The organism is Cruoricaptor ignavus, assembly GCF_900141665.1.
In the GTDB taxonomy this organism is placed as follows: Bacteria; Bacteroidota; Bacteroidia; order Flavobacteriales; family Weeksellaceae; genus Cruoricaptor; species Cruoricaptor ignavus.
Genome location: NZ_FQYI01000004.1, coordinates 114401 through 172071, shown reverse-complemented (window position 1 = coordinate 172071; position 57671 = coordinate 114401). Strand labels below are relative to the sequence as shown.

Genomic DNA, 57671 nt, shown 5'->3' with positions numbered 1-57671 from the left:
CACCTTTTTCTCTGGAAGAATCAAAAAAAATCCAGCGCAGCGAAAGTTTTGGGTGAAGCTTTTCAAGATTTATCTGATGACGGCAATCTGGATTGTATCACCTATCGTGCTGATTTTCTATAACTTAACCACGCCGATTTTCCGGAAGGAACGGCAGAAAAAAATTCAATACTACAAAGGCATTTAAAAAATGAGCGAAGTTTATATCACAAGATTATCAAAATATTTCCCCGGAAACCCTATCAGCAACGATGAAATGGAAGACTTCCTGGGCTATGTGAATGGTACGCCTTCCAAGGCTAAATCTCTGATTCTCAGAAACAACGGCATTAAAACCAGGTACTATGCCCTCGATAAAAACAGCGTGCCTACGGAGACGAACGCATCCATCACTGCGAAAGCTGTGGAAGCCCTGCTGGACGATGATTTTACGAAGCAAGACATAGAAGTGCTTTCCTGCGGAACAACTTCTGCAGATCAAATTCAGCCTTCGCACGCTTCAATGGTGCACGGCGAACTGAAGCCCGAGAAATCCTACGAAGTGAATTCTGCCACAGGTCTTTGCAATTCAGGGATGAATGCCCTTCAGTACGGCTATATGTCCGTAAAATCGGGCAATTCCAATAATGCGGTTTGCGTAGGCTCAGAGCGGTTTTCAGCGTGGATGACCGCCGATAAATTCAACGAGGAAGCGGAAAACCTGAAACAGCTTGAAGAGCGGCCAATTATCGCCTTTAAAAGGGAATTCCTTCGCTGGATGCTTTCCGATGGTGCAGGCGCTTTTCTTTTGGAAAACAAACCGAGAAATGGCGGCGTGAATTTGCGGATTGAATTCATCGATTTCTATTCCTACGCGCACGAACTGGAGGCCTGTATGTATTCCGGTGCGGAAAAGCAGGACGACGGCTCGCTGAAATCCTGGGCGGAATATCCTGCGCAGGAATGGCTGAACCAATCGATTTTCGCGCTGAAGCAGGATACGAAGCTTCTCGGCGAAAACATCCTGAAAAAAGGTGCCCAGGCCTTGCGCACTTCTTTCGACAAGCACAATCTGAAGACGGAAGAAATTGATTATGTCCTTGCGCACATTTCGTCCAACTTTTTTAAAGACGGGCTAAAGGAAGAATTTGCAGCGCTGGATATGGACTTCCCTGCGGAAAAATGGTTCTACAATCTGTCAGAAGTTGGCAACATCGGCGCAGCTTCCATCTACATTGCGCTGGAAGAGCTGGTAAATTCCGGCAAACTGAAACAGGGCGAGAAAGTGCTGCTCTGCATTCCGGAAAGCGGCAGGTTTTCGTATTCCTGCGCACTTTTAACGGTGGTTTAATTTTTGCCCGAATTCACTAAAACCAAAATTTTGTCGACAAGCAGCTTACCAATTACCGACATTGCCATTGTGGAAAAACTCATTCCACAAGCTGAGCCATTTCTGATGGTGGATGCCCTGCTGGAATTTTCCGAGACGCATTTAAAATCCGGCTTCACGATTCCGGCCGAAAATTTTTTCTGCGAAAATGGCAAGTTCCAAGAACCAGGCATTTTGGAGCATCAGGCGCAATCTGTGGCGCTGCACACCGGCTTCCAATTTTTCCTGAAGGGTGAAGCTGCGCCGGTTGGCTACCTTGGCGCCGTGAAAATCTTCGAGGTAAAAAGATTGCCGAAAATCGGTGAAACGCTGGAAACCGATGTGGAAATCCTTGCAGAAATGGAAGGCATTACGCTTGTAAAAACCACTACGAAACTTGCCGGCGAAACCATCTCAACCGCCGAACTGAAAACAATCCTTGCCTGAAAAATGCGGAAGAACATCGACCTGCAAAACATATTGCCGCACCGTGAACCGATGCTGATGACGGATGAAGTTCTGGAAATCAACCACGATTCTGTAACTACCAAATTTCTTGTGAAGCCAGACAATATCTTCTGCGAAAACGGGAAATTCAACGAAGCTGGCTTGATTGAAAACTGCGCGCAAACCTGCTCTACAATCACCGGGCAAAATCATTTCATAGATGATGAAAACACTGATGTCATCGGCTTTATCAGTAATATTAAAAAAGTAAAAATCCACGCCCTGCCAGGCTGCGGCGAAGAAATTATATGCAAAGCCAGGCTGCTTTCGGAATTTGAAAATATTTGCCATATTGCGTGCGAAAGTTTTGCCGGCGAACAGCTTTTGCTGGAAGCGGAAATGGTAATGTTTTTACAAAAAATCAGCGGATGAAAAAGGGCGAAGCACCGCAGGAGGGCGGCTACCTGGAAAAAGCGAAAATGACGGAAGTGCTGTATGTAACGGATGAAAACGACCGCTACACCACGGAAAAAAGCAGCGGCTGGGATGCGAAAAATTCTGCCCTGGATGAATCTATGGCGCTGATTGAAGAGCGCGTGCAGGCCGCAAAAACGCAGGTGAAAAACGGCACGGCAAGCCCAATACATTATTTTATGGAACTGAACAAAATGGACTGGAATGTTCTGGCGGCATATGTTGGAAAATGGGTCTGGTTCGTGAAAGGCGATGCGAAGCCTAAGAATTTCGCAAGATTAAGCGAGAAAAATTTGCAAAAATATGCCGATGCATTCGAAATTTCTACGGATGAATTAAAAAACTTTGACGGCAACTGATGAAACTGCAATTTGAACATCATCAGGCGGCGCACTGTGAAAACGGCGTGGCATCCAACCTTTTGAAGAGTCAGGGCTTGGAAATCAGCGAGCCCATGGTTTTTGGTATCGGTTCCGGTCTGTTCTTCGTTTATCTTCCATTTTTAAAGGTGAATTTCGCACCAGGTTTCAGCTACCGATCGATGCCTGGCAGCATTTTTTCAAAAGCGGCAAAGCGGCTCGGCTTTAAAATAAAACGGCAGAAATTCCGCAATCCAAAAGATGCGCAAAAAGCGCTGGACGAAAATCTTCGCAAAGGAATTCCCACAGGGATGCAGGTTGGCGTATTCCACCTCACCTATTTTCCGGAAGAGTATAAATTCCACTTCAACGCCCACAATCTCGTGGCTTTCGGCAAGGAAAACGGCGAGTATCTGATTTCTGACCCTGTGATGGATTTCCCGACAAAACTTACCGAGGCAGAGCTGGAAAAAGTACGCTATGCAAAAGGTGCCTTTGCGCCGCGTGGCCATATGTATTTCCCGGTGGAAGTGCCTGAAACGGTGGAACTTGCATCGGCGATAAAGGCAGGCATCCGGGAAACTTCCAAGCGGATGCTGGCACCGGCACCAATCATTGGCGTGAAAGCGATGCGCTGGGTAGCGAAGAGCATCCCAAAATGGGCAGCGAAAAAGGGCGCGAAAACCACGAACCATTACCTTGGGCAGCTCATCAGGATGCAGGAAGAAATAGGTACCGGTGGTGGCGGTTTCCGCTTTCTGTACGGCGCTTTCCTGCAGGAAGCGGCGGATGTTTTGCAGAACGAGGAGCTACGCGAACTTTCCAAGGAAATCACGAAGATTGGCGATTTGTGGCGGGATTTGGCGGTGGATATTGCGCGGGTTTACAAAAACCGGAATTCGAAAAACGATATTTACAACCAGCTTTCCAAGCAGATGTTGCACATTGCTGATTTGGAAGAGGCATTTTTCCGCAGGCTGAAGAAAGCGGTTTGAGTATATTTGCGAAAAAGTTTTGGCCTGATGCCTGCAATCATCCAAATTCAGAATCTTTCAAAAAAATACAAAAATGCTGCGGATTTTTCAATCCGTGATATTTCCCTTGAAATTCAAGAAGGCGAAATTTTCGGGCTGCTCGGTCCGAACGGTGCGGGCAAAACCACGCTAATTTCAATTTTGTGTGGCCTGATTCAGCCAACTTCTGGAAGGTATGAGATAGCTGGATTTTCGCCAGACAGAAATTTGCGGGAAATCCAAAAAATCATCGGTATCATTCCGCAGGAATATGCGCTTTACCCAAGCCTTACAGCAACGGAAAACCTGATGTTTTTCGGCAGCCTTTTTGGCCTGAAACACGATGATCTGAAGCAACGGATAAAAAGTGGGCTGGAAAGAGTGGGGCTTTCGCAGTTTGCCGACAGAAAAATTGCGCACTTTTCCGGTGGGATGAAACGCCGGTGCAACATTCTCGCAGGCCTGCTGCATCAGCCAAAAATCCTCTTCCTCGATGAGCCTACCGTAGGCGTGGATGTGCAGTCCAGAGCTTTAATCATCGACTTTCTTAGGGACATCAATCAAGCTGGAACTACGATTATTTACACATCGCACCACCTCTTGGAAGCGCAGAACCTCTGCACGGAAATCGCAATCATCGATCACGGAAAAATCTTTGCGCAGGCTGAGCCTCAAAACCTGATTGCCAGCACGGAAAACGCTACCGATCTGGAAGGCGTTTTCATAGCATTAACCGGAAAAAAACTTCGCGATGCTATATAAAATCTGGCGTGCCATCGTAAAAGAATTCCAGGTTTTATCGCGGGACATCGGCGGTTTAATCATTATTTTCCTGATGCCATTGCTGCTCATCATCACCATCACGATGATTCAGGATTCGAGTTTTCGAAATTTTGACGACACCAAATTGCCGATAATTTTCATCGACAAAGACAAGGGCGAAGTTTCGCAAAGCATCCGCCAAAGCATATCGGAAAGCGGTTCCTTCGAAATCTTGGAAAAAGGTTTCGATGAAAATTCAGCAAAAAAAGCCGTGTTTTCTGGAAAATATCAGATGGCGGTAATTCTGCCGGAAAACCTGAGCAAAAATCTTTCGGACAACATTAATTACCGTGTCGAAAGTATCATCGATGCCCTGGGCTACAACCCAACCGCTGACAGTTTGGCACAAAAAAATCCTCCGCCGAAAACCGCCGATATTGAACTTTACTTCGACCCTGCTGCCAATGATGGTTTTAAAAACGGGATGAAAACCGCTATCGATAAGATGATTTTCCAGGTGGAAAACCAAAAAATTTACACGGCTTTTGAAGAGCAACTGGATGCGGACGGCAGCATTCTGAAAGGCGATAAACTCATCAGTTTCAAAGAGATAACGTCGAACGGAAATGCCGGAGCGAAGCCAAATTCCGTGCAGCACAATGTTCCGGCGTGGTCGCTTTTCGCGATTTTCCTCATCGTAATTCCGCTCTCCATCAATTTGGTTCAGGAAAAACAACAGGGCACGGCAATCCGCCTGAAAACAAGCCCGGCGCCTTATGCACTGCACCTTCTCGGCAAAACGGTGGCGTACCTTTTCATTTGCATTTTACAATTTCTAATGATGCTGGCCGTGGGGAAATGGCTTTTTCCGTTGCTTGGCCTGCAGAGTTTCGAAGTTTCCGGGAAAATTTTTCCACTGATGTTTTTAACCGTTTTTGCAGGCTTGGCAGCCATTGGCTTTGGAATTTTGGTGGGTACGGTTTTTAAAACGCAAGAGCAATCAGCGCCATTCGGAGCAACGGCGGTGGTCATCCTTGCTGCAATCGGCGGCATATGGGTGCCGGTTTTTATGATGCCACAAACTATGCAGAGCATCTCGAAATTTTCTCCGATGAATTGGGGCTTGAAAGGCTATTACGATATCATCCTGCGCAATGCAGGTGTTCTGGAAATCCTGAAGCACAGCGCGCTTTTGCTGCTGTTCTACTTGGTTTGCTGTGGCGCTTCCATCCTTTATGAACGGAAAAAATCCGATGTTTAATTTTGCAAAAATTTTCTGCGAAAGTGAGTAATTCTCAACCGGTTTTCATTTCAGATTACAGCTGCATTTCTCCGCTTGGCTTCGATGTAGAACAGAATTTCGGTGCCTTGCTAAATAATAAAACCGGCATTAAAAAGCAATATTTTTCCGAAAGCTTTCCCGAAGTTTGCGCGGCAATTATTCCCGAAAAATTAGTGGAAGAAAAATTTTCAGAATTAAGTTTAAACACTGAAAATCAATATTTTACAAGGTTCGAACAGATGCTCATTCTGGCACTGAAACCTTTGCTTGACAAACATTCCGTCTCGGAAAAAAGCCTGTTGATATTATCAACAACCAAAGGCAATGTGAAATACCTGCAAAATCAAAGCATTCCACCAGAAAACGCCTATCTTTCATTTTCCGCAAAAAAAATAGCAAATTTTTTCGGATTTCATAATGGGCCGATTGTTATTTCCAATGCCTGTGTTTCAGGTGTGATGGCAGTTTCCGCAGGAAGAATTTTTTTGCAAAATGAAAAATTTTCAGATGCATTTGTAATTGCTGCCGATGAAGTTTCGGAATTCGTTTTGTCTGGTTTCAATTCTTTTCAGGCGATGAGCAGCGATGTTTGCAGGCCTTACGACAAATATCGGAAAGGCATCAATTTGGGCGAAGCTGCAGCGGCGGTCTTTATTTCCAAGGAAAAATCAGAAACTTGTTTTGAAATTCTCGGCAATTCGTCCATTAATGATGCCAACCATATTTCCGGACCTTCAAGAACCGGTGAAGGTCTTTTCCGAAGCATTCAGAACGCAATGAAGGAAGCAGGAATTTCTTCGGCTGACATCGACTTCATCAATGCTCACGGAACGGCAACGATTTACAATGATGAAATGGAATCCATTGCTTTTTCTCGTGCTCATCTTTCGGAAACCCCGATGAATAGCCTGAAAGCGTACTTTGGACATTGCCTTGGTGCATCCGGTTTGCTCGAAATTATTATGGCAATGGAAAGTGCGAAACGCAGCATTTTAATTCAATCGCTGAACTATGAAAATTGCGGCGTTTCTCATCCTCTGAACATTATTACCGAAAATTCGGCGAAAGAAATTCGCACATTTTTAAAGACTGCATCTGGATTTGGCGGTAGCAATTCTGCCATAATTCTCAAAAAGATGATTGGCAATGAAAACGACTAAAATTTGTGAAATTGATAATTTTCAAGTGAAGTTGGATGGCGAAATCATCTTTCAATCTGAAACGAAAAACTTTGCAGAATTTGCCAAAGAATTTTACAAAAAAATCAATATAGATTATCCCAAATTTCACAAGATGGATAATCTTACAAAGCTGGCTTTCCTCGCTTCAGAATTATGCTTATCAACTGAAAATCAAAAAGATACAGCGCTGATTTTCGCCAACAAATCTTCAAGTTTGGACACAGACCTGAAGCATCAGCAAAGCATTAATGATAAGGAAAACTACTTTCCAAGCCCTGCGGTTTTCGTTTACACGCTACCAAACATATGCCTCGGAGAAATCAGCATTCGGCATCAGCTGCAGACGGAAAATATTTTCTTCGTGATGGAAGATTTCAGCAGAAATCTACTTGATAAATACGCGGAAAACCTGCTCAAATCGGGGAAAGCAACGCAGGCACTTTGCGGCTGGGTGGAATTGCTTGGCGATTATCATAGGGCTTTTGTATATTTGCTGAATTACTGAAATAAAATGGAAAACCTAAAGGAAGAGCTCAAAGCGAAAATCATCGAAGTGCTGAATTTGGAAGATGTGCAACCTGCTGATATTCAGGATTCTGCGGAACTTTTCGGCAGCGGACTTGGCCTTGATTCCATCGATGCGCTGGAACTTATCGTGCTGCTGGACAAGGAATACGGCATCAAGCTTTCTGACCCGAAAAAAGGCAAGCAGATTTTCGAATCCATTGATACGATGGCTGCCTACATCACGGAACACAGGACGAAATAATGGCGAAAGTTGCAGTCACAGGAATGGGAATCGTTTCTTCGGCAGGCATTGGCGTTGAAGAAAATTTCCACTCGTTGACTGCCGGAAAACACGGCATTTCCGATATTGAAATTCTGGAAACACGATACCGCGGAAAGCTGAAAGCTGGCGAGATAAAACTGACCAACGAGCAATTGATAAAAATGCTCAGTTTGCCGGAAAATACGAAGCTAACACGCACAACTTTTTTAGGAATCCTTGCAGTAAAAGAAGCCCTACAATCTGCTGATATCCAGGATGTTAACCAATTTAGAACCGGGCTGATTTCTTCCACATCGGTTGGTGGAATGGATATGAGTGAGCGCTGGTTTTTCGATTATGAAAACCATCCCGACAAGCAGAAATTCATCACCTCGCACGAAGCCGGATTTTCCACCGCTGCCATTGCAGATTATTTCGGTTTGAAAGGGATGATTTCCACAATCAGCACGGCCTGTTCATCCGCTGCAAACGCCGTGATGATGGGCGCTAAGCTAATTCAGAACGGCATTCTGGAAAGAGTGATTGTAGGTGGAACCGATGCGCTTTCCAAATTTACGCTGAACGGTTTTAAAACCCTGATGATTGTGACGGATGAATACAATACGCCGTTTGACGAAAACCGCAAAGGCCTAAATTTAGGCGAAGCGGCGGCATTTCTGGTGCTGGAATCTGATGCGGTGATTGAAAAAACCGGCAAGAATATCCTGGGATATTTGTCGGGCTATGCCAATGCTAATGATGCGCATCATCAGACCGCTTCCAGCGATGATGGGCAGGGCGCTTTTTTGGCGATGGATAAGGCTTTGAAAATATCCGGGCTATCGCCACAAGATATTGATTATGTGAATGTTCACGGAACGGCAACGCCAAATAACGACCTTTCCGAAGGCAAAGCAATGATCAGGATTTTCGGTGAAAACGCTGTGCCGGATTTCAGTTCTACCAAGCCATTCACAGGGCACACTTTGGCGGCTGCTGCAGCGGTAGAAGCCGTGTATTCCTTGCTTGCGCTGCGGCACAACACGATTTTCCCGAATCTGAATTTTTCAACGCCAATGAAGGAATTCAGCCTGAAACCTGTGACAGAACTGAAAGAAAAACCTCTGCAGAATGTGCTTTCCAACTCGTTTGGCTTCGGCGGAAATTGTTCCACACTAATTTTTTCAAAATCGTGAAACCGGTTTATATCAACGGTGCGGCCTGCATTTCGGCACAGAAAAGTTTGGAGCCAGATTTTCTTGAGAGTCTGGAAATAAATCTTTCGGAAAACATCATCTACGCTCAGCAGCCGAATTACAAGGATTACATTCCGCCAGCACAAATTCGCCGGATGTCCAAGGTTGTGAAAATGGGCATAGTGAGCGCGGAAAAAGCGATGGATGCTGCCGGAATTTTTATGCCTGATGCCATCATCACGGGAACTGGTATGGGCTGTACGGAAGATTCCGAGAAATTTCTGCGAAATGTAATTCAGAATAATGAAGACCACCTGACGCCAACGAATTTCATCCAATCTACACACAACACAGTTGCCGGCCAAATTGCCCTGGGCATCGGCTGCCACGCTTACAATTTCACCTATGTGAGCAGCGGATCTTCGCTGGAATTTTCATTGCTGGATGCCAAGCTGCAAATTGAAAACGGCGAAGCCAGGCAGGTTTTGGTAGGTGCCAGCGATGAAACCGCCAACCGAACTGCCGAACTTTATCAGCTGGCGAAAATCATCAAGAAGCAGGACGAATTTCCAATCGATTTGCTGAATTCTGAAACTGAAGGCGTTTTCTGGGGTGAAGGTGCGGCATTTTTTGTTTTGGCTGATGAAAAGCTGGAAAATACGGGCGCTGAAGTGAAAGCCGTGGAAATAACCAATGTGCTGGAATTGGAAGAAACCGACAGTTTTGCAGAAAATTTCCTTCAGAAAAACGGATTAAAATCGGCAGATATCGATTTGGTTTTACTTGGATTTTCGGGCGATAAAAGCGCTGATGAATTTCACAAAAAAATGCGCGGTTTTTTCAGGAATTCACAATTGGGATTTTGGAAGCATTTGTCCGGCGAATTCAATACTTCGTCAGGTTTCGCCGTGTTTTTAGCCAACGAAATTTTAGGAAAGCAAAGAATTCCTGAAATTATAAAAATCAATTCAGCTGAGAGAAAGCAAATCCGTACCGTTTTGATTTACAATAATTTCCTGGGCAAAGAGCATTCTTTTACGCTTTTGACGAAGGCATAAAATTGCACTAAAAACAGGCTGAAAATTTTTACTGATGAAATTCAGAATTTTACAAATCCTGTTAGCAATCAGCATTTTACTGATTTCAGTTTCAGAAATTTCCTGCCTTTGGGTTTTTCTTCCATTGGCAATTTTCATCGCAATAATTTCCTGGGCATCGTTCGACATCAGGCTGAATTTTTTTACAAAATCTTTGCACGGAAAAATTACTGCTGAAAAAATCGTGGCACTGACTTTCGATGACGGACCGACGGAATTCACCCCGAAAATTCTGCAAACACTGAACGATTTTAACGCGAAAGCCACATTTTTTTGCGTCGGAAAACAAGCGAAAATTCATCCGAAAATTTTTCAGCAAATCATTGCGAACGGCCATCAAATCGGGAATCACACTTACAGCCATTCAGAAAAAACCGGATTTTTTTCTGCAAAAAAAAATGACAGAAGAAATTGAAAAAGCCGATGAGGTTTTTGAAAAAATAGCTGGATTAAAAACCGAACTTTACAGGCCGCCTTTTGGCGTTACGAATCCGAACATTGCAAAAGCCATTAAACAAACCAAAAAAACAAGCATCGGCTGGAATGTTCGCTCCTTGGACACCGTGATTGAAAATTCGCAAAAAATCACGGAAAGAATTACAAAAAAAGCAAAACCAGGAAGCATCATTCTAATGCACGATACTTCGGAAAAATCGCTGGAAGCCTTGAAGATTTTATTACTAAATTTGCGGGACAATGGCTTCAAATTTGCCACGGTTTCCGAACTTTTAGAATTGAAATGAAGAATTTTCTGAAACTTTTTTTCGCCCTTTTTTCAGTTGTGATTTTCGCACAAAGGCCGATGACCACTGATGAAAGCGCGGCGTTCATCCGAAATTTCACGGCGGGCAGCCAATCGATAAAGACTTTGCAGACGGATTTTACCCAAACAAAAAAATCGGCAATGCTGGATAAACCGGCGGTTTCCACAGGGAAGATGGCTTACCAAAATCCATCGCTGCTGAGCTGGAAATACATCACGCCAAAACCTACGACGATGATTTCGCGGAATGGCAAACTTTTCGTGGCGAGCGAAGGCAAAACCACGGAAGTTGGCGCGAAAAACCGTGCCTTCGAAAAAATCAGCAGGCTGATGATTGGCAGTGCGAACGGCTCGCTGTTTGCCGACCCGGATTTTAGGGTGGCCTATTTCAAAAACGGCGGCACAAATATCGTGCGCTTTTCGCCGGCTGCAAAGGATTTGAAGAAATTTATCAAGCAAATGGAATTGCATTTTCCCGATGGAAAATACACGGTTTCGCAAGTGAAATTGCTGGACAGCAGCGGTGACGAAACGGCGATACAATTCCGCAACACAAAAGTAAACGAAGCGCTGCCAAGAGGCAGTTTCAATTAAATGAGTATTTTAGGAAACTTCTACCGCATTTCATCTGCTGAGCAAACGGCGCCGAACAAAATGGTGGCGAACATCAGGCTGAATGCCGGGCATCCGATTTTCCGCGGGCATTTTCCTGGAAACCCCGTGACACCGGGCGTTTGTATGCTACAAATCGTGAAGGACATTGCGGAAATTATTTTTGAAAAAAAGCTGGAGCTAGTGTCGGCAAGCAATGTGAAATTTATGGCCATCATCAATCCTGAAAAAAATCCGGACATACGGCTGGAACTGACCTGCACGGAAGAAAACCAAAGAGTGAAGGTGAGCCAAATAGCGACTTTTGGCGATACCGTAGCACTGAAACTGAACGCAACCTACAAAATACTTTTCCAATGAAATTCCTGATTTCGCTTTTTGCCGCTTTTACAATTTTATTGCAAGTTTCCACCGAAGAATTGCGGAGTTTTTACCCGAAAGCTTCGGAATCTCATCAAAACGCCAAAACTTTTGTGGAAATGGCAGAGCGCAGCAATGCCAGTGATGTGGCGGGAAAAGCCTACAAGGCCGCTGCAAAAGTGATACTTTCCAAATTTGAAAAAGGTGCGGGGAGAAAGGAAATGATTTCTGGCGGCATAAAATCGCTGGAAAGCCTGATAGCCGCTAATCCGAGAAATACGGAACTTCGCGTGATACGGATGAGTTTGCAAGAAAACCTGCCAGGAATTGTGGGCTACAAAAAGAATTTAGCGGAAGACAAGAAATTCATTTTAGAACATTACAAGTCGGAAAATAAACGGACACAGCAGCTGATTCGTGATTTTTCGGAATATTCCAAAACGATGACGCCAACTGAAAAAGCGATGCTGAAATGATGGAAAACGCCGCCGTGAAACAAGCGATGCAGGATTTGAAAATCTGCGTGATTATTCCGACTTACAACAATGAACGGACTTTGCAGCGCGTGATTGACGGCGTTTTGGAATTTACTTCGGACATCTTCATCGTGAACGATGGCTCTACGGATTCCACCCGAAAAATTCTGGCGGAATATCCTGAGCTCACGCAAATTCATTTTGAGAAAAACCGCGGAAAAGGTTTTGCGCTTCGGCAAGGTTTCAAAACTGCGCTGGAAAAAGGCTTCCATTTTGCGATAACGATTGATTCGGACGGCCAGCATTTTCCAGATGACATCCCTGTTTTTGTGGAAAAACTTCAGGAAGAAAAGCGGGACATCCTGCTGATTGGCGAGCGAAATATGGCGCAGGATGGCGTTCCGAAAAAAAGCAGTTTTGGCAACAGATTCAGCAATTTTTGGTACCAGTTCGAAACCGGAATCAAGCTGAACGACACACAATCTGGCTACCGGCTTTATCCGCTGAAACGGCTGCCGAAAAAATTTTTCACGAGAAAATTCGAGTTCGAAATCGAAGTAATCGTACGCTCAGCGTGGAACGGTGTCATCGTGCAGAATGTACCGGTGAAGGTGCTATATGACCCTGCTGAACGCGTTTCGCACTTTCGGCCGTTTCAGGATTTCACACGCATCAGCATCTTGAACACCGTGCTTGTCGCCATCACGCTGCTCTACATCAAGCCGCGCGATTTTCTGCGAAGTTTTAAAAAAAAAGCCTAAAGCAGTTCATCCGTGAAGATGTGCTGGAAAGCTCGGGCAGCAACCGCATCAAAGCGCTTTCCGTAGCGCTTGGCACCTTCATCGCTTTCTCGCCTTTTTGGGGCTTTCACTCGGTTTTAGCCATCAGCCTCGCCGTATTTTTCGGGCTCAACAAGGTGCTGACTTTCACTTTTTCCAATCTGTCTCTACCACCGCTCATTCCGTTTGTCATTCTGGCTTCGGTAAAAATCGGGCAGCAATTTATTCCGGGAAAAACTTTGCTGAGCCAGAACCTCACACTTTCTGACATCCCGAATCATCTTTGGCAATACATCGTGGGAAGCCTGATTTTATCGGCGGTTTCAGCGATAATATTTGGATTTCTGACTTATTTTCTGCTGAATTTTTACGACCGGAAGAAAAACTAATCCCGAATTTTCCGCCTGGTTTTCCGCAGATATTTCTCCACGGTTTCTTTTTCCGGAACTGAGGAAATTTCCTTTGTTAATGCGGTTTCAAAATGCTTTTTCGCTTCGTGGAAATTACCTTTTTCGAAATAATATTTCCCGGATTTGAAATGCACAATCCAAAGTTCAGGATTGAGATTTCGGTAATCTTCAAGCCATTCATTGCTGAGACTTTCGCCAAATTTTATCGCGGAATCCAGCTGTCTGTCGGCAATTCGGTATTTTTCGTAGTTCGCAAATTCTTCCGAATCAAGGAACGGATCCTTGGCAATCGTCAAATCTTTTCTCTTTGGAATTTTCTGCGCCAGTGCTCCCGAAAAAATCTCGCCCAAATCATAAGCCACAAATTCGCCGAGCTGATAAGGCTTCGCGGAAACCCAGATGATTTTTTCTTCCGGAGAGAAAATCACAGCGTGGTGCGCCAAAAGTTGATTGATGGATTTTTCGTTGCCGTTGCCAATATCACGGTTTTTTATTCCCGAACGCTCACGCAAGATTTCCGCCATCTTTTCCGGCGTAAGTTTCTGATTTTCAACTAAAAACTCGTTGATTTTTTTCTGGCGATAAACAGAATGGCTCTTCTCCTTCCACTTTTTATTCCGCCGGTCATCCGAAAAAGTTTCTGACTGAAAATGGTTTGTGCAAACCAATTGTGCCGAATTTTCAACTTCGTAAACGCCCATTTTCTTCGGCGAAACTTCGATAATCACAGCCTTCCGATCTTTCGAGCTGCCCACCATTATCGATTCCGCCACGAAAACTTTCCGCCGTTTTGCAATTTCTACCGCCTCATCTATCGTGCTTGCATACTGCAGAATTTCCCTTGTCAGCAGGGAAATCGGCGTTTTCACAGAAAGCGGAATTCCGGATTTTCCGGCATTAATTGTCACGCTCAAACCTTCGGCATTCATCCCGGAAACTACGCCAATCATTCCAGGCCAGGATACGGAAGCAAACGGAATTCCTTCGTCCGGCTTCACGAACTGCAGCAGTTTATTTTCCGCAAATTCATCGCCGGCGTAAAAATCGAAAGCGCGGCCAATCAGCAATTTTCCATTGTGGGAATTTTCGTCCCAAACTGCTAGTGACGAACAGCCTACAAGCATCCAATCCTGCATTGCGTGCCCGATATCGTGCGCTGCGTGCAGAATCATCTGCCGCTGGAACTTCGGTGCGATGAAATCAAACTCATCCGATGCATAGCGGGAAATCCCGAAAATTTCCGCCTGAAATTCCTTGGTTACATTCTTCGGCATACCGCCCGTGTAAATTCTCACGAGATTCCGAAGAACTCCCTGCTTAAATTTCGAAGGGACGAATTCTTCAACTTTGGAAAAAAGCGCCCTTTCCTGCTGATGCAAAAGATTTTCCGCCAAAGCACCGTGATTGTAGCCCAGTTGCAACGCATTACCCGAATTATACAATTCGTAAATTTTGTACTGATTTTTTATCAAAAATACATTTTGATAAATAAAAGTAGAATCGTTGATTTTTTCGATTTTCGGAATGGATAAATCGTAGGAAGCAATTTCTTTTTCATTAATCAAATGCTTCTTCGCACCACAGGAAACCAGCAGGAAATAAAGAGCCAGCGAAAAAATCTGAAACTTTCTCATTGGCGTTCTTCGTTCAAAAAATTATAGCCAAGAATTTCTCGGCACAAAGAAAACGCACCGATTGTAACGCCCAAAATGCCGTGCATATTCACGCTTTGCCCGGTGAGATATAGATTGGGCACGGATGTTTTTTGCGAGAAAACCGTTTGTAGCGGATTTTCGGATGAGTGTTCGTATGCATACATCGCACCGCTATCTGTGCCGATGTAATCGCGGTAAGAAAGCGGCGACGAAGCATAAACCGACTTCACGGCAGCACGAATTTCAGGAAATTTCTTGCAAACCAAATCAATAATTTCCGCTGATTTTCGTGCTTTAAAATCTCGATAATTTCCCGGTCTTTCGGAAGGTTTTGCGGCGGTATTCTGCGAAGCTTCCCACGCTTCCACTTCGGAAAAATTCATATAAACCAAAATCGTTAGGCTTTCTACAAAACCAGGAAATTTTGAGGATTCCGCAGCAGAAAGCATATAAAAATCTTCACTTCCGCGAAAAACGCTCCCATAATTTTCAAAATGGTAAAAATTATGATTGAAATATTCCAAAGCGTGCGGCTTCAAAACCAGATAAACACTGAAACAGGATTTCCCTGATTTTAGCTTTTCCAACCGATTGGTAAACGCTTTTTTTAAACCGCTGATTTCCAGCAAGTTCTACCGTTTTTTTAAGATCGATATTTGAAATAAATCTATCCGCGAAAAATTCATTGCCGCTGTCTGATGAAACCGAAATTAACTTTTCATTATCAAAATTGAATGCCGTAACTTTTTGTCTTTTAAACAGTTGTGCGCCCGAAGCTTTCAGTTCGCGAACCAAAAGTTTTGTAATTTGGCTGCCGCCATTCTGAATTTTCCACGAGCTTTTAAGGTAAGAGCTCACGCACAAAGCGTGGAGGTAAAACGGCGTTTCTTCATCCAGACCACCGTAAAGAAAACTTTGCCCTGCCAAAACGCTCCTCAGCTTCAAATTGGAAGTGAGATTTTCGAAATAATTTCGGGCATTTATTGATAAAATCTCAACCGGAATTATGCCTTCTCTTCCAGGCACATAATTTGGGAACCGATTCGTAACAGTCAGAATATCAGCGTAATACCTCTCAATCGTCGCTTTATCTTCTGGGAATTTTTCGAGCAAATTCTTCACGAAATTTTCAAAACCCTGCGCAATTCCAAACTCAGAATCTTCATCGGAAAAAATAATCTTATCGAAAACCTCATCCATCTTCTGCAGTTTCAAATCCTGCATTATGCCCAGATAATCGAAGAATTGGTAAAGATTTTCGCCCTCGGAAAGCCCGCCCAAGTAATGAACGCCGGTATCAAAAATGCACTTTTCACGGCTGAAAGTCTGCAGATTGCCGCCAAACTGAACATTCTGTTCCAGCACAGCGACTTTATGACCGTGCTTCGCCAAAATCAAGGCGGAAACCAGGCCAGAAAGCCCGCTGCCAATTACAACGACATCAAATTTCTGCATATCATTCCAAATCGTCCCAGAAATCGAAATAATTAAACCATTGCAGCGGATACCTTGCCAGCATCTGCTCAAGATTTTCGGTGTAGGCCTTCAGCAAAGCCTGAGAATCCCGGTGCTTCGCGTTCGCAATTCTCGCGAAAAGATGGTAGTGCAACTTCGGTTCCTTCATTACATAAACGAACGCTACGGGCACTTTCAGGCGGGATGCAATCTGAAACGGGCCTGCCGGAAACTTCGCCGATTTTCCCAGAAATTCTTCTTCCATAAACTTGCTGCCTTCAAAATATCGGTCGCCCGTAAAACACACGATGCCATTTTTCGACAGCGCCTCGCTGATTTCAAAAATGTGGGACATATCATCCTTGATGTAGATGAACTTCGTGGTTTTCGGCCGGTCAGCAAGGCTTTCCAGGTATTCCTTGATGTGGGAATGTTCCTGATCCGTAGTCACGATGTGGATTTGGTAATTGAAATCAATCTCAGAAAAAAACCGCTCGGCAATTTCGAAATTCCCGATGTGTGCGCTGATGAGCACGCCGCCTTTTCCACCTGCCATCATCCGCTGCAGATTTTCAATCCCGTCAAATTCATACGAAAACTGATTCCTCTGCCCTGAGGAAATCGCCGTTTTATCAATAATCGTTTTCCCGAAAACCAGGTAATTTTTATAAACAGAAATTTTCGCTTTTACTTTAGTGAAACCCAACCGGTTATGGAAATAATAAAAAATTGCGCGGTTGCTTTCTTTCAGGAAAAGGAAATAGTATGCCGCTACGAAATACAGCACGCCGTATGCCGAACGGACACCGAAATTTTTAAGGAAAAAGACGAAAATACGGTAGCCGAGAAGTGTGCCGCGCGATTTTCCGTCCCACTTTTTCATAGTGGATTTATGAATTTTTCTGCTGAATTTTCTGCGCTATTGCTTGATAAAAATCTTCAAAAGTTGTGATTTCCTTGAAATCTTTCTCGCCAAACTTCACACCGAAATTGGATTCGATGACTACTACCAGGTCGATATAATCCAGGCTATCCAGCCCAAGCGTTTCGCTGAAGTTGGCATCAGCCGAAATTTCATCGGCATCCACTTCAAACTCGCTTACAAGAAAATCGTTGGCAGTTTGGGCGATTTCTGCTACAGTCATAATTGTCAGTTAAATTTCCTCACGATAATCGACGAGTTCGTACCGCCAAAACCGAAAGAGTTCGACAAAATTACATCAATTTTTTTATTCTGCACTTCTTTTATGATGTTGATTTTTGCCGAAGCTTCGTCCGGATTTTCCAGGTTGATATTCGGCGCCAGAAATCCGTGCTGCATCATCAGCATTGAGTACACGATTTCGCTTGCACCGGCCATCCAGCATTCGTGCCCAGTCATTGATTTTGTGGAACTTACGGGCGTTTTACCACCAAAGATTTCAAAAATCGCGCTCGCTTCATTGCTGTCGCCAATTGGCGTGGAAGTAGCGTGCGCATTGATGTAATCCACCTCATCAGCAGAAATTTTCGCCTGCTCTAGAGAGCGCTGCATAGCCAGTGCAGGGCCGTTCACATTCGGTGTGGAAATGTGGCCACCGTTTGAAGAAAATCCGTAGCCTATGATTTCGCCCAAAATTTTCGCCCCGCGCTTTTGCGCAGATTCCAGGCTTTCGATAATCAGCGTGGCTGCACCGCCGGAAGGCACCAGGCCATCCCTATCCTTATCGAAAGGGCGGGAAGCTTTCGCAGGCTCATCTTCCCTCGTGGAAAAAACGCCCAGGCCATCAAAGCTCGCCATACCGTATTGGTTGGTTTCCTGCGCTCCGCCAGCAATCACCATTTGCTGCAGGCCGTTTTTGATTAAAAGATACGCCAAACCTATTGAGTGTGAGCCACTTGCACAAGCAGCACTGATGGTAAGATTGATGCCCTGCAGCTGAAAAATCGTGGAAAGATTCATCGTTACAGTGGAATTCATCGACTTGAAAATCGCGCCGGAACCAATCAGCGTGGTGTCCTTTTTTTCGCGAACGCAATCAATGGATTCTACCACCGCTTTGGAAACGCTGTCGTTTCCGTACAGAATTCCCGCTTCGTTCTCGCTGAGAAATTCCTGCGAAATCCCTGCCTGCTCCAGCGCCTGCAAAGTTGCAAGGTAGGCATACTCGCTTTCTTCGCCCATGCTTATCCGCTGCCTGCGGTTCAGGAACGGCTTCACATCAGCCTTCGGCACCACTCCTGAAAGCGCCGAGCGAAAGCCGAACTCCTTCCTTTCCGGCAGAAACTGAATTCCGGATTTCCCTTCATACAGCGAATTCTTCACCGCATCCAGCGAAGTGCCAAGGCAAGACCAAATTCCCATCCCGGTGATTACCACCCTGTTTTCCATCCCAGAAAATAGATTTTTTCCTATAATTTTTGTTTATGAATAAATGCCGCCGTTGATATTCACAATTTCGCCCGTAATATACGACGCCTTTTTGGAAGCGAGAAACGAAACTAAATCCGCCACTTCTTCCGCTTCGCCGAAGCGGTGGGCAGGGATCATCGCCTTCATTTCATTTTCATCGAAATCCTGCGTCATATCCGTTTTTATGAAGCCCGGTGCCACGGCATTTACCGTGATGTTCCGCTTTGCAACTTCCTGTGCTAAAGCTTTCGTAGCGCCTACCAGGGCAGCCTTTGCCGCGGAATAATTCACCTGGCCTGGCGTACCTTTCACACCGGAAACCGAGACGATGTTTATAATCCGCCCAAATTTATTCCGCAAAAGTTTTTGGATGAAAAAATTCGTGACATTGAAGAAGCCGCCCAGGCTCACATCCAGCACGCTTTGCCAGTCTTCCTTCGGCATCCACATAAAAAGGCCGTCCCGCGTAATTCCCGCATTATTCACGATGATTTCCACCACGGCATCAGGGTTTTCCTGCTGCCATTTTTCCAGAACGCTATGCGTTTGCTCTGCATTAGAAACATCGAATTTCAGCAGCGTAGCATCACCACCGTTTTCCTGAATTTTCTGCAAAGTTTCTTCCGCCGCAGCATCGTTGGATGTGTAATTCAGCAGGATGTGGTAGCCCAAATCTTCAGCAAGCTTCAGGCTTACCGCCCTGCCAATTCCTCGGGAAGCACCGGTTACAATTGCGCACTTCATCTACTTTACTCTTACAAAATTCTCGGCATTTTCATACCAAACCTTCCCCAAAGTATTGCCCTGCTTATCTATGAAGCCCCACCTTTTATCGCGCTTCACTCTTGCAAGGCCATTTTGGAAGCCTTTCTCTTTTTGCCAGAAGTTGAAATTCACGGAAATATCGTATTCGTGCGGAATTGCCAGCTTTCCGCTTCTATCGATAAAGCCCCAGCTTTTGCTTTTCACAGGCGCCATACCTTCGCTGAAAATTTCCGCATCTTCATAGCGTGGCTCTACCAGCCAATTTCCTTTCGTATCAATGTAGCCCCACTTTTTACCGAGGTAAACCGGCGCAAAACCATCGTTGAAAGACCTTGCCTTATCGTATTTCGCCTCTATTACCCAATCGCTTTTTTTGTCGATGAAGCCAATCTTCCCCAGCCTCTTGGCATAGGTAAAATCGCTGCCGTCGAAATCCCAGATTTTTTCCGCGCCTTCTACCGCATTGAATTTCCCTTTGTACACGGTGCCAAACTGTGCGCCGCGCTTTGCCCAGGTTACGCCGTTGCTGTATTCTCCAATGTCGTCATAATCAAAGTCTACCACGGTTTTCCCCTTATCATCCAGAATTCCCCACCTGTTGTAAAGCTTCGCCCTTGCAAAGCCGTTCATCATCGGCTTTATCTCGTCGTATTTCGCTTCCGCTACGATCTGGCCTTTCGGGTTAATGAGCCCCACTTTGTTTCCGCGCCGAATAACCGCTGTGCCACCCTGAAAGCTGAACAGCTTATCAGTCTGCGGAAATTCCAGCCTTTCACCCTTTCTGTTAATGTAGTAAGAATTCTTGTCTTTCTCCACCAAGGCTACGCCGTCGGAAAACGGATGAGCGTTGGTAAACTGCGGCTCAATTGCCCAGCTGCCTTTCGTATCGATGTAGCCCCACAGCTTGCCGCTCCGTGCAGCAGCAAGGCCATCCGGCGAGAAGCTTTTCGCCGTTTCAAATTTCGCCTCGATGGCTTGGTCGCCCCTTTCGTTGATATAGCCCCACTTATCCCCGATTTTTACAAGGGCAAGGCTGCGCTGCGCTACGGCGAAAACCGAGAGCAGCACCGTGCAGATCAGGATTAACTTTTTCATAATTTAATATTGTGTTTAAGGTGTTGTTTAAGTTTTTCGATGGATGGATAAAGCACCGGGTCATCCGAAAATTTCGGGACGATGCTTCGGATTTCATCGTAAAGATTTTTCGTGGCAGATGAAATTTTGCCGTGGGCATTCAAAAAATCTACAGCCTGTGCTACGGTAACTGCCTGAATTGCAAGCACTTCGAAAGTATTATCGATGACTGTCGCACACATCGTGGCAGCGTTCGTTCCCATACTTACAATATCCTGGTTGTCATTATTGTTCGGGATGGAATGCACATATACCGATGTGGAAAGCGCCTGGTTTTCCGCCGTGGTAGAAACCGCCGTAAACTGCACGCCCTGCATCCCAAAATTGAAACCGAGCTTGCCAAGGTTCATAAACGGCGGGAAAATCTCGTTGATTTTGGAATTCATCAGGTAGTTCAGCTGGCGCTCTGCCAGCAATGAAACGCGTGTAATGGCAAGTTTCAGTTTGTCCATTTCCAAAGCCACATAATCGCCGTGGAAATTTCCACCGTGGTAAACCAGCTCTTCTTCCGGAATGATAATCGGATTATCATTTGCGGAATTTATTTCATTTTCCAGAATTTCTTGCGAAAAATGCAAAGTATCTAAAACTGGGCCTAAAATCTGCGGCACACATCTCAGCGAATAATATTCCTGAACCTTTTGGCTGAAAATCTCCTCGCTGTTTCCAGAAGCGTAAAGATGGTCTTCCCTTCTTCTTACAAGCTTACTATCTTGCAAATGCGAACGCATTTTCTCAGCTATTTTCCGCTGACCTTCGTGAAGTTTTGAATTGTTCAGCTGCTCGGAAAAATAATCGCTGTAAGATTCTACCAGCTCTAAAACCGCACAAGAAAGCTTTAACGATATTTCAATAATTCGCTCAGAATAATGAAGATTCAATATTCCGATACCGCTCATACAGGAAGTGCCGTTCATCAGCCCAAGGCCTTCACGGATGTGAATCTCAATCGGCGTAAGCCCTTCATTATCAAATACTTCTGCCGTCGGCTTTCTTTCACCTTTGTAGAAAACTTCGCCCTCACCTATCAGCACCAAAGCCAGATGAGCAAGCTGCACCAGATCACCGCTTGCACCTACGCTACCGTGCTCAAAAATCAGCGGCGTTATCTCTCTGTTAATCAATTCTTTAAGCAGCAAAATCACGCTGGGATGCACACCCGATTTCCCGAGCGCCAAGGTGTTCAGCCTTGCCAGCATCACGGCTTTTGCCGCCGCTTCGTCCAGCGGTTTCCCGATGCCACCGCAATGACTTCTGATGAGATTGTACTGCAGTTCTTTCTTCTCAAAATCGGCGATGCGGTATTGTGCCATCGGACCAAAACCGGTGTTCACGCCATAAATTACCTTATCATCCGAGAAGCTTTTCAGGAACTCAAAACTACGCTCTACGCGGCGAAGCATCGCATCATCTATCTCAAGTTTTTCACCCTGAACGGCGATGCTGAGAAAATCTTGCAGGCTTAGTTTTCCGCTGAGTTTCATCTTTAAAATTATTGACTCTAAAACATTGTTTCTCAAATGTTTTTGAATACATTTGTGGCGCAAATATAAAATTTTTGCTCAAACCAAAAATTTAAAATCCAATGGAAGAAACGGATGTTCTTGTGATTGGTGCAGGGCCTTCAGGATGCGTGGCTTCATCGTGGCTGCAGCGCAACGGCGTGAAGGTGAAGGTTGTAGAAAAGGCGAAGTTTCCGCGCTTTGTCATCGGTGAAAGCTTGATACCCAGGGTGATGGACCACTTCGATGAAGCTGGGCTTTTCCCGCTGCTTGATGCGCAGGGTTTTGAGAAGAAATTCGGCGCAAGATTCATCCGCGGAAAGGAAATCTGCGTGTTCGATTTCGGTGATAAATTTGGCGAAGGCTGGGATTGGACCTGGCAAGTTCCCAGGGCCGACTTTGACGATACTTTGGCAAAAGCCGCGCAGCAAAATGGCGTGGAAATCGAGTTTGAAACGGAAGTAAAAAATGTGGAATTCCACGGCTCAAATTCCGTGACTACGCTGCGTGATAAGGACGGAAACGAACGGCAAATTCGCGCCAAATTCATTATCGATTCCAGCGGTTACGGTCGTGTTTTGCCGCGGCTTCTCAACCTGGAAATGCCTTCCGTTTTGGATGCGCACTCTTCAGTTTTCACGCACATCAAAGACATCAAGCGGGAAGAAGGTGTGGAAGGCACGCAGATTTCTTTCGATATTCTGGAAACGCAGGTTTGGCTTTGGGTAATTCCGTTTTCTAACGGCAATACAAGCGTTGGCATCGTAGGCCCTACCGATTATATCAACAAACTTTCCGAAAGCGGCGATACTGCGGAAGCGTTGCGGAATGCCATTAAAAAATCTGACTACTATTCAAAGCGTTTCGGCTATTTGGAATTCCTCTTCGAACCGAAAAGGCTTACCAATTATTCCTGCGCTGTGAAGCAGCTTTGCGGCGAAGGCTACGCTCTCACTGGAAATGCCGCGGAATTTCTCGACCCTGTTTTTTCTTCCGGAATGGCCTTCGCTACGGAATCCGGAATGCTTGCAGCGAAGCTTGCAAAGCGCCAGCTGGAAGGCGAAACGGTGGATTGGGAAAAGGAATACGCCGAGCACATCCAGTTTGGCGTGGATGTTTTCCGCACCTATGTTTCGGAATGGTACACCGGAAATCTGCAGAAATTATTCTTCCATCAGCCGGAAAACCCGGACATCAAGCGGAAAATCTGCGCCGTACTTGCTGGCTATGTTTGGAACCGTGAAAATCCGTTCGTTCGCAAGCATAAAAATGCCGTACGGAATTTAGCGATGATGATTGACGCTGGATAAAATTAAAGTTTCTTAGCAATAAACTGCACCAGTTCTTTGGATGTTTTCGCGTAGGCTTCCGCAATTCTGTCATTGTTATTCGGCAGGCCCACATAATTATCGCCCAGCGCGTTTAGGCACTCTATTTCCGCTAGAACTTTTGATGGATTTGCAGTTTCTACAAACTGATGCAGCGTGCTTACCTTGGATGGCTGGCTCATCACGCCGGCAAACCATCCAGGATAAATCCAGGTGGTTTTCACTTTCAGTGTGTATTTCGAATTTACTCCGGTGGCAGCCTTCATTTTTTTCTGATATTTGTTGAAAGACGCTAGAAATTTCTCCGGAATCTGCACGGTTTTCGTGCGCTGCCAATCTTTTTCCCATCTTTCAAATTCCGCTTCGTTCTTATTTTGGGAAATCTCCTTTTTGCGCCTTTCGATGTATTGGCTTTCGCTGATATTCTCTTTGTAGAAAGTCACCTCCGAAAAATCAAACTCCACATTCAGTTCCTGAACATCCTTCAGAAAATCAAGATTTCCGGAAACCAATCTTAGTTTTTGGCCAAAAACCGCAACGCTCAGCAGCAACGCGAAAAACAGAACAAGCTTTTTCATAATTAAGATTAATTAGTTCTCAAATCTACAAAATTTATCGGCTTACGGAATTTCGGATTGAAAACTTTTTTGCTCAAATCTTCGCTGTCACAAATTTCGATTTTTGGCGTCACCCGAAGTTTCGCGCGGAAATGATCCCGAATTTCCAGAAGCAATTCTTCGGAAGCATCTTGTGCTGCGATTTGCACAAGGATTTCATCCGTACCAATTTCGTTGGTTTTAATGCAAATCTGATAAACTTCCACACCGCGAAATCCCGCCAGAATGTCCATCAAAGCCGGTGGATACAGCGTGGTGCCCTTGTATTTTATCATCTGCTGCTTCCGTCCGAGCACCGGTCCCAGCCTCAGCGTCGTTCTTCCGCAGCGGCATTTTTCCGTGTGGGCCTGCACGATGTCGCCGGTTTTGAAACGAAGCAGCGGCACCGCTTCCACACCCAGCGTGGAAATCACGAGTTCGCCGCTTTGCCCTTCAGCTACAGGTTTCCCGGCATCATCCACAATTTCGGTGATGATTAGTTCGGGATGATGATGCCCGCCGTTCTGAAATTCGCATTCGGTGAAAGCGGTGGCCATTTCCGTTGATGCATAGGTTGAGAAAAGCTGGATGTCCCACTTTTCGCGAATTCTTGCCGCCAAGTCAGAATCGCTGAAATCCTGATTTCGCAAACTTTCGCCGATGCAGACCGCACCGTAAACCGAAGAATTTCGGTAATCAATGCCGTGGCTTTCCGCATATTCTATCATTTTCAGAAGGAAGGATGGCACGGTAATCAGCCATTTTGGGCGAAATCTCAGGATGGAATCCCACTGCAGCTCCGGAATTCCTGGCCCCATACGAACAACCCCGGCACCCAGCTTCTGCAGCCCCAGGAAATACGCCATTCCAGCCATAAATCGCTTGTCAATCGTGGTCATCATCTGCACCAAATCGCCCTGCTGCAAACCAGCACAGGCAAAGGACAGCGCTTCGTTGTACGCCAGCCTCTCCAAATCCTTTGCCGAAAGACCAAAGGCTACAGGATCGCCCAGCGTTCCGGAAGTTGTGCTGAAATCCGCCACCTCATTCATCGGGATGCAGAAGAAATCCGCATTGAAATTGTGCAGATCATCCTTCGTGGTAAATGGGATTTTCTGCAAATCTTCCAGTGTTGTAATTTCCTGAATATCAATATTTTGCTCAGTGAAAAGCCTTTGGTAGTAAGGCGATTTTTTCCTAAGATAAATGAGAAGCTCCCGCAGTTTTTCCTCCTGGAAACGCCTGATATTTTCTGGGCTTTCGTACTCTATTCTTGGCCTGAGATTCAAATCAGAATTTTGAGCAAAGGTAAAGGATTAAATTTAGCGGACGGGAATTTTGTTTTTGCTAATTTTACCCTATGAAAATCCTCATTGGCAACGGCCCGAACCTTAATCTTTTGGGAAAACGCGAACCAGAAATTTACGGCAAGGTTTCGATGGACAGCGTTCTGCAAAGTTTGCGCGAAGAATTCCCTTCCGCAGAAATTTATTTTTTTCAAAGCAATTCGGAAGGTGCAATTATCGATCGGCTTCAGCAGGAAGATTTCGATGCGCTCATCATCAATCCCGGCGCTTTCACGCACTATTCCTACGCCATTGCAGATTGCCTGAAAAATATTTCCGTCCCAAAAATTGAGGTGCACATCAGCAACATTTACCAGCGGGAGGAATTCCGCCGGAAATCCGTAACCGCTGAGCATTGCAACGCCGTGCTTTCAGGCTTTGGAACGGATGGCTACAGAATGTCGGTTGAGTTTTTGATGCGTAATATAAAATAACTAAAAGCGAACAGCTAAAAAAATTCCCTCTCATTTCTGAAAGGGAAATTTTTTGCATTTATTCTAAAATTAAATCTGCGGGCCTGCAGCTACCAACCTTTTTGCCTCATCATTGTCGCAGTATTGCTCAAAGTTTTTGATGTACTTCGCCGCAAGGTCTTTCGCTTTCGTTTCCCATTGGGAAGCATCGGCATAGGTAGCTCTGGGGTCAAGAATTCCTTCGGAAACATTCGGAAGTTTCGTAGGGAAAGTCAGGTTCATCACCGGAAGCGTTTCAGTTTCCGCATTGTCGATTGAGCCATCGATAATCGCATCGATAATCGCCCTCGTATCTTTCAAGGAAATCCTTTTTCCGGTACCGTTCCAGCCGGTGTTTACTAGGTAGGCTTTCGCACCGTGCTCCTTCATTTTGCCAATCAAGGTTTTGGAGTACATCGTAGGATGCAGCGTAAGGAAGGCCTCACCGAAAGCCGGCGAGAACGATGGCTGCGGCTCCGTGATGCCTCTTTCCGTACCGGCAAGCTTGGATGTGTAGCCGCAAAGGAAGTGGTACTGCGCCTGATCTTCATCCAGGATGGAAACCGGTGGCAGTACGCCGAACGCATCCGCAGAAAGGTAAACGATTTTCTTTGCGTGGCCAGCCTTGGAAGGCAGCACGATCTTGCTGATGTGGTAGATTGGGTAGGAAACCCTTGTGTTTTCCGTGATGCTGTTATCCGCATAATCGGTTTGGCCATTCTCCTTCACCACTACATTTTCAAGAAGCGCATCACGGCGGATTGCACGGTAGATGTCTGGTTCTTTCTCCTCCGTCAAATCAATTACCTTAGCATAGCAGCCGCCCTCATAGTTGAATACGCCGTGGTCATCCCATCCGTGCTCATCATCGCCAATCAGGTAGCGTTTCGGGTCTGCAGAAAGCGTGGTTTTCCCTGTTCCGGAAAGCCCGAAGAACAGCGCTACATCGCCCTCCTCCCCTACATTGGCAGAGCAGTGCATCGATGCCATACCCTTCAGCGGCAGGTAGTAGTTCATCATCGCGAACATCCCTTTCTTCATTTCGCCGCCATACCAGGTACCGCCAATGATCTGCATTTTCTCGGTAAGGTTGAACATCACGAAGTTCTCGGAATTCAGGCCTTGCTCCTTCCAGTCAGGGTTCGTAGTTTTGGAACCGTTCACCACGATGAAATCCGGCTCGCCGAAATGCTCCAGCTCGTAAAGCGATGGGCGGATGAACATATTCGTTACAAAGTGTGCCTGCCAGGCCACTTCCATTATGAAGCGCACCTTCAGCCTTGTATCAGGGTTGGTACCGCAGAATGCATCTACCACATAAATTTTTGGCGACTTGGAAAGCTGCTCCATCACCAGCTTTTTGCAGTGCTGGAAAACTTCGTTGGTCGTAGGGAAATTCACCTTCCCGTCCCAGTTGATGGTATCCTTCGTCTCGTCGTCTTTTACGATATATCTGTCCTTCGGCGAACGCCCTGTGAAGATTCCGGTTTTCACGGCCACAGCTCCGGATTTCGTTACCGTACCTTTTTCAAAGCCCTGATTTTTCTCGGAAATCTCGTCCTGATAAAGCTTTTCGTAAGTCGGGTTATACACGATTTCCTCATAGCCTGTGATGCCAAGGCTGTCCAGCTGCTGGATGATCTTGATGTTTTTCATAAATTCTGTTTTTCAATGTTTATTCCACAAATTTAACGATAATCACCACCATTTCGGTGATAAAGTTAATGATAAAAATCAGAATTGAAAACAAGAAATTAAAGAATCAGCGCATCCCACTCAAAAATAGTTTTAAAACCTTTGGCGGAAAAATAATGCTGCCAGCCTTCAAATTTTTGGCTCATCACAAAATCACCGCCCCAGGCTCCAAGACTTTTGATGAACGCAGGGCAATCGGCGAAGTGCAGCGCCTTCGCTGTTTTTATTTGCAGAAAGTCCGACAGTTTTCTCTCGTGCGTTTCCATCAGCCGGGAAAATTCTGCCAGAGTTTCCGCCTGATAGATCTTCATCGTTAATTCCGAAAACTCATCCATCAACTGCTGAGATTTTTCTTTCGCACGGTAAAGCCCGATGCCTTCCCTTGAATTTTGCTTTTGGTTTAAATGAATGAAAATCAGCTCGTTACGAAACTCAGGCGAAAATTCCACTTTTTCAATTTCCCTTCCGTTTTCTGAATTTCGGTAAAGAATAGCCGCTTTTTCCATTGCCACGGCAACATCATAACCGCTGCCACCAAGCGATTTTTCGTTGAGCGAAAAGGCATCGGTTCCTGCCCATTTTGAAAGATTGGCCATCAAAGTGGAGCTGCTGCCCAAGCCATAATCCGCAGGAAATTCCAGATTAGTCGTTAAATGATAAGAAGCGTCCGAATGGAATTTTTCCTCTGATAAACGCTGCACAATCCGCAGAACTTTCATTACAAATTCCGCAGCCTCAGGCTTGTTGGTGCGAAGAATTTTCCAGTGCTTGTAATCGATTTCCGCTGAAAGCCAGTCTTTTCCCTGATGCTTCGCCGTCCAGAAAACACTGGAATTCCCGTCCGATTTTTCTTCAGCAAAAAGTTCCTGGCCAGGTTTTGTGGCAACGGCCAATGCCATAGCACCGTCCAAAACCGCATATTCCGAGCTCAGCAGCAATTTTCCAGGCGAGAAGTATCGGGACATATTTTTATAATTATTGGTTGATGATTAATTCGATCAACTTGTCATCCTGCGCTTGTCGAAGGATTTCAACGAAAACATAACAACCGAAATCTTGTGCCGCGATGTTTTTGTGGCTATGTTGCTTAAAACCTATGTCAAAGATTGGAAACCTTGATAAAGGCAGCACCAGCCAATTAACTATCATTTGTCAATCATCATTGACGGATTACGAGCTTGTCGTAGAAACTTCCGGGTCAATTTTCTTAATCAGGCCTTGCAGCGTTTTTCCGGGACCCACCTCCACGAAAATTCCGGCGCCATCTTTTATCATATTCTGCACACTTTGCGTCCACTTCACAGCGCCCGTTAGTTGTGCCACCAGGTTTTTCTGAATTTCTTCCGGATCGGTCACCGCAGTTGTCGTCACATTTTGGTAAACCGGCATCGTAGGCTGGCGGAACTTCGTATTGTAAATGGCCTCTGCCAGTTTATCCTGTGCAGGCTGCATCAGCGGTGAATGGAAGGCACCGTTCACAGGCAGCAGCAGAGCGCGTTTTGCACCGGCAGCCTTCAGCTTTTCGCAGGCTTTTTCCACTGCTGCGGTTTCGCCGGAAATCACCAGCTGACCAGGGCAGTTGTAATTCGCCGGAACCACCACACCTTCCGTTTCCGCGCAGATTTCTTCAACCTTGGAATCTTCCAGACCCAGAATTGCCGCCATCGAAGAAGGGTTGGCATCGCAGGCTTCCTGCATAGCTTCCGCCCTGGCGCAAACTAGTTTCAACCCGTCTTCAAACGAGAGAACGCCGTTGGCAACCAATGCAGAAAATTCGCCGAGAGAATGCCCTGCCACCATTGCAGAACCCAAGGCATTGGCCGCCTTCACGGCTGCAACTGAATGGATGAAAATGGCAGGCTGAGTGACCCTTGTTTGCCGAAGCTCTTCATCCGTTCCACTGAACATTATGGAAAGAATATCAAAACCAAGGATTTCATTGCCAAAATCCATCAAATCTTTCACATCTTTACGGGAATCGTAAAGTTCCTTGCCCATTCCTACAAATTGCGAACCTTGGCCAGGAAAAACTAAAGCTTTCTTCATATCAATTTCATTCTCGCCGAAATTACGGCTTTGCTATGGCACCAGCCTTACCACCCTGTATCCAGTGTTGATGTAGGCACCATTGTTTTTTGCACGCACAAATTCAAATTTCGTGGCAAGCTGAGTTTGCGGCTTGTTCATCTGGCGGAAAATTTCGCCGCGGCTATTTTCTCGTGATAGCATATCGTTTACCACATCGAAGCCAATTACCGCATATTTCGGCGGCGCCTTGCAATATTTCGCGCGGTAATCCGCCAGAACTTCCTTCTCAAAACTTGAGTCGCCGGAAATTTTTCTGTCCATTAAATATACGAAATTCGCCTGACTAAGCGCATCTACCTTCTTCTCAAAAACCGGGCTGTAATACATACTGAACGCCTTCACGCCGGAAGTTTCCTTCGTAAGGCTGATGACCTTATCCGCAAAAGCATTGCCCACGCTGTCGCTGGAATTCGCAAGAACTGCGATAACGGGCGCATTCTGCCCAGTCATCATATTTTTTTCCGGCTGAATTTCATTCGGCGAATTCACGATTTCAACCTGCGGATTTTTCAGCAGTTTTTCCAAATCGGATTTTATGAAATCCGCATACTTCCTGTCTTTATCCGCCACGATGAAAATTTTCTGCCCATTGTACGCATCCTTCACCTCCCTGATGATGCGCTGTGCATAAACTTCGTCGCTTGTTTCCACGATAATCAGGTTGCTGTAGCCGTACAGATCTTCCGAATTGGCGAAAGGTGCCACCACAGGAATTTTCTTGGGCCCTACAAAATCCAGCACTTCCTTCACATTGCTTTTGAAGAACGGCCCTATAATCAGGTCGGTATTATTTTGATTCAGCTGAGAAAGCGCGTTTTTAAAATTCGCTTCGTTGCCGGCATCTATCACACGGATGTCCAGCTTCATACCCTGCCTTGCATTGCGCTCGATGGCAAGCTTTGCGCCGGAAAGGAAATCTGTGGCTATGCCGCGCATTTTCGTATCCTTCGTATCGAAGCCGAAAGGCAGCATTAGCACCACGCTCAGTGCATCGCCAGAGGTTTTCACATAGGCAGCCTCCGCTTTTTTAATGCGCAAAACCATCCCTGCTTTCAGGCCTTTGGTAACATCAGGATTCAGCGTGAGCAAATCATCCAAATCTATTTGGTAGCGGTTCAGGATTCCGAAAACCGTATCGCCATCACGCACTGTGTAGGTTACGAATTCATCACCCGGCAATTTTGCGACATTGCTTGAGTGGCTTGTCGAAGGATTTTGCACTAAGTTCTTGGCGTCGCCTTTTACCACGATAACATCGCCTGGCTGAAGACCCTTCGCTTCCAATCCTGGATTCATCGCGAAAAGCTGCTGCTGCGTAATGCCAAACTGCTTGGTAATCCTGTAATAATTGTCCTTCGGCTGAACGGTGTAGGTGTCGGACTCCGGCGCAGAGACCGTGGTAGTGGTGGTGGATACCGTGGTAGAGCGTACCTCTTGCCCCGGCAGAGCGTATTTTTTTAAGTTTTCCAATGGCAGTACCACTTCTTCCCCAACCTTCATCTGAAGATTAGGATTCAGCTTCCTCACCTCTTCCTCGGAAATGTGGTATTGCTTGGTAATGCCGTACAAGGTCTGCTTTGGCTGAAGCACAATGGTGCCAGTGGCGGTAGTTTTTACCGAAGTTTTCTGAACATTTGTGCCTGCTGAACCAGCCTTGCCCTGGCTAATGACCAGCACTTCGCCAATTTGCAGCTTGCCATCTTTCGCCGAAGGATTCAGGCGGATAAGTTCGTTTAGGGAAATATTATGCTGCCGTGCAATGGTGGTGGGGTTATCACCAGCCTTCACGGTATAAGTCCTTTGCGCAGCGGCCGTTCCGAAGATTGCCAGCGCAGAAAGTGCTAAAAACTTCTTTATCATCTTTCGGGTGTGAGCCACAAAAGTAATGCTTTCCGATTAAATCTGCATAATTGAAAGCTTCGGGCTTTCCACATCGATTGCAGAATACGCCGCATCGAAAAACGCCCTGCCCTCATCGGCGAAAAACTCGCTGAAATTCCAGCTTCTTTCCTGCCATATTTTTCCAGGATGCACTTCCTGATAAAGCCTTTCGAGCATTTCCACCTTCTCTCCTTCCTTGATTTTTTCCGCACGAAGCAGTCGCTTCTTCATCCGCTCGAAAGATTTTAACTGCCGCTTTTGTTCCGCTGCCACAAGGTTTCTGAACGACACATCCGTAAGTTCAGATTTTTCCATCAAAACTTGAAAAGATTCTTCCACTTTTTTCTGCTGATTTTCAATTTCATCAGAAAGCGGCTGTTCTTTAAGCAAATCCTCAAAAACCTTTTGGTTAAAATCACCGAAGAAATCTTTTAATTGCAAGTCCGTTTTTTCAATTTTCCTGAAAGTTTTTTCGGTAAGGAAAAGCAGCGAATTTCTAGGAATTAAAACCGGAAAAGGCAAACCGATTTCCGAGAAGAAATCCCGCATTTCCAGCCAGTATGCAACTTCCGCATTTCCACCGATGTAAGCGATGTTCGGCAAAATCGTTTCCTGATAAACCGGCCGAAGCAAAGCGTTCGGGCTGAATTTTTCGGGATGATTTTCCAGCGCATTCAGGATTTCTTCACGGGAAAATTTTTGCCTGGTTTCCGATAGTACGAAATCATCGCCGAAAGCATCAATCCTCTCCCGATTTTCACCCAGGTAAAAAAGGTTGATTTCCCGCGGATTCACCTGAACCTTGCCGTACTTTTCACGAAGGATTTCCACGCGTTTTTCCGTACTTTTCAGCACGGCATTTTCCAGCAATTCCTGGCGGAAAACTGGCTCTGCCAAAGCCTTCAGCGCAGCATCATCACCATCCACAATCAGCAATCCGTACTCGGAAAAAAGGCCGTTCACCAAATGCCGCGTAGCATCGGCCAAAGTGCCTCCGGAAACATAGGCCTGCTGCATTCTTCGAATGAGTTCTTCGCCGAAAATTCTATCCTGAAAATCCCGCCGAAATTCTTCCGCAAAAGACAAATCTTCCACGATGATTTTGCCAACAGCCTTGCCGCTTTCTGAGCTAAACTGGTAAAAATTCTGCTTCGTTTGGAAATGATTGATTTCGTCAAAATCGTGGTCTTCCGATGCCATCCAAAACAGCGGAACAAATTGATTTTCAGGGAATTGCTTCCGAAGCCAGTTTGCAGTTTTTACAGTTTGCAGAATTTTGTAGATGAAGAAAACAGGCCCGGTAAATAAATTCAGTTGATGACCTGTGGTTACAGTAAAGCAATTTTCATCGCCTAAAATCTTCAGATTATTTTGCTGCAAATCACTCAGGCTCAATGCTTTATTCTGTTCAAGCAAAACCTGCTTCAAAGTTTCACGGTGATGTTTCGGATAGCTTTCCGATTTCTGCTGAATGATTTTTGCAAAATTCTCTTCACAAAACTTAAACTGCTGAGAATCAGAAAGTTCACCTGAAATAAAATCCTTCACAATTTTTGGAACGGAAGGAATTTCAGAAAACGGAATCTGCTCTATCTGCCTCATTATCAACTAAATAGATTCCAAACAATGCCGATGTTCACGCGGAAATCATACAGCGGATAATAGGGCGCCGTGTAGTTTCGGTTTCGCGAAAAAGTGGTGATCAAGTTCTGCCCTTCAATGAAGAATTGCATCGTCTTTACGCGCATATTCAGGTACGCATCCACAACAGGCCGGCCTCCAACGGAGTAACCTCGGCGCGCCATCACAAACTCATTCAGCAGCGGCGAGTACTCCCTGGAATCAAAATTTGTGAAGTAATAGACCTTTATCCCCCCCATGAGCTCCGCGGCACGGCGGAATGCCCAGGTCTGATAATAAAGATTGCCGCGCCCGATAAATTTCGGAACAGGATAAACCTCCCTCGCTCCCCCGTGATTCTGGAACAGCAGCCTGCCGTTCAGGTGGAATTTTTTGTAATCAAGAGTCGCATCGGCACCCAACTGCAAGACAGTCAGCGCGTCACTACTCTGCCATGGTTGAAGTTCGGCATCCCAATAGGCCAGGTTATCCACACGGAAAAATTTCGCAAACAATTGAGAATTAAACCATTGCAAACCAACGGAGCCGCCAATTTCCAGCAGATTTTCATTCTTAAAATCGGTGATGTTATAATTGCCTGGCAAAACTGCGGTGGAATTCACCAACCAATTGAAACTCGGCGCAGCGCTCTGATAATTTAGTGATGCTTCAAGACTGTAATCTTCGAAAATTTTTAATCCAAGCTCATTCCGCGACTGCAGAAAATTCCCGAAAAATTCCCCGTTCGAAAATTCCAGCCGGGAACGAAGGTTTGCTTCGTTCCACGGACTAATGCGCAAGCTGCCAACTACTCCAATCCTGTTTTCTTTCTTTTCTGCATCAGGCGCCCCCGTGAGCTCCACATCCCGGTAGCCGAGCTGCAGGTTGCGGAAGCGGATGCCTGCGTCTGCGGAAAATTTTTCTCTTTCAAAAACTGCCGAGACAGTATTGCTGAAATCCCGTGCAAACTTTTTGGATTCTAGCGCAAGCCCATCTGTAGCGTTGGGGCTGAGTGTTTTCCAATCGTCAGCGCTAAGGTTCAGGCGGTAATCATCGCCCTGATAATAGATGCGGTGCCGGATTCCAAGTCCGTTGGCTCCAAACGGACGCAGCGCGTGGCTCAGGTAAGCCCTTTTGGATGTGTAATCCGACCAGGTACCGCTGAGCAATACCTCGAGATTTTCGCGGTTTCGGAACCTGGAATCGTTTTCTTCGAACAAGTCAGGATCGGCAATACCACCATATTCCTCTGCCTTTATTTTATGGGAAACAAAATGAGCAAATGCCTCATAGCTTCGGTTCTTGGTAAAATAATGACCAGAAAATAGGAAATGCGAATTCTGTGTAAGGCTGTTCTGGTAAAGCCCTTTTGAGCGCAAACCGGAGTATTCCACCGCGAGATTAAGGTTGCTGCCGAAGTTCTGCGTATAGGTGGCTTTTAGTGCTCCGCCATCCCGCACGCCGCTGTGGAAAACGAAACTTGTGGTGGGCGTTTTTACATCATAATAATCAATGTCTTCCGCGGTGAGGATGCGGTAGCGTTTGTTGCCTGGCAGCAGGCTCAGGGCCTGGGCGGGTTTGTATTCAAAAAACAAATCCTGGAATCCCGCGCCTATGTTGGCAAAGCGGATTCTTCCGAAATTATCGGTATTGTTGTACTGTGTAAAGCGGTAATACTTCTGTACGGTGAAGGAGGTATCGAAGGGTTTGAAATCCGAAAACTCGGTGCGGTGGCGATAATCCTCGATGGTTGGGCGGAAAATTTTTGCAGAATCCTTCCTGCCATTGTCTATGATGAGGGTATCGCGAACAGCCGGCAGCCGATTGGAATCCGTCTTATTGACGACTTGTGCCGGAAGCAATGCCGCAAAAAAAAACAATAGCCAACAGAAATACCTCATCAGAAAGATTAGACTGCAAAACTATTGAAAATTTCGGTAAAAGGGCAAAAAACCTATCGCCATGGCAATGACAAAAAACCCCGCGGATTGCGGGGTTTTATAGATTATTAATTAGATATATGAGGGTTATTGTTGATTTCCGCTTGCGGAATTTTTAGGTAAAGCCTCTTATCGTTGTAAGGGATTTGCTGTCCCACGAAGTAGAGGTGATTAGGACCTCTATTAATAGTGCCTCTATTTCTCTTAAGAGCATAATAACTCTTTCCTTCACCCCAAAGTTCTATGCGTGTCTGAAAGTTTATTTCCTTCAACAAAGCTGCACCAGAAAGTGTGTCAATAAGAGCCAGTTTAGAGCTATCGCTATACCGCTCGGCAAGTAACTTCTTAAGAACTATTTTGGCTTGCGCTTCCTGACCAGTTTTGGCAAGAGACTCTGCCGCAAGCAGATAAAACTCATCCACACGCATAAAGACATAATCTGTCACGATATTTCTCTGACCCTGTATTTCGCGCTGCGGAGTGTAGAATTTATTTGCTGGAACTGCCTCATAATCGCCAGGTTGATCTGCATCAGATAATTTTAACGATCCATCTTTGTTTTCTGTAACAGTAACGAACTGATTTTTGCGCACATCATATGATGGAATTTCTGCCCAAAGATTTAGGTCAATTGATTTATAATCTCCTACAGCAGCATAAGAGTAGGTGAAAATATCAGCCTGCCCCCACCAACTTACTAAATCAAGGTCATTGGCTTCAGTGATATCAAAGCCCCACATCCAGCTTTCAGTATTGATATTATTAAAGCCCCCTTTCTGGAATGCAGGATCGTATGCCTGTTCCTTCTTAGTAAGCGGAAAACCACCTTTCTGAACAATGTCCAAAGAAGCTTTTGCAGCATTTGTATAATCACCAGTCGCGGCATATGCATAAGCAAGGAGACCTTCTGCAACAAATTTATTTACAACGCCCTTGTTCGGTCTGGAATAACCTTCCAAAAGCGCTACCGCTTCATTTAAATCTTTAATGATCTGTGCATAGACTTCAGATTGCTTTGCCGTGGGCTGAGCAGCTACGCTTGTAGAAGTGTAAAGAGGCACCCCGTCCCCTGAAGCATCGTAAGCCGGTGTATAGAATTGCATCAAGTTAAAATATGCATAGGCTCTCATTGCTTTGGCCTGACCCATTGCATATTTATCATTTACGCTTGTCACTGTAGCATCATTGCCTCCTAAACCAGCAATTACATCATTGGCAGCATATGCAATTCTATAATAATACCTCCAAGGTTTATAGTTTACTAGGTTTGTGTAATCCGCCGTACCATTAAGCCTAGAGAATTGGCTGTACCAACCATAAGTTTCAGCAGAAAGCACCATATCGCTGGAAAGAAGGTCAGAGTAAATATCGTAACCTTTCTGTCCGAAATCATCATGGTTTTTAGTACCCCCGGTACCTGTATTCACCATCATAAGGTACAAACCGTTCAGCTTGGATTGTGCATCTGGGTTTGCTAGGGTTTCCGTTGGTTCACTTTCCAGAAATTCATCGCGACAAGAGTTCAAAGAAACTAAAGCACCAAGGAGCGAGCCTAATATTATAAGTTTTTTCATTTCTGTATAAAATTTTAGAAGTTAAGTTTAGCACCGAAAGTTACAGTAGAAAGTGGAGAATATCTGTAGGTATCGCTGCCTCCGGTTTCAGAAGTAGTAGGATTGAAGCCTTTTCGTTTAGTATTTATCCAAAGGTTATCTCCAGATACAGAAAGCTCAAGACCATTCAGCCCCCAGCCTTCTAAGAATTGGCTTGGCAATCTATAAGCAACGCGTGCGTTATTAAGTACGATATAGTCTGATTTTGTAAGGAATCTTGTAGATCGGCTGGAGAAATTATTGTCACCTGAATGGTTATTTGATAACCTAGGGACATCGGTTAAATCCCCTGGCTTCTGCCATCTATTCAGAATATCTTGGTGCCAATTGTTCCCACCAATCTTACCATTTCCCATCAAACCAGCATAGACATAATCATAGGAATAACCGCCGATGCCATAAAGGAACTGCACACCTACAGATATCGATTTATAACCGGTATTTACAGAGAACGCGCCCCGGAAATCAGGGATTGCAGATTTACCAACGAACTTTTGAGTTGCCATCGCATAGTTTGTGGTAATAGTTTCTGCCACAGCAACATTTGGATTGGCGGCCTGGAACTCATATAGAGACAGTATAGCATTATCTACGCCTGCATCAAATTTTCCGTTGTTATTGGTATCTACATAGTTCATCACCCACTGAGCTGCCCCAGTATCCGGATTTACTCCAGCCCATTCTCTCAGGTAGTAATCATAGATGGAATGGCCTTTTGCTCTACCAAAGCCACCCTCAGAAAGATCAATGATTTTTTCCTTACCGGTAGTATCATCGATTGGCATTTTGGTAAGTTTATTTTTAAGAGTTTCACCATTGAAACTTAGATCGAAGAAGAAATCTCCTTTGTTTACAAGATGTGCGTTAAGAGTGAATTCCCATCCCTGGTTTTCGAGTTGGCCGTCGTTGGCCTTCAGAATCGCATTACCTGTAGAAGGCGCGAGGCGCTTATCAAATATCAGGTTATCAGTTGTTTTCTTATAATAATCCACTGTACCGTCAATTACGCGATTTTTCAGAAGCCCGAATTCCAGACCCGCTTGGAAGATTTTGGATTTTTCCCAAGTTAAGTCAGGGTAACCAATCCTATCAAAAGCCGCTCCTGGCAGCCCCATGAAATTACCAGCATTGTAAACATTATAACCAGGATAGAAGCCTACACCCGCTTGATCACCAACTGTACCATAGCTGGATTTAAGCTTCAGCATGTTGAATGCGGAATTATCCTTCATGAAATCCTCTTTCGAAATTACCCAGCCTGCACCTACGGAGTAGAAGGTATCCCATTTATCATTAAGGAATCTGGAAGAACCATCCCTACGGACACTCGCAGAAAGGAGGTATTTGTTGCTGTAATCATACAAGAGCTGACCAAAGTAACTTTCTAGAGAATAATTATCTTCATAAGAGTAAGCTGGATTCTGGTTTATAGCATTATTCAACTCCTTACCGTCAGGTATTACTAGACCGTTTTTTGATACGGATAGGAAGTTACGCTTCCAGTCGGTAGTTTCGTGTGCTGCAAAGACCTGCAATCCGTGATTATCAAAGCGGTTCATATATCTAAGCAACTGAAGCCAGTTCCAAGAAAAGAGTTCAGTTCTTGTTTTGTAAAGGGAACCATTTTGCGAAGCAGAACTACCATAATATGGGTTGCCAAACCAGTTACGGCTATTATTAAAATACTGGCCTCCCAAACGAGTTTCAAAACTAAGTCCTTTTACTATATCTGCCTTTAGGAAGAAGTTCGAGTTTAGCTCGTGCTTTTTATAATTGTCAATGCCATAGGTAGCGTCTGCAATAGCGTTGGTAAGCGCACCAAATCCGCGGCCTGCACCGTAGTCATACTGGTAGCCCCCGTAGTAAGGGTCTGCCACTTTATTTCCCTTGGCATCTCTTAAGAACAGAGGATAGATGGATGGGATATTATCAACAAACCAGAATACACTTCCGCTGTTTTCGGATTGTCCATTTCTATCAGCATTGGTGTAAGCATAACCCATGTTGAACTCACCCTTCAGCCAAGGACGCGCCTGGTGGCCAACATTCAGACGGCCGCTATAGCGCTCATATTTTGAGTTGATACTATAGCCAACATCCTTAAGATAACCGATACCGGAATAGTAAGTTGTTTTTCCAGAACCCCCACTGATGCTGAGATTGTTCTCATTCCGCATCGAAGTCTGGAAAGCATAATCTTCCCAATTTTCAGGGTCATATTTTCTTGTAATACCCGGGCGCACTGTTCTGGTAGCGGGATCAATAAGTTCCGCTCCCGTTGCGTTCCACATATTATATTTAGCATTAATACCCCGGCTGCTGAACAGATTGGCGTTCGCATATGCAACAGGATCCACCGCCTTAGCTGGATTTGCCTGATTCATCAGCATGCGCTGGTTATAAAGCGCCTCCCAGGCAAGCCCGATATACTGCTCCGGGTTGTTGATGGTTTCATAGCGCGGAAGAAATGCGCCGTTGAAACCGATCTTAGATTCTACTTGCACAACATCGCGGTTTGCGCGGCCTTTTTTGGTCGTAATCAAAACAACACCATTCGCTCCCCTGGAACCGTAGATCGCAGTAGAAGTAGCGTCCTTAAGGACATTCATACTCTCGATATCGTCCGGATTAATGGATGCTACATTCCCGCTGAATGGCACACCATCCAACACATAAAGCGGAGCCCTGTTACCACTCACGGAACCGAAGCCTCGCACGCGGATCACAGGATCCGAACCCGGCTGACCGGAGTTCGTAATTACTCGCACACCAGCAGCCTCACCGGTAAGAGCCTGCGCTACATTGGAGACATTCTTCTTGCTGATGTCCTCACTCTTAACTTTGGAAACTGATCCAACAAAATCTTCTTTTTTAACCGCAGTATAACCAACGATTACGACTTCATCAATTTCCTTAGTCTTTACAGAATCCCGCACCTGTGCAGAAAGCACCCCTCCACCAAGGAAGAATACTACCCCGGCACCTAGTGCTTTTATTCTTACATTCATATTAACAGTTTTTAATATTTGAGTTAGCAAATATGTTAATAAAAATTAACATAGCAAAATTTTTTTTGTCAGGAAAAAAATTAGTTGGCGCCGAATTTAAAATCAGAACAATTAATTTTCAGAATTTTTCACTAAAATTAAAAACTTTAACAAAATTTTATTACAAATACAAACTTTGATTTATCAATTAAACATCCTGGAAAGTTCCTAAAAAAAACTGTAAGATACCCGCCTCCTGGGTATCTTACAGTCACATAATTAGCTTTTCGCTGGTTAATTTTTATCCCAGAAGATCTTCGTATAGAGAAAATCTCCGCCTATTGCTGCCGCGCCAGCAGCATAATTTGTAGGGTTGGTCGTTTTCTCAGAAGTTGGGTAGGTCAGGCGCACAGGTACTTGCCCATTCGCACTGTTCACGGCACCCACCGCTGGCTTTAGCTTAGGATAGTCAAGCCGGCGCCAAAAGTTCCAGGCCTGCACCGGCTGGTTGTACATAGCTACCCAGGCTTCCATCCCCAGGGACTGCTTCCAGTTCGCAGCGCTGTACGGGTTTGCCAAGAGGTATGCATCTGCTTCTGCAGCGGTTTTGCCCCACTGTGCAAACGAGGCCCTCACAGCGTTTTTATAAAGTTCTTCCGCATTCCCAATATTCCATCTGGCGGCTGCTTCTGCAAGGTAGAACGCCACCTCTGTGTAATTTAGCAAAATGCCCGGCGTGGTGGCTGTATAGGCGAACTTCCCAGGCGCGGAGTACTGCTTGAACGGGGAGTTTTCTCCAATAACGCCTCCAATATATGCGCCGTTTCTGAGCTGAAAGTACTCGCTTCTGCGGGCGTCCTGGGTGCCGTTCATATGGTCTACAATAGTTTTCCCGGCTACGAAATCATTCCTGTTGGATGCTACCAGGTTGCTGTAGATCTGGTTGAAATTTGGCGAGGCAGAAAGATAAGGAAGCAGGCAGTCATCCGCGCCTGAAGTGAAAACTCCGCCTCTTATTGCAGCCTCACAGGTAGCTTTCGCGAGCGCAGGATCTGCATCAGCGAGAGCTATGCCAAGCTTTAGAAGAAGTGAGTTGCCAAATTTTTTCCAGGAAGCGGTTTTGCCATTATAAAACTTCTCCCCGGAGGTAAAGCTCCCCGCGGAAGTATCCAGGGACGCAAGGTCTGCCTGCAGTCTTTTGATCAGCCCTGCGTAGATATCCTTGCCGCTGTCGTACTTAGTTAGCGTATTCTGCTCGGCGACTAGGGCTTCGGTATACGGCACATCCCCGAAGGTATCTACCAGCACCTGAAAGGTATAAACCTGCAGCATATCAATAATGGCAAGCTGGTTTACCTTAGTTTGCTGCCAGGTAGCCTGCTCAGCGGCTGTGGGGTTATATTCGTTCACCAATTTTTTCGCCTGGTCCAGATTCTTCAGAGTTCTCACATAGGTATAATCGAACACCCGGTTGGAGACGTTGCGCGTATCGAAATCGTAGCGGCTCTCGTCGGTATAGGTGGTTTCCTGCCAGTACTGCATAGTGAGGCGCAGGTTGTTCACATTCACATTTGGGGTGTTCATATAGTCCGTAAGCTGCTTCTCAGCATAGGTCACCAGCGTAGAAGGCACCGTGGTGTAGTAGCTATTCGGGTCTTTATTGAGTTCCTCCATCCTTGCATCATCTACGCAAGAATTCATCAGAGGCGCAGCGGCGATTAGCGCGATTAAATATTTTTTCATGTTTTGTTGAGGTTAGAAGTTTAGTTTTGCATTAAGAGAAAAAGTCCTGGTTGCCGGCAGCGGGCTGGTCTGATAGCCCTGAACATTCCCCGCGGAGAGGCCGAATTCCGGATCTGCATACGGCAGATCTTTTTTCATAATCCAAAGGTTGTTCCCTACAAGGCTGAGAGATGCGCCGTAAAGGAATGTATTCTGAAGCAGCTCCCTCGGGAAGGTGTAGGTGAGCGCTACCTCGCGGAGCTTTACATAGGTCCCTTTATAAACAAACTGCTTTGCAGGGAATGCGGCATAGCCCATAGCACCAAACTCGGAAGCATCCAGGCGGATGTCGTTCTGCACATACACCGGGTTGTCCTTAGTGCCGGTATTCTTCACGCCAGGGAGAATGTAGCCCCCGCCATTCGCCAGCGTATTACGCACTGGGTTGCCCAGGTCGTTGATGAAAACCGTCTCCGGATAGAGGCCAGTAGCCTGCCCGTAGTATTGGTCCAGGGAGAAGATATCGCCACCTTCTCTCCAGTCTACCTGGAAGGATAGGGCGAGCTGCTTCACGGAAACTTTGTTGACAATTGAGCCAAACCATTTCGGCTGCATATTTCCGATTACGGAATTACCGTCCGTTTTTACATATTTTCCATCCGCTCCTACGATTTTGTTTCCGTTACCGTCGTATTTAAAGTCGCTACCTTTTATGGCTCCAAACTTTTCCCCCTTGGTGGCATTTACCGTCACACCTCCCTGGAAGCTTCCCAGAGTAATGTTCTCCACACCCTCGGCAAGCTCTGTAACTTTGGACTGAGGATTTGACCAGTTGATGTTCATATCCCAGGTTACTGCTTTTGTTTTCACCGGTGTAGCGTTCAGGGATACTTCTACACCCTCGGAACGCATATTTCCTACATTCTGGAATTTGTAAAGCACACCGGAGGAATAGGATACCGCGAGCGGGAGGATCTGATCTGAGGTGTCATTCTGGAAAGCTGCGACATCAAAGCCGAGCCTATTGTTGAAAAACTGAAGGTTCAGGCCGATTTCCTTAGACTTGGTTTTCTCCGGCTTCAGGCTGCTATTCTTTGCGGTGGTATTGTAATAGTATGTTGGCGTACCGAATGGCGTAGAGGTATAATACTGGTTATTTAGCTGGTTAGCCTCGGTATCGCTGCCCACCTCGGCATAGGAAGCCCTCAGTTTACCAAATGAAAGGACTTGAGAATCTTTCAGGAAGTCCCAACCGGTTAGCACGATACTTCCGGAAGCGGAATAATACCAGTAATTGTTCTGATTATCCTGCGTCGGCAGGGCTGTAGAAGTATCATTTCGTACATTTCCTTCAAGATAGTAGGTATTAAGGAAGCCCAAATTGGCACCAGCGAAAATGCCATAAATTCTTTTCGTAGTATTGGTCAGCAGCGGATTGTTCGGCGTGGTAGCAGAGTTGGTAATGGAGTACACGCCAGGCACAAAAAGCCCGCCCTGCGTTCCCTGAGCATTGGATTTGAAGCTTTGGACATTAATGTTAGTACCCAGAAGCGCGTTCACTGTCACATTATCTCCTGCGAAAACACCTTTATAATTACCGATCACATCGTAGTTTTCCTCACTTCTCCGCTGGGTCATCATAGCATAGCCGGATGGCTGGTTACCGACGGCTGGCCCGATGGACATATTATCCGGCAACGAACCTATCGCGCGGCGCTCATCTATAAAGTACTCGTACCCGTCGTGGGACATCCTCGCTACTACATTAAAGTGCTCGTTTATATCATAATTCAAGCTGAAGTTCCCGGCGAATCTCTGTCTAGAATCCGTAATGTAGTTTTCATTCAGCTGGAAATAGACATTGTTCCAGTACGCTGGGGACACATCATTAGCATCCTTAATGTTCCAGGAAACATTTCGCCCGGTAAGCTTATAGAGCGCCTTCTGCTCTTTGATATCCACATTGGTGGCCCACCATTGGCGGAAGTTACCCGTGATGCCGTGGTAGCCTGTCGGGTTTTTACCGCGGGTATGCTGATCTACATAGGTAGCATATAGGCTCGCCGTAAAGTTCGGCGCAATTTTATACGACGCATTCCCCGTAATGCTGTTTTTGTTGAGATAAGTATTCGGGAGGATGTCCGTACCATTCACATTCTGGTAAGAAAGGCGGAAGCTGGACACCTCATTTCCTTTCGAGAAGGAAACGGAGTTGTTATAATTGAAGGCCGTTTCAAACAGCTTTGAAGGATCATTCTTCGCTGCCACCCAAGGTGTAGCCTTTCCGTATGTAGGCGATCCCGGGATGAATGCCGCATACTGCCACACAAGCAGGTTCGGATCAAACGCCGCCCCGTAGGATGCATCCTCGTAAGTTGGCGCCATAGGCTCGCCGTTGTAGCTGTCGAAGTAGCCCTTGTTCAGGGAGTAGCCCGTACCATAGCCCTGCCCGTACTGCGTCTGATATTTCGGGAAAGTCTCCTTATCAATCACCGATACAGAAACGGAAGAGCTCAGATCCACATCATACCTTTTGGAAGCCCTGCCTTTTTTTGTGGTAATGATGATCGCCCCATTGGCAGCGCGCGAGCCGTAGAGCGCAGTGGCAGCAGCACCTTTCAGCACATTCATTTCCGCGATGTCATCCGGGTTGATATCCGAAATGGTATTTCCCATATCTATCGCAAGCCCCGAGTTCCTAATGGAGTTGGATGAGTTAATCATCGGCGTGCCGTCGATCACGAACAGCGGCTGGTTATTTCCCGTCATAGATCGGTATCCACGCAGGGTAACATCTACTGAGCCCCCGATATTACCACTCGTTTTGATGCTCAGACCAGCGACCTTTCCGCTGAGGTTGCTCGTAAAGTTGGCAGTTGGCACCCTTGCCACATCCTCTGCCCTCACAGATTGTGTGGAATAGGTAAGCGAGCGCGCTTGCTTCTTAAGGCCCAACGCAGTTACCACTACACCCTCGATGTCCTTGGTCTTTACCGAATCGGTTTTCTGCCCGTACAGGCTGGCACCCACAAAGAATAGCGCGCCTATAGGCATTAATTTCAGTTTAACATTCATTGATTAACAGTTTTTAGGTTTATCTGTGCAAATATGTTAATAAAATTTAATATAGCAAATTTTGAAATGCAATTTTTTCATTTATAAAAGCAATTAGGTTAACAAAAACACATTTAATAAACATTTAAATGTAATTTATCTAATAAAATTTGCGTATACAGAAAATACTCTGCAATCACAATGATTTTTATTATAAAAAATTTATTTTAAATTTCTAAATAAAAAAAGCTGCCTTAAATGGCAGCTTTACAGTTATTTACAACTGGGGATTACTTCAATTTCTTCTTCACCTCTACCTCCTCATAAACTTCTAGGATGTCGCCCACTTCTATATCGTTGTAGCCACGGATGTTCAGGCCGCACTCATAGCCTTTAGTCACTTCCTTCACATCGTCCTTGAAGCGTTTCAAGCTTTCCAGCTCGCCGTCGTGTTTTACGATGCCGTCCCTCAGCACACGGATCTTGGAGTTCCGCGTTACCTTTCCGGAAAGTACCATACAACCTGCAATCGTACCCACTTTCGAAATCTTGAAGGTTTCGCGCACTTCCACATTTCCGATAACCTGCTCACGAATTTCCGGCGAAAGCATCCCCTCCATCGCTTCCTTCACATCATCAATCGCCGCATAGATTACGGAATAGGTGCGGATTTCAATCTGCTCTTTGTCCGCCAGATCCCGTGCATTGGCACCGGCACGAACATTAAAGCCGATGATCACCGCATCGGATGCTGTGGCAAGAAGCACATCAGATTCCGTAATCTGCCCTACACCGCTGTGCAGAATGTTCACCTGGATTTCCGCCGTAGAAAGCTGCTGCAGCTGATCGGAAAGCGCCTCCACAGAGCCATCCACATCACCTTTCAGAATAATATTCAGCTCCTTGAAATCGCCCAGCGCAATTCTCCGCCCGATTTCATCCAGCGTAAGATGCTTCTTCGTCCTGATGGATTGCTCGCGCTGCAGCTGCTCCCGCTTGTTCGCAATTTGCTTCGCTTCGCGCTCATCATCGAACACACGGAATTTATCGCCGGCAGTTGGCGCACCATCCAACCCAAGCACCGTCACTGGAATGGATGGCCCGGCTTCCTTCATATTTCTGCCGCGCTCATCCAGCATCGCTTTCACCTTGCCGTGGTTTTTACCCGCCAGAAGATAATCGCCCACCTTCAGAGTTCCCGCCTGAACAAGCAGCGTGGAAACATAGCCCCGGCCTTTGTCCAGCGAGGCTTCGATAATTACACCCTGGGCGTTCTTGTCCGGATTGGCTTTCAGCTCCAGCAATTCTGCCTGAAGCAAGACCTTGTCCAGTAGCTCATCCACATTGTTGCCAAACTTTGCGGATATTTCCTGCGACTGGATATTACCGCCCCATTCTTCCACAAGAATATTCATTGCGGAAAGCTGCTCACGGATTTTGTCCGGATTGGCATTCGGCTTATCCACTTTGTTGATAGCGATAATCATCGGAACATTCGCTGCCTGGGCGTGCGCAATGGCCTCCTTCGTTTGCGGCATCACCTCATCATCCGCCGCAATCACGATGATTACGATGTCCGTAACCTGCGCACCTCTCGCACGCATCGCCGTAAAGGCTTCGTGGCCCGGTGTATCCAGGAAGGTGATGCGCTCTCCGCCCTCCAGCTTCACATTGTATGCACCGATGTGCTGCGTGATTCCTCCGGATTCTCCGGCTATCACATTGGTTTTTCTGATGTAATCCAGCAGGGAAGTCTTTCCGTGGTCCACATGGCCCATCACGGTAACGATTGGCGCACGAAGCTCCATATCCTCCTCATTATCAGGCTCTTCATCTGCCGCTGCCTCTTCCAGATCGGCATCCGCAAACTCGATGTTGTAGCCGAATTCATCGGCAACCAGTGAAAGCGTATCGGCCTCTAGGCGCTGATTCATTGTTACCATTACGCCAAGTGAGAAGCACGCCGAAATCACTTCGGTAGGGCTCACATCCATCAAAGCCGCCAGCTCTCCCACGGTGATGTACTCGGTAACTTTCAGCGTTCTGTCGGATGCCTCCAGCTCCTGTTGGAATTCCTCCTGCTCTCTGCGGAAAGTCCTCTTTTCCTTTCTGTATTTCGCACCCTTGGATTTTCCGCCTTTGCTCGTCAGCTTTTCCAGCGTTTCCTTGATTTGGTTCTTCACCTGCTCATCCGTAAGCTCTGCAGCCGGCGCGTTTCTTCTGCCGCCCTGCTGCCGCTGTCCGCCGCGGTTTTGTCCGCCCTGGCCTTGCTTGCCTTGACCCTGACTGCCGCGATTCTGGTTATTGTTATTGCTCTGCTGATTTCCGGATGCAGGTTTTTCTATCCGCTTGCGTTTTTTCTTGTTGGCGGAAGGTTTCGGCCGCTCAAACTGGGACAGATCTACTTTTTCCTTGAGAATCTTAGGCCCGTCCAGCTTTTGGTAAACGGTTTCAATTTTTTCCGGCTCTTGCGGCTGCTGGCTTTCTTTTGCAGGCTCCTCCTTGGTTTCAGCAGGTTTTTCCGCAGCCGGTGCCGGCATAGTTTCCGCCAGGCTTGCCTTAGGCGTATCCCTTGCGGTTTCTGGTTTTTTGTTTTGAGATTTCTCCCTGCCCCGGCTGCGTCCCTTGCGGGAAACCTCCACGGCGGACAGGTCTATCTTGTCCAAAACCTTAAACTCCTGCTTCGGTTCTGCGGGAGCTTCTTCAGCAGAATTTTCCTGAGCGGCTTCTGCCTGGGATGGCGCGGGCTGTTCGGGCTCTGCCTTCTTAGGCTCCAGATCTATTTTGCCCAAAACTTTTGCTGCAGGCGTTGCAGCCTTGGCTCTTATGACCTCAGGTTCTTTCTTTTCTTCCAGCTCCAGCTTCTCTTCCGGAACTTTGGAAATGACGACCTCGCGGGAAGCCCGGCGCTGCTCCAGATCGGTAGCAAACTCGGATTCCAGCGCAGAGTATGCCGCATCGTCCAACTGGGAGTTGGGGTTACTGTCTACTTCGAAGCCTTCGCCTTGCAGAAATTCCACTACGCGGGCTACGGAAATATTGAACTCTCTTGCGGCTTTATTTAATCTAATTTTTGACATACAAACTTGCGGTACCGCTATTTGGCGCGGCTAATTTAACTTTTTTCTTGGTTATTCCCGGCTAATCTTCAAACTCGGCGCGGAGAATCTGCTTCACTTCCTCGATGGTCTCCTCCTCGAGGTCTACGATATTCAGCAGGCTGTCGGTATCCTTGTCGAGAACGCTCTTTGCCGTGGTAAGGCCTACCTCCTGGAAGGCTTCTATAATCCAGTCCTCAATCTCATCGCGGAATTCCTTCAGCTCTACATCATCATCCTCACTGGTCTCGCGGTATACATCGATTTCGTAGCCGGAAAGCTGGGATGCGAGGCGGATATTCTGCCCCTGCTTGCCTATCACGCGGGAGATTTCGTCCACCGGCGTGTACACCATCGCGTAGCTTTCCTCCGGGTTGGTTTCTATTTTGTTAATGGTCACATTTCCCAGCGCTCGCTTGATGAGTACTTCCGGGTTTTTGGACCATTGTATCACATCGATATTTTCATTGCGGAGCTCTCGCACCACGCCGTGGATGCGGGATCCCTTCACGCCCACGCAGGCACCTACGGGATCGATTCTGTCGTCATAAGCATCCACCGCGATTTTTGCTTTTTCGCCCGGTATGCGCACGGCTTTTTTAAGGATGATGGTGCCGTCTTGAATTTCCGGGATTTCCAGCTCCAGCAGCTTTTCGAGGAAGAGCGGCGAAGTTCTGGATACGGTGATCTGCGGCTTGGCACCCTTGAAGTCCACACTTTCCACCAGGGCGCGTACGCTCTCGCCTTTTTTGTAAAAGTCTGCCGGGATTTGATTTTCCTTCGGGAGGACGAACTCATTCCCGTCGTCATCCAGGAGGATTACTTGCTGGCGGCGTATGTGATGCACCTCGCCGACTACGATCTCCCCGATTCTGTCACGGAATTCCTCGTACAGCAGCGAGTTGTAGAATTCCTGGAGTTTCGTAGCAAGGATTTGCTTCAGGCTGAGGATGTTGCGCCTGCCGAGTTCCTCTATCGGAATTTGCACGCTGTACTCCTCTCCCACCTCATAGCTTTCATCAATTTTCCGAGCTTCGGAGATTTCTATTTCTAGATCGTCATCCTCGGACATCTCGTCTTCCACGATGCGCTTGTTCAGCCAGATTTCGAAGTCTCCCTTATCCGGGTTGATGACCACATCAAACTGATCATCAGTCTCGTACCTTTTTTTCAGCAGCGTTTTTAGCGACTCCTCAATGATGGCGGTCAGCTCGCTTTTGCTGATATTTTTCTCGTATTTAAAGTCGCCCAGGGCGTCCAATAATGCCTGTGTATTCATTTTTACAATTTACACTTCTGTTTTTTATTGAGTTTAAAATTTTATGACAACTGCCGCCTTTTTTATTTGCGAATAAGGAATTTCGCGCTCCTCCTCCACATCTACCTTGCCTTTGCCGACATCTTTCGGTTTTCGGTAGCGCAGCATTAGGGCTACGGAATCTCCATCCGCGCGGGTTGCCTCACCTTCTATTTCGGTATCATCCTCCAGCTGAAGGCTCAGCGTTCTACCAATATTTTTCACAAACTGGCGGGGCTTCAGCAGCGGCTCCGCAGCACCGTAGCTCATCACCTGGAGGGAGAAATCCTGCACCTCCCTGTCGAGGTTGTTCTCTATGGCGCGGCTCGCATCCAGGCAGTCCTGAAGGCTTACGCCCCCATCCCCGTCCAGCACTACGGTGACATCATTCCCAGCGGAGATTTTTAAATCCATCAGGAACAGATCGGGACGGCTTTGCAAAAACTCCGTGAGCAGCTGCTCTACTTTTTGTCTGAATTCCATTTTTTATAAAATTTGCGGCTGTTTCTACGAAAAAAGGCTTTCTTTCGAAGGCCTTCAGACATTAATACCGTAAATCGTGTGCAAAGATAGAAAAAAAGATTTTAGAACCAATAGGTGAATTGTGGCGGGATGAGTGATGCAGAAAACCGCATAAGCGAGTTCCCGCAACTTTAAAATGCTGCGCTTATACCCTTCTTCGGCGAAACAGCCGGTATCCTGTAAGGATTAGCAGAGCCAGCAAAACAATCCCCGCGCCCACCGCGCCTACCAAACCCAGCCCCCAGGCGGCAATAACCAGCGAGCCCAGCAATGCGCCGCCGCCGATGCCTATGTTATAAATTCCGGAGAATATGGACATCGCCACATCCGTTGCTTCGGGCGCAAGTTTCAGCACCTGAAACTGCAGTGCCATCACGACCACCCTCCATCGGCGGATTGAGTGGGCTGAATCTCTCATTTTACTGAAGGAGGGCATAAAATGCTTCAGTATTTTGAATCGGGAAAAATAATAAGGCTGGGTTTATTTCAGAACTTTCTGCACGAAATCCCACTGCACATCAAAACTTTGGGGCACAGATTGCCTATGGTTTGCAGATTTTATCTCTTTGAAATCCACGCTCAGCCCGCGCTTTTTCCAGTTTTCTGCAAGGCGGCGCACGGTATCACCAGTTACCGTTACATCTTCCGTACCCAGGATGACCAGCACATCGCCCTTTGGTTCCATCAGCTCCAGCCTTTGGGAATCCATATAATCCTGCAGCTGTTTTGTGTTCGGATTTTCCTTTAGCATATCCTTCCCGGAAAGTTGAGAATAAGATTTGCGAAGTTCGGTAAGTCCCATTTTATCAGCGCTTTGAATCATTTCTTTACCTTTTTCGCTCAAGAAATCATCTGCCTTCACCGCATCATTTGCATTTATTGCACCGCCCAGCAAAATCGGGATGAAGCCAAGATTGTCGCCTTCAATCATCCGCAGAATATCTTCCGGTTTTAGGCCCTTAGCCTTCAATTCCGGCATTACAATTTCGCTGTCACCAGGCGCTATGGAAATCGTTCCCACCAGGCCTTCTGCCGCATTATCCGCAGCAGAAATTGCGGCGTATCCACCCTGAGACCAACCTATATTTATCCATTTTCCAGAAGTCTGGTGTTGAGATTTTACGGTTTTTACCAAGTCATTTACCGCATTGCTCAGGCTTTGCCTGTTCAGGTAAGTGCCTTTAGAATCTTCCGAGCCCAGGCCTTCGTAATCGGGCTGCACAACGATGAAGCCTTTCTGCACCCAATTGTCCAGATAACCTGCCACCATCAGCAGCGCATCTTCGTTGGCACCGCCTTTTTGGAACAGCGAAGGCGCAGCGTTTCGGGAAATGCCCGTGGTGCCGTGAGCCCAGGAAATAATGTGCGTTCCGGCCTTATTCTGCTCATAATTTTCAGGGAAAGTTACAAGGCCGGTCATCCAGATTTCATTGCCTTTAGCACCGGTGGATTTATATTTTACAAGGTAGGTTTCGCCACTTTTCGGCGCCGCAGGAACTTCGGATTTTTCCTTTTTGGTGAAAATTGCATTCTCTGCACTCATTTCTTTTTTTGTTAAATTATTTTCCGATGAATTTGTTTTCTCAGATTTATTGCAGGAGGACATCAACAGACAGCCGATGAATACTCCGTATTTAAAGTTTTTCATAATTGAATTTTTATTGTAAGCAATTTAGCAAAACCAAGCATTACAAACACAAATTTTTTCGGGTTTTAACTTAACACTTTTTATTACCTTTGCCCGAAAATTTCATTTACTAATGAACATTACCATCGTTGGCACGGGCTATGTAGGCCTGGTGACCGGAACTACGCTGGCCGAGCTGGGAAATTCGGTATATTGTGTGGATATCGATGCGGATAAGGTGCAGCGGATGAAGGAGGGCATCGTACCCATCTACGAACCAAACCTGGAAGAGATGTTCCAGCGGAACATAGAAGCGCGCCGTCTTTTCTTTACCACCCACCTGAAGGAAGCGCTGGATAAATCCGAAGTGGTTTACCTCGCCCTGCCGACGCCACCCGGTGAAGATGGCTCTGCAGACCTTTCCTATGTGCTGAGCGTGGCGAAGGACATCGGCAAAATGATGACGGATTATAAAGTCATCGTAAATAAAAGCACCGTGCCGGTGGGAACTGCCGACAAGGTGCGCGAAGTGATTTCGGCAGAAACGAACATCCCGTTTGATGTAGTTTCCAACCCGGAATTTCTGCGCGAGGGCTTCGCCGTGGAGGATTCGATGAACCCTGCAAGAGTAATAGTGGGCGCATCTTCCGAGAAGGCGAAGGAGATAATGGCGCAGATTTATCAGCCGTTCACCAACACCGGTGTGCCGCTGATTTTTATGGATGAAAAATCTTCCGAGCTTACGAAATACGCCGCCAATTCCTTCCTTGCCGTGAAGATCACCTTTATGAATGAAATCGCCAACTACTGCGAAAAGGTGGGTGCCGATGTGGATAAGGTGCGACTTGGGATGGGAAGCGACGACAGGATTGGCCACCGCTTTCTTTTCCCGGGCATTGGCTACGGCGGAAGCTGCTTCCCGAAGGATGTGAAGGCGCTGGTAAAATCTGGCAAGGATGAAGATTTTGAATTCAAGATTCTGGAGGCTACGGAAGACATCAACCAAAAGCAGAAGGTGATCCTGGTGGATGCGATGGAAGAATTCTTCGGCGATTTAAAGGGTAAAAAGGTTGCGGTTTGGGGCCTCGCTTTCAAGGCGAATACGGATGACATCAGGGAGGCATCGTCTCTGGACAATATTAAAATATTGCTGGAAAAGGGCGCAGAAATCGTGGCATACGACAGGATTGCGGAAGAAAATGTGCGCAGGATTTTAGGCGATAAGCTTGAATATGCTGCGGATATGTATTCTGCACTGGATGGCGCAGACTGCCTATTCATCGCCACCGAATGGCCACAGTTCAAGAACCCGAATTTTGACCTGATGGCTGAAAAGCTGAACAACAAGGCCATCTTCGACGGCCGCAATATGTTCCCGGTAGAGCTTCCGGAGCAGCACGGCTTTTATTATAAATCAATCGGCAGGAGGACAAGTAAATCTAACATTTGATGGAACAGGAGCACCAGCAGTGGACGGAGACCATTGAGGCCAATCATTCCCTTTTAGATCTGAGGCTTGGCGAAGTCTGGCGGTACAGGGATTTGGTGATTATGTTTATAAAGCGGGATTTCGTCGCAAGCTTTAAGCAGACCATTCTTGGCCCGATATGGTTTTTCATTAACCCGATATTTACTACGATAGTCTATTTAGTGGTATTTGGCGGAATCGCAAAACTTCCGACGGACGGTATTCCGCAGGTTCTATTTTACCTTTCTGGCGTAACACTATGGAACTATTTTTCTGCCTGCCTTTTGGGAACCGCCAATGTATTTCGAGGCAATGCCAATATTTTCGGCAAAGTCTATTTTCCGAGACTAATAATGCCGATTACTATCGTGGTATCTAACCTTATGAGTTTCGGCGTACAGTTCTGCCTGTTTTTGGTAGTGTGGATTTATTATCTTTTTCAGGGTGCTATAATGCCGAACTGGTGGATATTGGCAACGCCCTTTTTAATTCTAATGATGGCTTCATTAGCTTTAGGCGTGGGTATGATCTTCTCTTCGATGACCACCAAATACCGTGATCTTTCGATGCTGTTGTCTTTCGGAGTCAGCCTGCTAATGTATGCTACTCCTGTGATTTATCCTGTGTCGGCACTCACGGGAATTTGGCGCAAGCTCGCGTACTTCAATCCCCTCACAGGGATTTTTGAATGCTTTAAATACGCCTGGATGGGCTCAGGCGATTTTGATGTAATAATGCTGGGAATCAGTGCATTAATCATTGCTTTGCTGCTCATCATCGGAACAATAATATTTAATAAGGTGGAGAAGAGTTTTATGGATACGGTATAGGTGGTTACGAGTTGATGAAAAGGTTTTAGGATATCATGATAGTGCTATATTATGACGAGAATCTTTTCATCGGGTAACGCTCTCTAGTCTAATTCTACGTCACACCGATAACACCCTAACTGCCATAACGACACAACTTCTATAAACTATCTTTTTCCTAACCTCATACCAAACTAATCCACATAACTTGCAAACGAAATGCTCGCACTAAAAGCAGAAAACATATCAAAACAATACAGACTAGGACAGGTAGGTACAGGTAGCCTGCAGCACGACCTAAACCGCTTCTGGCACAGAATACGCGGCAAGGAAGATCCTTACCTAAAAATCGGTGAAGCCAACGACCGCTCTACCAAGGGCGAAAGCGAATATGTATGGTCGCTTCGTGACATCAACTTTGAAATTGAGCAGGGCGATGCAGTGGGCATCATCGGAAGAAACGGCGCTGGGAAATCTACCCTGCTGAAATTGCTCAGCAAGGTAACGAAGCCAACTACCGGGAAAATCTATACAAATGGCAGAATTGCATCACTGCTGGAAGTAGGCACCGGTTTCAATCCCGAAATGACTGGCAGGGAAAATATTTTCCTCAATGGCGCCATCCTTGGTATGAACCGCAAAGAAGTGCGGCGCAAGTTTGATGAAATCGTGGCGTTTTCCGGCGTGGAAAGGTACATCGATACACCAGTGAAGCGCTATTCATCCGGGATGTATGTAAGGCTGGCCTTCGCCGTGGCAGCGCATTTGGAATCGGAAATATTGATCGTGGATGAGGTGCTTGCCGTGGGCGATGCGGAGTTTCAGAAGAAATGCCTGGGCAAGATGGGAGATGTAAGCAAGGGCGAAGGCCGCACGGTGCTTTTCGTGAGCCATAATCTGAGTGCCGTGAAGCAACTTTGCAGAACGGGAATTCTGCTGCATCACGGCAAACTGCTTGAGCAGGAATATGTTGGTGAAGTTTTAAATTCATATATCAACCTCAGCAGCCCTGAAGGCGCAAGCCTTGATTTCAGCGATGATGAAAGTCTGGAAGCACAAATTTTATCCGCAAAACTATGCGATGCCAAAGGAAATCTGCAGGCAGAATTCTACACTTCCGAAGATGTTTTCTTAGATATAAAAATCAGAAACAGCTGCAGTGACCCTAAGGCAAGGCTCAATTTTTCAATCTCGGACAGGTTTGATAACTTGCTTGCAATTGAGCGTAGAAACCTTTCCTCCATCGGCATTTTGAATTTCAGAATAACCATACCTAAAGACAGCCTGATGGCCAACAACTATTTGATAGGCTTCGCTATAGACATACCCAAAAAACGAGTATTGCATTTCCCGCAGGAAAAGTTAGGGCTGTCCATCCTGAATCTGGAGCAGGAACAGTTTATAGATGGCGATACGGATAACGGAATAATTAAACTCCCGATCTTATGGGAAATGTAAAGAATATCCTACTCCTTTCTACACAGGATAACAACGGTGCCTATCTTTATGTGGTAAAGTTGGCAGAAGTCCTTATTGAAATGGGCCACAATGTAAGGATACTGGTAAAAATCAAAACCCAAAACCTGCCCTTCATCACCCAGTACCTACCGCCAAAACGAAAGCGCGAAACGCTTTATGATAAGGCATTGTGGAGGATTAGAGAAAAGATAATGCCCAGCCAGCCGCTTGAAATCATAGATGGCAAGTATGCTTTCATCAGCTACAATGAGCTGAAAGAAAACGAACCAGCGGAAGAGCTGCTGCGGCAAACGGGCTTCACGCCGGACTACATCTTTACTGGTATGACGAGGAACTTCCTCAACTCTACAGATATAAGAAACCTGCAGCTTCTTACCGAAGCTAAAGTTTTTACACTAATGGTAGATATGAACCACTTAACCGGTGGCTGCCACTTTGCCTGGGACTGCGATGGCTACATAAAGGGCTGCCCAGCGTACTGCCCAGCCATTGGCAACAATCCAAGGGCGATGATGAACCACCAAAGAAAATATGAAAATGCAACACAGGGAAACTGGGAGTGCATAGCCGCATCATCGTGGACGCAAACGCAGCTGGAGCAGTCAAAAATTTATCGGAATCAAAAAAACAAATACAACTTTAACAGCATTATAGACACCAGAATATTTAATTCTGATAATAAAAACATTGCCAAAAGAATCTTCGGGCTGGATGATGACACCTTTTACATTCTCTGCGGTGCACAGGGCGCCAACGAGAGAAAAGGTTTTGATTATATGAAGGAAGCAATGAATATTTTTGCTCAGAAACAAAGCCAAAGAAGAGCATCATTACTATTAGTATCCAACGGTACAAACCCAGCGTTTGACTCTGTAAATATTAGAAAGCACTTCGTCCCTTACATAAAGGATTATCGCTTGCTATCCCTTCTCTACCAGTCAGTTGATGTTTTTGTAAATTCATCTATTGAAGATTCCGGGCCTATGATGGTTTCTGAAGCTCTGGCCTGCGGAACGCCTGTGATAGGTTTTGATATGGGCATCGTGAATAATATGGTAATTACGGGATATAATGGCTATCGTGCAGAATTGAGAAATTCTGCAGACCTTGCAAAAGGGATTGAAGAAATTTACAGCCTTACTCCTGAGGAATATGCGCAGTATTCAGCCAATGCCGTGAAACAGGTGGAAGAATTCTCTTCGCACAACTATGTGAAATCCGAACTTGAAAAAATACTTGTGTGATACGGAAAATTAAGAATAGGATGATAGAAAGGTTTTATTACCTGCTAAAAAATTTCCACGAAAAAGAAGCCCACCGAAAAATCAGGGATTTAGGCTTTAAATCAGTGGGAAATAATTTCAGCCTTCGCAAAGATTACTGTATATCGGGCGCTGAAAATATAAGTATTGGTCATAATTTCCACGCAATGGCGCGGCTTAGAATGGAGGCTGTGCAAAGCTGGATGGGAGAAAAATTTGAGCCGCAAATTACCATCGGAAACGATGTAACATTCAATAGCGATGTGCAGATTCAGTGTATTAACAAGGTAGAAATCGGAAATAATTGCCTCTTTGCTGGCAGAATATTTGTTAGCGACCACGATCACGGAAATACGGATTATCAATCATTACAAATTCCGCCGTCAGAACGCAATCTGGTGAGCAAGGGTGCCGTAATTATAGAAGATAATGTTTGGATTGGGCAGGGCGTGGTGATTCTATCAGGCGTTCGTATCGGTAAAAATGCTGTGATTGCTTCAAATGCAGTGGTTACAAAGGATATCCCCGCATATTCAGTAGCTGGCGGCATTCCTGCCAAAATTATTAAAGAGTCAGCATTATGAAAATCACCCTTTATCTGATGTCAGAAAAAGGCTTTGAAACTTTGAAATGCCTTACAGAAAACAACTTTGCCGCTACAATTGAGTCGGTGATTGGCAGTAGGGATGGCAATGTGCAGCAGGATTTTTACGACGAAATAAAGGCGCTGTGCAGCAGCCACGGCATAAAGCACTTTGACAGGAAAGACGGCTACCGCCCCGCATCAGAATATTCGCTCGCCGTATCGTGGCGCTGGCTAATACCAGAGAGCAACGGCAGCCTGATTGTGCTGCACGATTCTCTGCTCCCAAAATACCGCGGCTTCGCACCTTTGGTAAATATGCTGCTAAACCGGGAGAAAACCATAGGCGTTACGGCGCTTTTCGCTACTGAAGATTACGATAGCGGCGATGTTATTTATCAGTCGGCTACAGAAATTTGCCATCCAATTACTATTGAAGACGCGATAAAAACCATCACCAGAAACTACAGGGAATGCGCCCTTTTTATTTTCGAAAAAATAAAAAACGGCGAAGCTCTTCCAAGGAAAAAGCAGGATGAAACCCAGGCTACCTACAGCCTTTGGCGTGATGAGGAGGATTACCGCATCAGCTGGGAAGATTCCGCCGAGGAAATCCTGAACCACATCTATGCATTAGGGCATCCCTATAAGGGCGCATCCGCTTTTATAGGCGATGCTAAAATTCGGATTTTCGCGGCAGAACTCTCGGAAGATTTGAAGATAGAAAGCCGGGACGTAGGCAAGGTAATTTTCATAAAGGAGCAATGCCCTGTGGTAGTTTGCGGAAGCGGTTTGCTGAAATTAACCGACATTTGCAGCGATAATACCGGCGAAAGTATTTTGCCACTGAAAAATTTTAGGACGAGATTTAAATGAGAATCCCTTTCAACAAACCCTATTTTACGGGGCTGGAAACGCAGTACATCGAAGAAGCGGTAAAATCCGGCAAGATTTCCGGCAACGGTGTGTTTAC

At 46.0% G+C, this 57671-nt stretch carries 53 protein-coding genes and 1 pseudogene (2 of these 54 running past the window's edge); 28 read left to right on the top strand and 26 right to left on the bottom strand.

Features of this window, described 5'->3' with window-relative positions:
• The 19 genes and pseudogenes from BUB43_RS05970 to BUB43_RS05885 form a co-directional block, all read left to right on the top strand.
• Positions 1-187, top strand: the 3' portion of a protein-coding gene (locus BUB43_RS05970) for a hypothetical protein (RefSeq protein ID WP_073179229.1). Its footprint begins 716 nt before the window's first position; 187 of the gene's 903 nt are visible here — the last part of the coding sequence; its start codon lies off the left edge, out of view; its stop codon occupies positions 185-187.
• A gap of 3 nt (positions 188-190) precedes the next feature.
• Positions 191-1330 carry a dialkylresorcinol biosynthesis protein DarB gene (locus BUB43_RS05965; RefSeq protein ID WP_073179227.1) on the top strand — a complete coding sequence of 380 codons (1140 nt, stop codon included), beginning with the start codon at positions 191-193 and terminating at the stop codon, positions 1328-1330.
• Positions 1331-1360: 30 nt separating this feature from the next.
• Positions 1361-1795, top strand: a complete 435-nt coding sequence (locus BUB43_RS05960; RefSeq protein ID WP_073179225.1) for a hotdog family protein — start codon at positions 1361-1363, stop codon at positions 1793-1795.
• A gap of 3 nt (positions 1796-1798) precedes the next feature.
• Positions 1799-2227 (top strand): hotdog family protein, encoded by a 429-nt coding sequence (locus tag BUB43_RS05955; RefSeq protein ID WP_073179223.1) that lies wholly within the window; start codon positions 1799-1801, stop codon positions 2225-2227.
• Positions 2224-2628: a flexirubin biosynthesis protein DarG gene (locus BUB43_RS05950; RefSeq protein WP_073179221.1), complete on the top strand. Its 405-nt coding sequence runs from the start codon at positions 2224-2226 to the stop codon at positions 2626-2628. Before BUB43_RS05955 ends, BUB43_RS05950 begins: the two co-directional genes overlap by 4 nt.
• Complete coding sequence (locus tag BUB43_RS05945) at positions 2628-3623, top strand: BtrH-related acyltransferase DarH (protein ID WP_073179219.1); 996 nt, start codon at positions 2628-2630, stop codon at positions 3621-3623. The genes BUB43_RS05950 and BUB43_RS05945 overlap by 1 nt, the downstream gene beginning before the upstream one ends.
• Positions 3624-3650: 27 nt before the next feature.
• Positions 3651-4403, top strand: a complete 753-nt coding sequence (locus BUB43_RS05940) for an ABC transporter ATP-binding protein (RefSeq protein ID WP_073179217.1) — start codon at positions 3651-3653, stop codon at positions 4401-4403.
• Positions 4393-5664, top strand: coding sequence for an ABC transporter permease (locus tag BUB43_RS05935; protein ID WP_073179215.1), 1272 nt, complete (start codon positions 4393-4395; stop codon positions 5662-5664). The genes BUB43_RS05940 and BUB43_RS05935 overlap by 11 nt, the downstream gene beginning before the upstream one ends.
• 23 nt (positions 5665-5687) lie before the next feature.
• Entirely contained in the window at positions 5688-6845 is a 1158-nt protein-coding gene (locus tag BUB43_RS05930) for a beta-ketoacyl synthase N-terminal-like domain-containing protein (RefSeq protein ID WP_073179274.1), read from the top strand.
• Positions 6832-7371, top strand: coding sequence for a 3-oxoacyl-ACP synthase (locus tag BUB43_RS05925; RefSeq protein ID WP_073179213.1), 540 nt, complete (start codon positions 6832-6834; stop codon positions 7369-7371). Before BUB43_RS05930 ends, BUB43_RS05925 begins: the two co-directional genes overlap by 14 nt.
• Before the next feature lie 6 nt (positions 7372-7377).
• Positions 7378-7635, top strand: a complete 258-nt coding sequence (locus BUB43_RS05920) for a phosphopantetheine-binding protein (RefSeq protein ID WP_073179211.1) — start codon at positions 7378-7380, stop codon at positions 7633-7635.
• A complete protein-coding gene (locus BUB43_RS05915; RefSeq protein WP_073179209.1) occupies positions 7635-8831 on the top strand; it encodes a beta-ketoacyl-[acyl-carrier-protein] synthase family protein in 1197 nt (398 codons plus the stop codon). The genes BUB43_RS05920 and BUB43_RS05915 overlap by 1 nt, the downstream gene beginning before the upstream one ends.
• Positions 8828-9889, top strand: a complete 1062-nt coding sequence (locus tag BUB43_RS05910) for a beta-ketoacyl synthase N-terminal-like domain-containing protein (RefSeq protein ID WP_073179207.1) — start codon at positions 8828-8830, stop codon at positions 9887-9889. Before BUB43_RS05915 ends, BUB43_RS05910 begins: the two co-directional genes overlap by 4 nt.
• 34 nt (positions 9890-9923) lie before the next feature.
• On the top strand, positions 9924-10343 hold the full coding sequence (locus BUB43_RS10995; protein WP_083541175.1) for a polysaccharide deacetylase family protein: 420 nt from the start codon (positions 9924-9926) through the stop codon (positions 10341-10343).
• The gene (locus BUB43_RS10990; protein ID WP_083541173.1) at positions 10327-10671 is read left to right on the top strand and encodes a polysaccharide deacetylase family protein; all 345 of its coding nucleotides are present in this window, start codon (positions 10327-10329) and stop codon (positions 10669-10671) included. Before BUB43_RS10995 ends, BUB43_RS10990 begins: the two co-directional genes overlap by 17 nt.
• Positions 10668-11285 carry a flexirubin biosynthesis/transport protein LolA2 gene (locus tag BUB43_RS05900; protein ID WP_083541171.1) on the top strand — a complete coding sequence of 206 codons (618 nt, stop codon included), beginning with the start codon at positions 10668-10670 and terminating at the stop codon, positions 11283-11285. Before BUB43_RS10990 ends, BUB43_RS05900 begins: the two co-directional genes overlap by 4 nt.
• Positions 11286-11663 (top strand): ApeI family dehydratase, encoded by a 378-nt coding sequence (locus BUB43_RS05895; protein WP_073179206.1) that lies wholly within the window; start codon positions 11286-11288, stop codon positions 11661-11663.
• On the top strand, positions 11660-12139 hold the full coding sequence (locus BUB43_RS05890) for a hypothetical protein (protein ID WP_073179204.1): 480 nt from the start codon (positions 11660-11662) through the stop codon (positions 12137-12139). Before BUB43_RS05895 ends, BUB43_RS05890 begins: the two co-directional genes overlap by 4 nt.
• A pseudogene (locus tag BUB43_RS05885) lies at positions 12139-13307 on the top strand (DUF2062 domain-containing protein). The gene BUB43_RS05890 and the pseudogene BUB43_RS05885 overlap by 1 nt, the downstream one beginning before the upstream one ends.
• On the opposite strand, the gene BUB43_RS05880 reads toward BUB43_RS05885, so the two are convergent.
• The 9 genes from BUB43_RS05880 to BUB43_RS05845 are packed head-to-tail and all read right to left on the bottom strand — an operon-like array spanning position 13304 to position 22213.
• Positions 13304-14962 (bottom strand): C45 family autoproteolytic acyltransferase/hydrolase, encoded by a 1659-nt coding sequence (locus BUB43_RS05880; RefSeq protein WP_073179202.1) that lies wholly within the window; start codon positions 14960-14962, stop codon positions 13304-13306. The pseudogene BUB43_RS05885 and the gene BUB43_RS05880 sit on opposite strands and share 4 nt — an antisense overlap.
• A complete protein-coding gene (locus BUB43_RS11450; protein ID WP_260200471.1) occupies positions 14959-15432 on the bottom strand; it encodes a phytoene desaturase family protein in 474 nt (157 codons plus the stop codon). The genes BUB43_RS05880 and BUB43_RS11450 overlap by 4 nt, the downstream gene beginning before the upstream one ends.
• Before the next feature lie 55 nt (positions 15433-15487).
• Positions 15488-16438, bottom strand: coding sequence for a phytoene desaturase family protein (locus BUB43_RS11445; RefSeq protein WP_260200470.1), 951 nt, complete (start codon positions 16436-16438; stop codon positions 15488-15490).
• A 1-nt stretch (position 16439) separates the two neighbouring features.
• The gene (locus BUB43_RS05870) at positions 16440-17321 is read right to left on the bottom strand and encodes an LpxL/LpxP family acyltransferase (protein ID WP_073179200.1); all 882 of its coding nucleotides are present in this window, start codon (positions 17319-17321) and stop codon (positions 16440-16442) included.
• Between the two features lie 7 nt (positions 17322-17328).
• Complete coding sequence (locus BUB43_RS05865; RefSeq protein WP_073179199.1) at positions 17329-17583, bottom strand: acyl carrier protein; 255 nt, start codon at positions 17581-17583, stop codon at positions 17329-17331.
• 5 nt (positions 17584-17588) lie between these two features.
• Positions 17589-18809, bottom strand: a complete 1221-nt coding sequence (locus BUB43_RS05860; protein WP_073179197.1) for a beta-ketoacyl-[acyl-carrier-protein] synthase family protein — start codon at positions 18807-18809, stop codon at positions 17589-17591.
• Between the two features lie 33 nt (positions 18810-18842).
• Positions 18843-19574, bottom strand: a complete 732-nt coding sequence (gene fabG, locus BUB43_RS05855) for a flexirubin biosynthesis SDR family reductase FlxB (protein ID WP_073179195.1) — start codon at positions 19572-19574, stop codon at positions 18843-18845.
• Positions 19575-20690, bottom strand: a complete 1116-nt coding sequence (locus tag BUB43_RS05850; protein ID WP_073179194.1) for a WG repeat-containing protein — start codon at positions 20688-20690, stop codon at positions 19575-19577.
• Positions 20687-22213 (bottom strand): flexirubin biosynthesis tyrosine ammonia-lyase FlxA, encoded by a 1527-nt coding sequence (locus BUB43_RS05845; protein WP_073179192.1) that lies wholly within the window; start codon positions 22211-22213, stop codon positions 20687-20689. The genes BUB43_RS05850 and BUB43_RS05845 overlap by 4 nt, the downstream gene beginning before the upstream one ends.
• A 101-nt stretch (positions 22214-22314) precedes the next feature.
• Here BUB43_RS05845 and BUB43_RS05840 point away from each other — a divergent pair, with 101 nt between their 5' ends.
• Positions 22315-23541, top strand: a complete 1227-nt coding sequence (locus BUB43_RS05840) for an NAD(P)/FAD-dependent oxidoreductase (RefSeq protein WP_073179190.1) — start codon at positions 22315-22317, stop codon at positions 23539-23541.
• 2 nt (positions 23542-23543) lie between these two features.
• Here BUB43_RS05840 and BUB43_RS05835 read toward each other — a convergent pair whose 3' ends face one another.
• Entirely contained in the window at positions 23544-24137 is a 594-nt protein-coding gene (locus BUB43_RS05835; protein ID WP_073179189.1) for a hypothetical protein, read from the bottom strand.
• 8 nt (positions 24138-24145) lie between these two features.
• Positions 24146-25444, bottom strand: a complete 1299-nt coding sequence (locus BUB43_RS05830; RefSeq protein WP_073179187.1) for a flexirubin biosynthesis putative acyl-CoA ligase FlxY — start codon at positions 25442-25444, stop codon at positions 24146-24148.
• A gap of 71 nt (positions 25445-25515) precedes the next feature.
• Here BUB43_RS05830 and aroQ point away from each other — a divergent pair, with 71 nt between their 5' ends.
• Positions 25516-25935 (top strand): type II 3-dehydroquinate dehydratase, encoded by a 420-nt coding sequence (aroQ, locus tag BUB43_RS05825; protein WP_073179185.1) that lies wholly within the window; start codon positions 25516-25518, stop codon positions 25933-25935.
• A gap of 69 nt (positions 25936-26004) precedes the next feature.
• On the opposite strand, the gene pckA is transcribed toward aroQ, so the two are convergent.
• From pckA to BUB43_RS05750, 15 genes are all read right to left on the bottom strand, one after another.
• A complete protein-coding gene (gene pckA, locus BUB43_RS05820) occupies positions 26005-27609 on the bottom strand; it encodes a phosphoenolpyruvate carboxykinase (ATP) (protein ID WP_073179184.1) in 1605 nt (534 codons plus the stop codon).
• A 98-nt stretch (positions 27610-27707) separates the two neighbouring features.
• Positions 27708-28613, bottom strand: coding sequence for a GYDIA family GHMP kinase (locus tag BUB43_RS05815; RefSeq protein ID WP_073179182.1), 906 nt, complete (start codon positions 28611-28613; stop codon positions 27708-27710).
• A gap of 205 nt (positions 28614-28818) precedes the next feature.
• Entirely contained in the window at positions 28819-29694 is an 876-nt protein-coding gene (gene fabD / locus BUB43_RS05810) for an ACP S-malonyltransferase (RefSeq protein ID WP_073179180.1), read from the bottom strand.
• 33 nt (positions 29695-29727) lie between these two features.
• On the bottom strand, positions 29728-31596 hold the full coding sequence (locus BUB43_RS05805) for a LysM peptidoglycan-binding domain-containing protein (protein WP_143154047.1): 1869 nt from the start codon (positions 31594-31596) through the stop codon (positions 29728-29730).
• A 36-nt stretch (positions 31597-31632) separates the two neighbouring features.
• The gene (bshC, locus tag BUB43_RS05800) at positions 31633-33219 is read right to left on the bottom strand and encodes a bacillithiol biosynthesis cysteine-adding enzyme BshC (protein ID WP_073179178.1); all 1587 of its coding nucleotides are present in this window, start codon (positions 33217-33219) and stop codon (positions 31633-31635) included.
• Positions 33220-33221: 2 nt separating this feature from the next.
• A complete protein-coding gene (locus BUB43_RS05795; protein WP_073179177.1) occupies positions 33222-35138 on the bottom strand; it encodes a putative porin in 1917 nt (638 codons plus the stop codon).
• A 107-nt stretch (positions 35139-35245) separates the two neighbouring features.
• On the bottom strand, positions 35246-36751 hold the full coding sequence (locus BUB43_RS05790) for a RagB/SusD family nutrient uptake outer membrane protein (protein WP_073179175.1): 1506 nt from the start codon (positions 36749-36751) through the stop codon (positions 35246-35248).
• A 14-nt stretch (positions 36752-36765) separates the two neighbouring features.
• Entirely contained in the window at positions 36766-39798 is a 3033-nt protein-coding gene (locus BUB43_RS05785; RefSeq protein ID WP_073179173.1) for a SusC/RagA family TonB-linked outer membrane protein, read from the bottom strand.
• 273 nt (positions 39799-40071) lie between these two features.
• A complete protein-coding gene (locus tag BUB43_RS05780; protein ID WP_073179171.1) occupies positions 40072-41520 on the bottom strand; it encodes a SusD/RagB family nutrient-binding outer membrane lipoprotein in 1449 nt (482 codons plus the stop codon).
• A gap of 12 nt (positions 41521-41532) precedes the next feature.
• Positions 41533-44574: a SusC/RagA family TonB-linked outer membrane protein gene (locus tag BUB43_RS05775; protein WP_073179170.1), complete on the bottom strand. Its 3042-nt coding sequence runs from the start codon at positions 44572-44574 to the stop codon at positions 41533-41535.
• Between the two features lie 269 nt (positions 44575-44843).
• The gene (gene infB / locus BUB43_RS05770; protein WP_073179169.1) at positions 44844-47633 is read right to left on the bottom strand and encodes a translation initiation factor IF-2; all 2790 of its coding nucleotides are present in this window, start codon (positions 47631-47633) and stop codon (positions 44844-44846) included.
• 61 nt (positions 47634-47694) lie between these two features.
• Entirely contained in the window at positions 47695-48930 is a 1236-nt protein-coding gene (gene nusA / locus BUB43_RS05765; protein WP_073179168.1) for a transcription termination factor NusA, read from the bottom strand.
• Positions 48931-48963: 33 nt separating this feature from the next.
• Complete coding sequence (gene rimP / locus BUB43_RS05760) at positions 48964-49431, bottom strand: ribosome assembly cofactor RimP (protein WP_073179167.1); 468 nt, start codon at positions 49429-49431, stop codon at positions 48964-48966.
• Positions 49432-49615: 184 nt separating this feature from the next.
• Positions 49616-49888, bottom strand: coding sequence for a hypothetical protein (locus tag BUB43_RS11360; protein ID WP_185113764.1), 273 nt, complete (start codon positions 49886-49888; stop codon positions 49616-49618).
• A gap of 63 nt (positions 49889-49951) precedes the next feature.
• Positions 49952-51118 (bottom strand): lipase family protein, encoded by a 1167-nt coding sequence (locus BUB43_RS05750; protein ID WP_083541169.1) that lies wholly within the window; start codon positions 51116-51118, stop codon positions 49952-49954.
• 112 nt (positions 51119-51230) lie between these two features.
• Between BUB43_RS05750 and BUB43_RS05745 the strand changes: the two genes are divergently transcribed.
• The 7 genes from BUB43_RS05745 to rffA all read left to right on the top strand — a co-directional run.
• Positions 51231-52547 carry a UDP-glucose dehydrogenase family protein gene (locus BUB43_RS05745; RefSeq protein ID WP_073179165.1) on the top strand — a complete coding sequence of 439 codons (1317 nt, stop codon included), beginning with the start codon at positions 51231-51233 and terminating at the stop codon, positions 52545-52547.
• Positions 52547-53395, top strand: a complete 849-nt coding sequence (locus tag BUB43_RS05740) for an ABC transporter permease (protein WP_073179164.1) — start codon at positions 52547-52549, stop codon at positions 53393-53395. Before BUB43_RS05745 ends, BUB43_RS05740 begins: the two co-directional genes overlap by 1 nt.
• 198 nt (positions 53396-53593) lie before the next feature.
• A complete protein-coding gene (locus tag BUB43_RS05735; RefSeq protein ID WP_073179163.1) occupies positions 53594-54832 on the top strand; it encodes an ABC transporter ATP-binding protein in 1239 nt (412 codons plus the stop codon).
• Positions 54820-56097, top strand: coding sequence for a glycosyltransferase (locus tag BUB43_RS05730; protein WP_073179162.1), 1278 nt, complete (start codon positions 54820-54822; stop codon positions 56095-56097). Before BUB43_RS05735 ends, BUB43_RS05730 begins: the two co-directional genes overlap by 13 nt.
• A 20-nt stretch (positions 56098-56117) precedes the next feature.
• On the top strand, positions 56118-56699 hold the full coding sequence (locus tag BUB43_RS11530; RefSeq protein ID WP_083541166.1) for an acyltransferase: 582 nt from the start codon (positions 56118-56120) through the stop codon (positions 56697-56699).
• Positions 56696-57574, top strand: coding sequence for a methionyl-tRNA formyltransferase (locus BUB43_RS05720; RefSeq protein ID WP_073179160.1), 879 nt, complete (start codon positions 56696-56698; stop codon positions 57572-57574). The genes BUB43_RS11530 and BUB43_RS05720 overlap by 4 nt, the downstream gene beginning before the upstream one ends.
• Positions 57571-57671 carry the beginning of a dTDP-4-amino-4,6-dideoxygalactose transaminase gene (gene rffA / locus BUB43_RS05715; RefSeq protein WP_073179158.1) on the top strand. Its footprint extends 1045 nt past the window's final position, so the window shows 101 of its 1146 coding nt (coding positions 1-101); its start codon is at positions 57571-57573; its stop codon lies beyond the right edge, outside the window. Before BUB43_RS05720 ends, rffA begins: the two co-directional genes overlap by 4 nt.

Bases quoted from the DNA above. Each gene is read 5' to 3' on its own strand.
- BUB43_RS05965 (WP_073179227.1), top strand. From the start codon at position 191: ATGAGCGAAGTTTATATCACAAGATTATCAAAATATTTCCCCGGAAAC.
- BUB43_RS05955 (WP_073179223.1), top strand. From the start codon at position 1,799: ATGCGGAAGAACATCGACCTGCAAAACATATTGCCGCACCGTGAACCG.
- BUB43_RS05950 (WP_073179221.1), top strand. From the start codon at position 2,224: ATGAAAAAGGGCGAAGCACCGCAGGAGGGCGGCTACCTGGAAAAAGCG.
- BUB43_RS05945 (WP_073179219.1), top strand. From the start codon at position 2,628: ATGAAACTGCAATTTGAACATCATCAGGCGGCGCACTGTGAAAACGGC.
- BUB43_RS05940 (WP_073179217.1), top strand. From the start codon at position 3,651: ATGCCTGCAATCATCCAAATTCAGAATCTTTCAAAAAAATACAAAAAT.
- BUB43_RS05935 (WP_073179215.1), top strand. From the start codon at position 4,393: ATGCTATATAAAATCTGGCGTGCCATCGTAAAAGAATTCCAGGTTTTA.
- BUB43_RS05925 (WP_073179213.1), top strand. From the start codon at position 6,832: ATGAAAACGACTAAAATTTGTGAAATTGATAATTTTCAAGTGAAGTTG.
- BUB43_RS05920 (WP_073179211.1), top strand. From the start codon at position 7,378: ATGGAAAACCTAAAGGAAGAGCTCAAAGCGAAAATCATCGAAGTGCTG.
- BUB43_RS05915 (WP_073179209.1), top strand. From the start codon at position 7,635: ATGGCGAAAGTTGCAGTCACAGGAATGGGAATCGTTTCTTCGGCAGGC.
- BUB43_RS10995 (WP_083541175.1), top strand. From the start codon at position 9,924: ATGAAATTCAGAATTTTACAAATCCTGTTAGCAATCAGCATTTTACTG.
- BUB43_RS10990 (WP_083541173.1), top strand. From the start codon at position 10,327: ATGACAGAAGAAATTGAAAAAGCCGATGAGGTTTTTGAAAAAATAGCT.
- BUB43_RS05900 (WP_083541171.1), top strand. From the start codon at position 10,668: ATGAAGAATTTTCTGAAACTTTTTTTCGCCCTTTTTTCAGTTGTGATT.
- BUB43_RS05895 (WP_073179206.1), top strand. From the start codon at position 11,286: ATGAGTATTTTAGGAAACTTCTACCGCATTTCATCTGCTGAGCAAACG.
- BUB43_RS05890 (WP_073179204.1), top strand. From the start codon at position 11,660: ATGAAATTCCTGATTTCGCTTTTTGCCGCTTTTACAATTTTATTGCAA.
- BUB43_RS05880 (WP_073179202.1), bottom strand. From the start codon at position 14,962: ATGAGAAAGTTTCAGATTTTTTCGCTGGCTCTTTATTTCCTGCTGGTT.
- BUB43_RS11450 (WP_260200471.1), bottom strand. From the start codon at position 15,432: ATGCTTTCTGCTGCGGAATCCTCAAAATTTCCTGGTTTTGTAGAAAGC.
- BUB43_RS11445 (WP_260200470.1), bottom strand. From the start codon at position 16,438: ATGCAGAAATTTGATGTCGTTGTAATTGGCAGCGGGCTTTCTGGCCTG.
- BUB43_RS05870 (WP_073179200.1), bottom strand. From the start codon at position 17,321: ATGAAAAAGTGGGACGGAAAATCGCGCGGCACACTTCTCGGCTACCGT.
- BUB43_RS05865 (WP_073179199.1), bottom strand. From the start codon at position 17,583: ATGACTGTAGCAGAAATCGCCCAAACTGCCAACGATTTTCTTGTAAGC.
- BUB43_RS05860 (WP_073179197.1), bottom strand. From the start codon at position 18,809: ATGGAAAACAGGGTGGTAATCACCGGGATGGGAATTTGGTCTTGCCTT.
- fabG (WP_073179195.1), bottom strand. From the start codon at position 19,574: ATGAAGTGCGCAATTGTAACCGGTGCTTCCCGAGGAATTGGCAGGGCG.
- BUB43_RS05850 (WP_073179194.1), bottom strand. From the start codon at position 20,690: ATGAAAAAGTTAATCCTGATCTGCACGGTGCTGCTCTCGGTTTTCGCC.
- BUB43_RS05845 (WP_073179192.1), bottom strand. From the start codon at position 22,213: ATGAAACTCAGCGGAAAACTAAGCCTGCAAGATTTTCTCAGCATCGCC.
- BUB43_RS05840 (WP_073179190.1), top strand. From the start codon at position 22,315: ATGGAAGAAACGGATGTTCTTGTGATTGGTGCAGGGCCTTCAGGATGC.
- BUB43_RS05835 (WP_073179189.1), bottom strand. From the start codon at position 24,137: ATGAAAAAGCTTGTTCTGTTTTTCGCGTTGCTGCTGAGCGTTGCGGTT.
- aroQ (WP_073179185.1), top strand. From the start codon at position 25,516: ATGAAAATCCTCATTGGCAACGGCCCGAACCTTAATCTTTTGGGAAAA.
- pckA (WP_073179184.1), bottom strand. From the start codon at position 27,609: ATGAAAAACATCAAGATCATCCAGCAGCTGGACAGCCTTGGCATCACA.
- BUB43_RS05815 (WP_073179182.1), bottom strand. From the start codon at position 28,613: ATGTCCCGATACTTCTCGCCTGGAAAATTGCTGCTGAGCTCGGAATAT.
- fabD (WP_073179180.1), bottom strand. From the start codon at position 29,694: ATGAAGAAAGCTTTAGTTTTTCCTGGCCAAGGTTCGCAATTTGTAGGA.
- BUB43_RS05805 (WP_143154047.1), bottom strand. From the start codon at position 31,596: ATGATAAAGAAGTTTTTAGCACTTTCTGCGCTGGCAATCTTCGGAACG.
- bshC (WP_073179178.1), bottom strand. From the start codon at position 33,219: ATGAGGCAGATAGAGCAGATTCCGTTTTCTGAAATTCCTTCCGTTCCA.
- BUB43_RS05795 (WP_073179177.1), bottom strand. From the start codon at position 35,138: ATGAGGTATTTCTGTTGGCTATTGTTTTTTTTTGCGGCATTGCTTCCG.
- BUB43_RS05790 (WP_073179175.1), bottom strand. From the start codon at position 36,751: ATGAAAAAACTTATAATATTAGGCTCGCTCCTTGGTGCTTTAGTTTCT.
- BUB43_RS05785 (WP_073179173.1), bottom strand. From the start codon at position 39,798: ATGAATGTAAGAATAAAAGCACTAGGTGCCGGGGTAGTATTCTTCCTT.
- BUB43_RS05780 (WP_073179171.1), bottom strand. From the start codon at position 41,520: ATGAAAAAATATTTAATCGCGCTAATCGCCGCTGCGCCTCTGATGAAT.
- BUB43_RS05775 (WP_073179170.1), bottom strand. From the start codon at position 44,574: ATGAATGTTAAACTGAAATTAATGCCTATAGGCGCGCTATTCTTTGTG.
- infB (WP_073179169.1), bottom strand. From the start codon at position 47,633: ATGTCAAAAATTAGATTAAATAAAGCCGCAAGAGAGTTCAATATTTCC.
- nusA (WP_073179168.1), bottom strand. From the start codon at position 48,930: ATGAATACACAGGCATTATTGGACGCCCTGGGCGACTTTAAATACGAG.
- rimP (WP_073179167.1), bottom strand. From the start codon at position 49,431: ATGGAATTCAGACAAAAAGTAGAGCAGCTGCTCACGGAGTTTTTGCAA.
- BUB43_RS11360 (WP_185113764.1), bottom strand. From the start codon at position 49,888: ATGAGAGATTCAGCCCACTCAATCCGCCGATGGAGGGTGGTCGTGATG.
- BUB43_RS05750 (WP_083541169.1), bottom strand. From the start codon at position 51,118: ATGAAAAACTTTAAATACGGAGTATTCATCGGCTGTCTGTTGATGTCC.
- BUB43_RS05745 (WP_073179165.1), top strand. From the start codon at position 51,231: ATGAACATTACCATCGTTGGCACGGGCTATGTAGGCCTGGTGACCGGA.
- BUB43_RS05740 (WP_073179164.1), top strand. From the start codon at position 52,547: ATGGAACAGGAGCACCAGCAGTGGACGGAGACCATTGAGGCCAATCAT.
- BUB43_RS05735 (WP_073179163.1), top strand. From the start codon at position 53,594: ATGCTCGCACTAAAAGCAGAAAACATATCAAAACAATACAGACTAGGA.
- BUB43_RS05730 (WP_073179162.1), top strand. From the start codon at position 54,820: ATGGGAAATGTAAAGAATATCCTACTCCTTTCTACACAGGATAACAAC.
- BUB43_RS11530 (WP_083541166.1), top strand. From the start codon at position 56,118: ATGATAGAAAGGTTTTATTACCTGCTAAAAAATTTCCACGAAAAAGAA.
- BUB43_RS05720 (WP_073179160.1), top strand. From the start codon at position 56,696: ATGAAAATCACCCTTTATCTGATGTCAGAAAAAGGCTTTGAAACTTTG.